This window comes from Streptomyces sp. NPDC001194 (assembly GCF_042896985.1).
In the GTDB taxonomy this organism is placed as follows: domain Bacteria; phylum Actinomycetota; class Actinomycetes; order Streptomycetales; family Streptomycetaceae; genus Streptomyces.
This window is the reverse complement of sequence record NZ_JBIAXU010000023.1, coordinates 1-54288: the sequence shown is the minus strand read 5'-3', so window position 1 is coordinate 54288 and position 54288 is coordinate 1. Positions and strand designations below refer to the sequence as shown.

Genomic DNA, 54288 nt, shown 5'->3' with positions numbered 1-54288 from the left:
GGCACCGGGAGGCGCTCGGCCTCCTGGAGGACCTGGAGTTACCGCCGTCCGTCGTCGCCGGATCGGTACCCCTGCAGATCGTCGCCACGCGTTTCCACCTCCTGCGCGGTCTCCTCCACGAGGACGCCGGCGACCACCGTCTCGGCCGGAGGGACTACCGTACGGCCCTCGAGCACGCCGTGAGCGCAGGCGTCGGGCCGTGGAGGTTCCGGGCGTGGACGTGCCTCGCGGCCTCCTTCGGCAAGGCCGGCCGCCGCCGGCAGGCGGTCACCGAGTACCGCCGGATCGTGGAGTTCACGAGGACGCTGAGCGACCCGCAATGGTTCGTCGCGGCACTCAACAACCTGGGGACGGCACTGCGGGACGCCGGGGACCGGGACGCCGCTCGCTCCCACCACCTGCACGTCCTCGCCGTCTTCGAGGCGCTCGAGGCGAGGGGCGCCGGCCAGTCCGCCGCCTGGTTCCGGCTGGGTGATCTGGCCCGTGACGCGCAGGACGGCGACGGCGCGCTCTCGGCATACACCCGGGGCTTCTGGAGCGCCCTCGCCGCCGGCGCCACCCGGGACGGCGTCATCGACACCATGACCCGGCTGCACGATGTCCTGCCCGGAGACGACGAACTGCTGGAGACGGCGACCTTGTTCGCCATGACCCTCATCGAACGGGAGGGGGAGGACTGGCTGCTCACCTGGTCCCTGCGCCGTGGCCTCGGCGGACTGGCCCAGCGCCTGGGACACCACGAGTCGGCGGTGGCACTCCTGCGCGAACTCGCCGGTGACGCGGCCTCCAAGGGGACGCAGTGGCGGCTGGCCGCCACCGGGGAACTCGTCGACGGTCTCCTCCTGTGGCATGGACAGGAAGGCCGACCGGGGATCCTTCAGGAGGCCTTCGACGTCCTGTGGCGGGCGTGCGCGGGGATGGCCGCGGACCTCGACGAGGGTGCGGGCACGTCCGCCGAGCACCATGCGGTGGTGACGAACCACCGCCACATCCACCTGCGGCTGGCGGATCTGCTGCTCGACCACGGACGGGAACTGCGGCTGCCGGACTCCCGCACGCCCACCGAGCTGGCGTTCGACCTGCACGAGGAGATCCGGGCGGGGGCGTCCCTGCGGCAGCTGGCGCAGGCCCCCATGACACCTCCCGACGGTGTCCCCGAGGACTTGAAGCGCGCGGAAGAGGAACTGCTCGCCGCGCTCACCGGCCCGTCGCCGACCGTCGAACGGCAGCGCGCGGCGGCGGTCCGGCTCGCCGGCGTCCACGACCGCATGGCGGCGTACGCCCCCGACTACGTGCGGCTGCGCCGAGGCCGCCCGTTCCGCTTCGCGGACCTGCGACGCCATCTGCGCTCCCGGCCCGATGCCGGGCACATCGCCTTCGTGTCCTTCCACTGCGGCGCACGGGCGACCACCGTGTTCACGTACCTTCCTGACACCGACCGGCTGACCGCCGTACGCGTGCCGATGGGCGAACAGCGGCTGTCCGAGCTGGTCCGGCGGCTGCGGCGGACCTTCGACGGGTCACCCCACGACTTCCCTCCCCTGGCCCCCCTGCATCCGCGGCGCCCCGGGCGCCGGGACATCTCCTTCCTCGCCGAACTGACACCGCTGCTCGCCGTGTTCCTGCCCCTGACCGGCGGCCGCGACGTGCTCTACGTCTGCAACGACGGCCCGCTGCACGGGCTGCCGCTGTCCGCGGTCCCGACCCCCGAGGGGCCGCCGCTCGCCGCCCGGCACGCCGTCGTACAGGTGAGCGGCGCGAGCGCACTGCTGTACGCGGCCGCCCGACGCCGGGCACGGCCGGGGCAACCGACGGGCCGCACACCGGAGGTCTTCTGCGTCTCCGTAGCCGCCCGCGAGGACCCGGAACCCCAGCGGCTGGAGGACGACGCGGAGCTGCTCAGAGCCGCGGGATGGCCGGTCACCGCGCTGACGGGGGAGCAGGCGACCCGTCAGGCGGTCCTCGACCGGCTCGGCACGGCCGCCGTCGCGCACATCACCTGCCACGGCTACTTCGACACCCGTGAACCCCTCGACTCGGGACTGCTGCTGGCACAGAACGGCCGCCGGCCCGCCAAGATGCCCGAGGGGCGGTCCCTGATCGCCCGACTCGATCACATGCTGACCGCCCGGGACCTCGCCCGCAGCGCCCTGCCCACCCGCTTGCTGACCCTGCGCGCCTGTGCGTCGGGCCTGCGCGACGAGCACTCCGCCGGAGACGTCGAAGGGCTCGTCCAGGCCCTGCTGTACGCCGGTGCCGGCACCGTGATCGCGGCACTGTGGAACGTCGACGAGCACAGCTCGCGGCGGTTCCTCGTCGACTTCTACAGCGGCCTGCGGACCGATCCGGGCCAGCCTCTGTGGCGGGCCTTCTGGCACGCGCAGAAGAAGATGCTCGAGACCCCGGGCCGGCCGTGGGAAGCGCACCCCTACCACTGGGCGGCCCTCGCCCTCTTCAGCGACGGTTCCGACAACTGGAGGCACCCATGACCACGTCCGCCGCCCGCACGGTCGTCCACCTGTCCGACCGCTCCGTCCTGCTGTCCCTGCAGGAGATCGCGGAGGACATCGGCACGGACGACACCAGCCGTGCCCCCCTGGACACGGACGAGGCCGAGTCCCTGCTCGCGGCGCTGCTGCGGGCCGGCGGGCAGCCCCCCGTCGCCGTCTCCGGGCTCCCGGAGCAGCGGTTGCTGGACGTGGCCCGCGCGCTGCTCACCCGGATCGCCGAGGACCCCGCCACCGCGGAGCCTGCGCGTGCCGTGCTCGCGGACCCGCCCGCGGACGAGCAGATGTCCGTGGAGAGCGCGGTCACGGCGGCCGTCGTACTGGGAACGATGGTCGCCTGGCTCCAGACCAAGGTGGACATCCGGATCAGGCGGAAGGAGGGCAAGTCGGAGTTCGAGTTCCGGCTGTCCAAGCCCTCCTCGTCCACCCCGCTCCTGCGCGAGCTGTCCGAGCTCGTCGCCCGCCTGCTCGGCGGCGGTCCCCCCGGACCACCGCCGCTCGCCTAGGCTTCCGTCGCGCCGGCCGGCGTACCGGCCGCTGCGGCTGCGGCTGCGGCTGCGGTCAGGCGGGCGTGAAGACGTCCTCGTGCGCGTCGTCGAGGATGAGCCCGAGGTCGAAGCGGACGCGGACCGTCACACGCTGTCTCCGCTCCTGATAGGCGGTCCACTCCGGTTCCAACGAGGCGATCTGCTCTTCGAGTTGCCTCCTGCTCCCCGCAGGCATGTCCCGGCCGAACGATTCGAGCAGCGACGTGAGCCGTTCGTACTCGCGGGCCCCGTGGCTCTGGTGCTCGTGCTCGACCACGCGCTCGACGGTGCCCTCGATGCCCGCCGCCAGCAGCAGGGATCCGGCCACGCCCCCCGGCGAGGTCGGGGAGTCCTGCGTCATCGCGGCCCAGTCGGTGAGTCTGGTGTCCGCGGCCAGCTTCACCCGCTGGCCTTCCTTCAGCGTCATGGACTCTGCTCTTCGTCTCTCGGATCGGTACGGGCCTTCGCACGCGGCGTCCCGTGGGCGGTCCCATTATCCGCGTCGATCCCGCCCCCGAGGCCCGGCACGATCCGGAGGACACCCCCTAGGGCTCGATCAAGCCGACGCGGATGGCGTAGCGGGTGAGTTCGAGGCGGTCGCGCAGGCCGAGCTTCTGGAGCAGGTTCGCGCGGTGGCGCTCGACGGTCTTCGGGCTGATGACGAGCAGGTCGCCGATCTCCTTGGAGCTGTGGCCTTCGGCGACGAGTTTGAGGATTTCCTCCTCGCGTTCGGTGATGGGCCTCTCCGGGATGGGGCCGCCGTTGCGGGCCCGGTCCAGGTAGGTGCGGATGAGGGTGGTCTCCGCGCCGGGGTAGATGAACGGTTCGTCGCGCAGGGCGGCGCGGCAGGCCTCGACGAGGTCGCGGTCGGCGACGGACTTGAGGACGTAGCCGGAGGCTCCGGCGCGCAGCGCTTCGAAGAAGTACTGCTCGTTGTCGTACATGGTGAGCATGAGTATGCGCAGGCCTGGTCTTGTGCGGGCGAGTTCACGGGCGGCTTGCAGGCCGGTCTGGCGCGGCATGGCGACGTCCAGGACGGCGAGGTCGACGTCGAGGCCGCGGGCCCGGGTGACGGCCTCCGCTCCGTCGGCGGCTTCGGCGACGACGGTCAGGTCGGGCTCGGCGTCGAGGATCAGACGTACCCCGCGACGGACCAGGGTGTGGTCGTCGGCGAGGAGGATGCGGGCGGGTCCGGGGCCGGGCCGGGTCATCGGGTGGAGCTCGTGGTGTCGGTGGTGCCGGCGATGTCGGTGATGTCGAGTCGGACCTGGGTGCCGCCGTGCGGGCCGGCGCCGACGTGGAGTTCGGCGCCGATGAGCAGCGCGCGCTCGCGCATGCCGCGGATGCCGGCGCCCTCGGGTGCCTCCCCGAGGCCGTGTCCGTTGTCGCGGACCAGCAGGCCGACACCGCCGTGGGCCAGGGGGCGCAGGTGGACCTCGACGCGGGTGGCGCCCGAGTGGCGTGCGGCGTTGGTCAGGCCTTCCTGGGCCACGCGGTAGAGGACCAGTTCGGCGGCCGGGTCCAAGTGGGGGAGCCCGGGGGTGATGTGGGCGGTGACGCCCAGGCGCGGGGTGGTGAACTCGCCGGCCAGGGAGCGCAGCGCGCTGTGCAGGCCGAGTTCCTCCAGCACGCCGGGGCGCAGGCGGCGGGCGATGCGGCGGATCTCGTCCAGGCTGGCGCGGGTGGTCTCCTGGGCCTGGTGCAAGTCGGTGCGGACCGGTTCGGGGGCGCGGTCGGCGGCGTGCTTGAGCTGGAGGAGAACGGCGGTGAGGGTCTGGCCGATCTCGTCGTGGAGTTCCTGGGCGATGCGTTTGCGTTCGGCCTCCAGGGCCGTGAGCACCCGGCCGCTGCTGGTGGCCCGCTCGGCTTCGAGCCGGTCGAGCATGGCGTTGAAGGTACGGGTGAGTGCGGCGATCTCCCCGCCGCCGCTGACGGCCGGACGGCCGGCGGGCTTGAGCAGGTCGGCGGTGGCCATGGCCCGGTTCAGCCGGGCGAGCGGGGCCAGGCCGACCCTCAGGAGGACCGCGTTGACGACCAGCATCGCGGCCAGCCCGCCGAGCAGGACGAGCGCCTCCCCGAACAGGACCGGTGTGGAGACGGTGACCGGGCCCAGCAGCAAGGCCACCGCCACGGCCAGAACACCTGCGTTCAGGAGGAAGATCCGCCAGTACAACGACACGGCCACACGCCTTTCCAGCCGGTCCCCCAGCATCTTCCGCGGCCGCCCGGCCGCCCCGTCTCCAGATGCTGTGACCTGCAGCGGAACCTACTTCCCCGCCCCCATCCTCACGCCGGTGGAGGCTGCTGTCCATCCGTGCCGACACCCATATTTCGGACACGCGAAAAGTGGCACGATGGGCCCGCCGAGCGGCCCTGCTCCTGCCCGAGGGCGACTCTCCGCCGCCGCGGCTCCACGTACGAAAGCGAACACGAGGGGGACAGCTGTGCCTGCTCCACGGATGAGCACCACGCCACTGCCCGGCATCGGGGTCCAGTACGACCTCACCACCCGCGAACACCGCCACCTGTCCGTGGTCGCGCACCGCGACGGCACCCGGACGGTGAACCTCTACCGGGCCGATGACCCCGATGCCTGCGCGCGGTCGCTGCACCTGACGGGCGCGGAGACGGCCTCGCTGATCGACGCGCTGATGCCGGCCCACCACAGCCCCAACGTGCTGCACACCACCGACCTGGGCCTGGTGGCCGAGCGGATCGAGCTGTCCGGGCACTCGTACTGGAACGGCCGGGTGCTGGGCGAGACCCGGATGCGGACCGAGACCGGCGTGTCGATCGTGGCCGTACTGCGCCGCGCGGAAGCCCGCCCCTCGCCCGCGCCGGACTTCCGCCTCGCCGGCGGGGACACCCTCATCGTGATCGGCACCCGCGAGGGCGTCGACGCCGCCGCCTCCCTACTCGGACGGGAGTGAGACGCCCGTGCACTCCGCCGTCTTCCTGATCGAGTTCGGTGCGATCATCCTCGGCCTGGGCCTGCTGGGCAGACTCGCCGGCCGCTTCCACTTCTCCCCGATACCGCTCTACCTGCTGGCCGGCCTCGCCTTCGGCACCGGAGGACTGCTGCCCATGGGGGCGAGCGAGGAGTTCGTCGCGATCGGCGCCGAGATCGGCGTCATCCTGCTCCTGCTGATGCTGGGCCTGGAGTACACGGCCAGCGATCTGGTCTCCAACCTCAAGACCCAATACCCGGCCGGGCTCGTCGACTTCACCCTCAACGCCGTGCCCGGCGCCGTGGCCGCACTCCTGATGGGCTGGGGCCCCGTCGCCGCCGTGGTCCTGGCGGGGGTCACCTGGATCTCGTCCTCCGGTGTCATCGCCAAGGTCATGGGCGACCTCGGCCGCGTCGGCAACCGCGAGACCCCCGTCATCCTGTCGATCCTGGTCCTCGAGGACCTCGCCATGGCCGTCTACCTGCCCATCATCACCGCCCTGCTCGCCGGCGTGAGCCTCGCCGCCGGCAGCGCGACCCTGGCCATCGCCCTCGGTGTCGCCGGAGCCGTCCTGTTCGTCGCGGTCCGCTACGGGCGCCACATCTCCCGCTTCGTCTCCAGTGACGACCCCGAGAAGCTCCTCCTCGTCGTCCTCGGCCTGACGCTGCTCGTCGCCGGCATCGCCCAGCAGCTCCAAGTGTCCGCCGCGGTGGGTGCGTTCCTCGTCGGCATCGCGCTCTCGGGTGAGGTCGCCGAGGGCACGCACACGCTCCTCAGTCCGCTGCGCGACCTGTTCGCGGCCGTGTTCTTCGTCTTCTTCGGCCTGCACACCGATCCCGCCAGCATCCCGCCCGTCCTGCTGCCCGCGCTCGTCCTCGCCGTCGTCACCGCGGGGACGAAGATCGCCACCGGCTACTGGGCGGCGAAGCGGGCCGGGATCGGGGTCAAGGGGCGCTGGCGGGCGGGCGGCACGCTGGTGGCCCGCGGCGAGTTCTCCATCGTCATCGCAGGCCTCGCCGTCACCGCCGGCATCGAGCCCGCCTTGGGCCCGCTCGCCACGGCGTACGTGCTCATCCTCGTGGTGATCGGCCCGCTCACCGCCCGCTACACCGAACCCGTGGCCGCCTGGGCCGGGCGCCGCCGCACCCCGCCGCGTCCGGTGCTCACCGGGGTGCCTTCGCAGCCCGGATCTTCCGAGGACCTCAAGGACCCGGCCCAGGATCCGGCCGGCCGCGCGTGAGCGAGGACGCCTGGGCGGCGATCACCAGCCGGGCGACCGTGCCGCTGCTCGCCGCCGTCGGCGTCGGCGGGATCCGTACACCCGTACCGGAGCACCCGCGGCCACTGCCCCGGCCGGCCCCCCGGGCTGATCACCACACCGGGGGAGGGCGTCACCCCTGCGCCCTCGCGCCGGATCCTTCGCCGTGAGCCAGGCGGGCCAGGACCTTGGCGTACACCGTGGTGGCCGCGGCGGTGACGGTTGCCACAACCGCCAGTGCGAGGATGCCCAGGAGCGAGGGCCACTGCCGCAACCCGTCGCCACGGCAGACCCGTTCCTGGGGCCACGGCTCAACGAACGGGCCCCGGCACAGACTGCGCGACCCCTGATACGACGACACCTCGGGGCCGTAGTCGGCAAGCATCAGGAAGACGAAGCACCCCCACATCGCCAGTGCCAGGAGCATCCACGCGATCGACCATCCCTCGACCCGGCGCGCGTCCCGGCCCGTCTTCCCGGTGCCACCCGGTGCGGTGTCTGCGGGAACGGCTTCCGGAGCTGCCTCATCGGCTGCCATTCTTTCCCCCTCCGACGTCCAATGAATGATCTTCAGTTCACCACACCTGCCGGCACGTTCCCGCCGGTCGAGACGCAGCCGCGCACTTCGGTTCTCACCAGGGGCTGCGGATCCGGACTCCCAGGGCGCGGATCCGGGCCCGTCGCTCGGGTGAAGTCTCAAAAGCAAGTCCTCGCCGACGACGCGGTCTCGCTGCCGCATGGTGCAAAGAGTCTCCGGCGCGGCTTCGGCGACTTCCGGCTCTTTGCCGGTCGCGGCATCCACCAGGGCCTCCGTGACCGGCCTGGAGCGCAGTCCGGCGACCGCCCGTGCAACGCGGACCCGCTGCTCGGCGGGAACTGCCGGGTGGTGAGGGAGGCGAGGACATCGGCCGTGACGCGGGCATCCTGACGGGGCAGCACCCAGAAGACGTAGAGGAGCTGCGCGGGCAATTGAACGCGTTCTAGATCCTGGGGTGGGATGACGAACCGCGGCGGTGGAACCCGGCCGTTCAGCCCTCGTCGGTGGGCAGCCAGCAGCCGTGCAGGCCGAGCGGGACCCGGACGGGGATGCGGGCGCGCGCGACCGGCCCGGAAGCCGGGTCGCCGGCGGGGACGATCAGGAACCAGCTCGACCCGTCGGTGCGGTCGGTGGCGAACGTGAGCCAGTAGCCGTGCTCCTCGGAGTCGGTCCCCGGCTCGGGAGCGAAGACCGGTTCTCCGACCGACAGGTTCCCGGCGTCCCAGACGAGGGCGGTTCCCGTCCGCGCGTCGTGGAAGCGCACCGCGTCGTACTCTCCCGGCAGCAGCTCCGCGCGTCCGGTCGAGGTGGCCAGCGCGGTGTGCCGGTGGCGCCGGCCGATGAGGCGGTCGTCGATGCGGGGGAACTCCACCCGGGCGTCGTCCAGCAGGGTGCGGGTCACGGTGCCCGCCGCGGGGTCGAGGCGGGCCCGTGCCAGACCGCCGCTGGCCGGGTCCTGCGCCGCCCCCGGTGCGTCGCCGACGGTCAGCCGGCTCCACTGGACGTAGTCCAGGACCACCGGGGCGTCCGCGCCGGTGCCGTCGTCGTAGGCGTTCACGGTGTGCCACAGCCAGAACGCCTCGTCGGCCGCCCAGCGCGGCGGTCCGCCGTCGCGGGGGATCAAGGCCACACGGGTACCCCGCTCGGGCCGCCAGGCCAGGAAGGAGCCGCCCGCCATGGCCGCGTCCAGGTCGAAGAAGGCGGGGGCCAGGACCAGGACGGCGTACCGTCCGGTCAGGGCCATGTCGTGGATCATCATCGGCTCGTCCACGCCCTCGACGGTGGTGGGCCCGCGCGTGACGGCCCCGTCGCGGCCGATGACCGACCAGGTCAGGTACGGCGGCTCCAGGCCGTAGCAGAAGACGACCATCTCGCCCGTGACCGGGTCGATCTTGGGGTGGGCGGTGATCCCCGCGGGCAGGGCCCCCTCGAAGTCCTCGCTGCCGAGGGTCTCCAGCCCGGCGCCGATCCGGTACGGGCAGGCCGACTCGGCGAGGGCCAGCAGTCGGCCCCCGTGCCGTACGACGTTGATGTCGGGCAGGTCCCGGAAGGTCCCCGCGAGCGCCGGCCCGACCTGCTCGGCATCCGGCAGGATCATCGACTCCAGGCCTCCCCACAGGGCCCGCCCGGCCCGTTCCTCGGCCTCCAGGGCCGGGGTGCGCACGAACCGGTTGCGGTAGCGGGCGCGGCCCTCCGAGAGCCACACCCCGTGCAGCATGCCGTCGCCGTCGATGGGGTACAGGTACGAGCCGATCGGCGTGAAGCGGGGATTGGGCCCGTTGCGCAGGTACAGGCCGTCCAGGGCGGCCGGGATCTCGCCCGTCACCTCCAGCTCGGCGGCGTCGACCTCCTCGGTCACCGGCGCGAACGATCCCAGCAGGTGCGGGACGCGGGTGGGGTCGAAACGGGGCGGCGTGTGCGTGTTCACGGAACCTCCCGGGGCGTGGTGCGGCACCTTCCGGCACCTTCCAGTGGAACGCCGGACGGACACCGGTGCCACGCACCCCGGCCGCCGCCCGGAACGCGGAGCCGCACGGGGCTTCCCGCGACGGGAGGCGGACGGGTGCCGGGGGCCTCCGGTCGACACCCCGTGGCGGGCGGGGGAGCATGAACCCGAGGCTGCCCTGTCGTGGGCCCCTCCCCTTCCCCTCCCCGATGGGAGAACCCCATGTACCGAACCACCCGACGCGCCGTGGTCGCGTCCCTGCTGGTCTCCTCGGTCGTCTGCGGTGGCGCCGTCGCCCTCGCACCGGCCGCCGGCGCGGCGGTCCCGGCCGCCAGCTGTACGGTCACGCCTGGGCCGAACGACACGTACGTCACGATCACCGGCGAGGGGTTCACGGGACCTCGCAAACTCAACGACGGCGAGAGCACCGTGGACCTGGCGATAGGCCCGGACGGAACCTTCCGCGTGCAGCGCTTCCAGAAGAACGTCGACTACACGGTCCTCGCGGTCAACGAGGACCAGAACTTCGTCTTCGTGAACTGCAAGAGGGTGGGCTCGGCGGCGACACCGAAGCCTCAGAACCCGCAGAACACGACCCCGGTCAAGCCGGGTTCCCGGCGGGACGTCGCCCAGGGCCGCGCGGCGGGCACCCTGGCGGGAGCCGCGGCGGCCAAGAAGAGCTGCGAGACCAAGCCGGTGGCGGACAAGTCCGGCCAGCAGCACAGCAACGCCTACTGGCAGGCCTGGACCCAGGCGGCGAACAACGCCTTCAACCGGGTGTGCAAAGCCGGTTGAGCCACCTCGTCACTCAACCGGTGGAGCCGGAGGCTTCGTTGCGGGTTCTGATCCAGTTGGTCAGCTGCCGGTCCGGCTCGCCGTAGATGCGGATGCCGGCCCGCCGCGCACGGGCCGGCTGCGCCGTGGCCTCGGCGTCGCAGCCGACGTGCGCGGCGACATCGCGCAGCCGGCCCGGGTCCACGGTGTAGCCGCCTCCGTCCACGCCGCGCAGGACGGCTCCCCCCTTTTTCGTCCTCTTGACGATATGAACACCCCTTGTTATCGTCACATCGACGAAATCAAGGGGGTCCGTCATGGCCGACATCACCCGGCGCTTCGGCTGGCGTCATCTGCGCTCCGCGCCCACCGCTCACATCCGCCACCACAAGCGCGGCCGGCTCGTCCACGACGGGCTGGGGCTCAGTTTCTGGTACCGGTCGCTCTCGGCGGCGCTCTCCGAAGTCCCGGTCGACGACCGGGAGCTGGCCATGGCGTTCCACGCCCGTACGTCAGACTTCCAGGACGTCGCCGTGCAGGCCACCGTCACCTACCGGATCAGCGACCCGGCCGAAGCCGCGGCCCGACTCGACTTCTCCGTCGACCCGGACACCGGGAGCTGGCGCGGAGCCCCCTTGGAGCAGATCGCCACCCTCCTCACCGAGACCGCGCAGCAGCACACGCTCGACGTACTGGCCCGGACTCCGCTGGCCGCCGCCCTGGTGGACGGCGTCGCCTCCGTGCGGGGGAGCGTCGCCGCGGGCCTCGCCGCCGAGCCCAGGCTCCCGGCCACCGGCATCGACGTGGTGGCCGTGCGGGTCGTGGCGATCCGCCCGGAGGCCGAGGTGGAGCGCGCCCTGCGCACCCCGGCCCGCGAGCAGATCCAGCAGGAGGCGGACCGGGCCACCTACGAGCGGCGGGCCGTGGCCGTCGAGCGTGAGCGTGCCATCGCCGAGAACGAGCTGGCCAGCCAGATCGAACTGGCCAGGCGCGAGGAGCAGCTGATCGACCAGCGCGGCACCAACGCCCGCCGCGAAGCCGAGGAGAAGGCGGCGGCGGACGGCATCCGGACCGAGACCGAGGCGGCCCGCAAGGTCCGCCTGGCCCACGCGGACGCCGAGGCGGCGCGCGAGACGGGCGCGGCGCGCGCCGAGGTCCAGGCCGCCTGGCTGCGCGTGCACGACGAAGCCGGCCCGGGCACGCTGCAAGCCCTCGCGGCGACCCGGCTGGCGGAGAACCTGCCGCGGATCGAGAGCATCACCCTCTCTCCCGATGTCCTCACCGGGCTCCTCGCCAAGCTCGGACGTCCGGAAGGCGGCGCGGGCGCGTGAGCCTGGCCCCGCGGGCGGTGCTCGTACACCGCAGGACCGAGTACGAGGAGCTGCTCGCCCGGCACGGGACGCACGGGCAGGCCGCGTTCTTCCTTTCCAGCCGGGGCCGCTCGGTCGACGAGGTCGTCCGCCGCCACGAGCGCACGCGCCAGGCGCTGCGGGAGGTGGCGGCGGCGGTGCCGCTGACCTGGCGCAACGCCCGGGTGGAGCGGGCGGACCTGGACCGCTTCCTGTTCGCCCCGGAGGACGTGGTGGTCGTGGTCGGCCAGGACGGCCTGGTCGCCAACACCGCCAAGTACCTGCGCGGACAGCCGGTTGTGGGCATCGACACCGATCCCGGCCGAAACCCGGGGGTCCTGGTCCGTCACCGCTGCGCCGACACGGCCGCCCTGCTGCGTGCGGCGATCGCCGCCGGCGGCCGGACGGAGGAGCTCACCATGGTCGAGGCCGTGGCCGACGACACCCAGCGGCTCCTCGCGCTCAACGAGATCTATCTGGGCTCACCCGGTCACCAGACGGCCCGCTACCGCCTGGGCTCCGACGGCGACGAGGGCCCGGGTGAGGCCCAGGCCTCCTCCGGGGTACTGGTGGGCACCGGCACGGGCGCGACCGGCTGGCTGCGTTCCCTGTGGCAGGAGCGCGGCAGTTCCGCGGGGCTGCCCGCACCCTGCGAGCGGCGGCTCCTGTGGTTCGTACGGGAAGCCTGGCCCTCGCCCGCGACCGGAACGACGAGGGTCGCCGGTGAGCTGGGGCGGGGACAGGGGCTGCGCCTGACCGTGGAGTCGGACCGGATCGTGGTGTTCGGCGACGGGATGGAGGGCGACGCCCTGGAGCTGACCTGGGGCCAGAGCGTACGGCTGGGCATCGCGGGAACGTCGCTGCACCTGGTGGCGTGAGCGCCCGTGCAGGCAGCCATCGCGGAGGGCGCCCGCGGCGAACAGATATCCGTGCCCGCGGACTGAGATTTCAGCAAGCCCGGCGAGAGGATTTGTTTCCGCGGCCCACGGGTTTTAAATTCTTCATCCCCCGCCGGGCGCCGCGGCGTGCTACTGTCGATCTCGGTTGCAGTTGTGGTACCCAAAAAACTGGCGCCTCCGGTCGGCCCGCGTGCCGATGGAAGCACTTTATATTTCCGGACATTTTCCGGACGGGGCATCATCGCGGCGACACGGCATCCGTGCAGTGCGGATCCCGATGGACTGCCCCTGAGGAGACGTGCATGCCGGCTGGCACAGTGAAGTGGTTCAACGCGGCCAAGGGCTTCGGCTTCATCGAGCAGGACGGCGGCGGCCCCGACGTCTTCGCCCACTTCTCCAACATTGCCGCCCAGGGCTTCCGTGAGCTGGTCGAAGGCCAGAAGGTCACCTTCGACGTGGCGCAGGGCCAAAAGGGCCCGACGGCCGAGAACATCCTTCCCGCCTGACGGCGGCGCGCACTCTGTGGCTGGGGCCCGCATCCCTCGGGGTGCGGGCCCCAGCCACAGGCGTCACCTGCGTCACCTCCCGCAGTGGGTTCACCTGCGGGATTTCATCCAGGATGCAGGCCGGCATTTCACCCCGGCGTCACCTGTTTCAGCGCCTGCGCCCGCATGGACCGCCTGCGGCGCAGTTTCGCTTCCACATTTCGTTCGGCCCGTTCTTGCGATTCCCCGCGCTGTTTTTCCGCTGCTGGAATTCCTTGATACGCGCCGCATCAAGGAAGGTTCTGAATGAACCCCGCACGCACGAACAACCGCACCGCTCGCACCCGTGGCCGTAGCGGCGGCCCCTCTTTCGGCGCTTCCGCCGGTTCCGGCCGCAGCAGCCGCTACGGCTCGCCCGCCTCCAGCCGTTCGGGCGGCGGCCCGAGTCGTTCGGGCGGCCGCGGCCGGCGGCCCGCCGCGGTGCAGGGCGAGTTCGCCCCGCCGAAGACGATCACCCCCGCCCTGCCCGCCGTCGAGGCCTTCGCCGATCTGGACATGCCCCGGGAGCTGTTGGCCGCTCTCGTCGCGCAGGGCCTGAGCGTGCCGTTCCCCATCCAGGGAGCCACCCTGCCCAACACCCTCGCGGGTCGCGATGTACTCGGCCGTGGCCGCACCGGCTCCGGCAAGACCCTGGCCTTCGGCCTCGCGCTGCTGGCTCGTACCGCCGGGCAGCGGGCCGAGCCCCGCCAGCCGCTCGCCCTCGTCCTCGTACCGACGCGCGAGCTCGCGCAGCAGGTGACCGAGGCCCTGACTCCCTACGCCCGCTCGGTCAAGCTGCGCCTGACCACCGTCGTGGGCGGAATGTCGATCGGCAAGCAGGCCGGAGCACTGCGCGGCGGGTCCGAAGTCGTCGTCGCGACCCCGGGCCGCCTCAAGGACCTCATCGACCGCGGTGACTGCCGGCTGAACCAGGTCGCGATCACGGTCCTGGACGAGGCCGACCAGATGGCCGACATGGGCTTCATGCCGCAGGTCACCGCTCTCCTGGACCAGGTGCGCCCCGAGGGGCAGCGGATGCTGTTCTCCGCCACCCTGGACCGCAATGTCGACCTGCTGGTCCGCCGCTACCTGACCGACCCTGTCGTGCACTCGGTGGACCCCTCGGCCGGTGCGGTCACCACGATGGAGCACCACGTACTGCACGTCCACGGCAGCGACAAGCACCGGATGACGACGGAGATCGCGGCGCGCGACGGCCGGGTGATGATGTTCCTGGACACGAAGCACGCCGTCGACCGCCTGACCCAGGACCTGCTGAGCAGCGGTGTCCGGGCCGCTGCCCTGCACGGGGGCAAGTCGCAGCCGCAGCGCACCCGCACCCTCGCCCAGTTCAAGACCGGGCACGTCACCGTGCTCGTCGCCACCAACGTCGCGGCGCGCGGCATCCACGTCGACAGCCTCGACCTCGTCGTCAACGTGGACCCGCCCACCGATCCCAAGGACTACCTCCACCGCGGGGGCCGCACCGCCCGGGCCGGCGAGTCCGGCAGCGTCGTCACCCTCGTCACCCCGAACCAGCGCCGCGACATGAGCCGCCTCATGGCCGCCGCCGGCATCGTCCCCCAGACCACGGAAGTCCGATCGGGCGAGGAATCCCTGAACAGGATCACCGGCGCGCAGGCTCCTTCCGGCATCCCCGTCACCATCACCGCACCGGTGTCCGAGCGGTCCGGGCGCAGCGCCACCTCCCGCGGTCGACGCGGTTCCGCCACGCGTACCAGGCGGGTGGGCGGCGGACGGCGTTCCGCCGATGCGGCGGCCGCGTCATGACGGTCGAAGCGGCCCCGTGACCCGGCTGGGATTCGCGTGCCGCGGCCTGACCCGGGCCGACACGTCCACGCGCGGCCTCAGCCCGCTCCAGCAGGCCTCCGCGATGCTCGGCGCTCCGGCGACCGTCTGACCGCAGCGACCGGCGCGAGTCGGCAGGAGCACAGCGGGGAGGGTCCGACCGGCACGCGCCGGTCGGACCCTTGCACGTACGGGCGGAGCCGGGTCAGGGCATCTCGTCGGGGTCGCAGCTGGCCCGGCGCAGCCCGATCGTGCGCAGGGCTCGCATCAGGGCTTCGTGGTCTCCCTCGCGCACGACGTGGACGGCGCCCTCGACCTCGAGGCCGGACACGGCACGGGGCGTGCGGTCGGCGGCCGTCCGCAGCACCACCCCGCCCGGCGGGTCGAGGGAGCGCACCCCGCGGAACAGGCCGCGAAGGCCCGGGTCCGCGTCGAGGCTGTCGAGCCCGGAGGGCAGGGACAGGACGGTGATGTCGGGGAGAAGGATCCGGGCATGCGCGAGGGCGACGACGGGGTCGTGGGCATGCGACAGGACCCGGAAGTGCGGATTGCGCTGGATGCCGGCGCGCAGGAGCTCAAGCTGCTCGCCATCGGGCACGCCGACCACCAAAACCGTCATCACCTGCTCCATCCTGCGTTCCGGCACGCGGTGACGCGACCCGGGAGGCGCAGACCGAGCCGGCCGTGCCCGCACGCGCGCATACGACGCGCAGATCACGGTGGAGTGGGGTCGGAGCAGCCGGTGTCGCCCGCGGGCGGCCACACTGGAGCCATGAGCGAGCACCCCTTCACCGCTGACCTGACCAGCACCGGTGGCACCGACAGCGCCGGAAGCGCGCCGGGGCACACCGGCAAGCCCCAGTACCGCCACAACCTCCGGTACGAGAACCCCACCGGTGAGGCCTTGGGAAGCCAGGGGCACACACTGCGCGCGGCCCGCGGCCTCACCGTCGTGACGTGTGCCTGCGGCCTCGCCACCGAGGCGCTCCCCAGCGATGATGCGAGGCTCGTCTACGAGTCACACCGCAATGTGATCCGCGACGAGACGATGCGTGACGCCCCCCTGTAGGACGCGCAGGGAGGCGAGGGCCCCGCCCGGAGGCGGGGCCGGTCACTTCACCGAGCCCGCCATCACGCCTTGGACGAAGTGCCGCTGGAAGGCGAAGAAGACGACGAGCGGGACCACCAGGGACAGGAAGGCACCCGGCGCGAGCACGCCGATGTTGCTTCCGAACTGCCGCATCTGGGACTGCAGCGCGACCGTGAGGGGCTGGGACCCGCTGTCCGCGAACAGCAGCGCCACGAGCATGTCGTTCCAGACCCAGAGGAACTGGAAGATGGCCAGACTCGCGATGGCGGGCCGGCCGAGCGGCAGCACGAGCCGGAAGAAGATCCGCCACTCGCTGCCGCCGTCCATCCGGGCGGCCTCCAGCATCTCGCCCGGGATCTCGGCGAAGTAGTTGCGCAGCAGGAACACCGCGAACGGCAGCCCGTAGGCGACGTGGAACAGGACGACGCCGGCGATCGTGCCGAACAACCCCACCGCCCCGAAGAGTTTGGCCACGGGCAGCAGCCCGATCTGTACGGGTACCACCAGCAGCCCCACGACGACCAGGAAGATGCCGTCGCGGCCGGGGAAGTCGAGCCAGGCGAAGGCGTATCCGGCGAGTGCCGCGATGCCGACGACCAGGGCGGTGGTGGGAACCGAGATCAGGACGGTGTTCCCGAAGGCCTGCGCGATGCCCGAGTCCTTCAGCAGTGCGCTGTAGTTGTCGAGGGACAGCTGTGACGGATCGGCCAGCGCGGTCCACCACCCGTCGGAGGCGTTGTCCCGCTCGGAGCGCATCGAGGAGAGGAACAGGCCCGCCAGCGGTGTGATCCATACGAGTGCGACCAGGATCAGCAGCCCCTGGACGATCGAGCTGCCCAACAGGCGGGACGTGCGGCGCCGTTCGACGGCGCTGTGGCTGCTCATGCTCCGCTCCTTAGGAAGCGCCGGATGTTGAAGACCATGGCCGGGACGACCAGCAGGAGGAGGACCACGCTCAGTGCGCTGCCGAGCCCCTGGTCGTTGCCGCCTCCGAAGGAGACCAGCCACATCCGTGTGGCCAGTACGTTCGCGTCCTCCTGGACCGGCCCCGGCGCGATGATGTAGACGAGGTCGAAGACCTTCATCACGTTGATCACGAGGGTCACGAACACCACCGTGAGCACGGGCGCGAGCAGGGGGACGGTGATCCTTCGGAAGATCTGGCCCTCGCTGGCCCCGTCCATCCGGGCCGCTTCCAGCGCGTCACGGGGGATCGCCGCGAGTCCGGCGCCGATCAAGACCATCGCGAAACCGGTCCACACCCACAGGTAGGCGCCGATGATGGCGGGCGTCACCAGCGCCGGTCCGAGCCAGTTCACACCCTGGTAGGGGGCCGCGAAGTTGGCCGCGGGCAGCCGTACGGTGTACTCGCCGTCGGCCAGCCCGGTGAAGCGGAACGACCCGTCGTCGGCGGCGGTCGCGGTCGCGGCGACCCGGCCGTCCCGTACGGCCTCGACCATCATGCCGGGCAGGCCCTTCTCGCCCGGATCCACCGTGCCCGGTGTGCCCGCGCCGCCGGGGGCGAAGTCGAGGTACACGACTCCGCCGATCCCGTCCGCGGCCGGGGCCGCGGCGGCGGCGCCCTTCGCGCCGCCGGGCATCGCGTCGGGCGCCACCCCGACGAAGCCGAGACTGACCGAGCCCCCGGTCCGCACGGTCTTCGCGGTGCTGTACGGGCCGCCCGCCCGGCCGGTCAGGCCCTGGCCCTCCCGGATGCGGGCGGTCGGATAGGCGGCGGCGTCGTCGAAGGTGTCGTGGACGCCGACGACGACCGCGTTGAGCACGCCCCGGTTCGGATCCTGTTCGTAGGCGAGGCGGAAGACGATGCCCGCGGCGAGGAACGACACGGCCATCGGCAGGAAGAGCACCAGTTTGAACGCGGTCGCCCAGCGCACCTTCTCGGTGAGCACGGCGAGCATCAGCCCGAGCCCGGTCAGCAGGAGGGGGGCGACGACGACCCAGATGGTGCTGTTGCGGATCGCCTTGAGGGTGGCCGGGTCGTGGACGATCGCCGCATAGTTCCCGACCCCGACGAACCGGTCGCCGTCGGCGTCGAAGAGGCTGCGGCCGACGGAGAAGACGACCGGGTAGACGACCAGCGCACCGAGCAGCAGCAGGGCGGGCAGTACGAAGAGGATCGCGAGGCGGCGTTTCCTCCGGCGGGCCAGGCGCCGCGGGTCCGCCGGCCGGCGTGCGGTACGGGTGCCGGCGGCGGTGCTGCTCTTGGCGGGCCCGCTGCCGGCGGTCCCGCCGCCGGCGGTGCCGCTGTCGGCGGTCAGGGTGTCAGCCATGGCGGGCCGCCTCAGTTCCCGTACGCCTTGGCTGCCTCGGCTTCGAGTTTCGCCGCCGTGCCCTGCGGGTCCGACGGGTCGCGCAGGAAGTCCTGGAGGAGCTTCCACTCGCCCGCGCCCTTGGTGCCGCCGAACGCGGCAGGGGCCTGGTCCGACATGTCGAAGCGGACCGAATCGCCCGCCGCGACCAGCGACTTGGCGGTGTCGCGCGTGGTGTCGTCGCCGTACGCGGCGAGATCGACCTTGGTGTTCGGGGAAAGGAAGCCGCCCGCGCCGGCCCAGACCTCGGCCGCGTCGGGGCCCGACAGGAATTCCAGGAGCTTCATGCCGGCCTTGCCGTTCTTGCCGTCCTTCAGGACGACGGCCGCGTCACCGCCGCTGACGACCGGCGCGGTACCGCCGTCGACCGCGGGGAACGGGAAGAACTTCGCGTCTTGCCCGAGCTTCTTGCCGAACTGGTCCTTGGCGATCCCGCCCACGAAGTCGCCCTCGTAGACCATGCCCGCTTTCGGCTCGGGACCGAAGACCTGCTCGACCGAGGAGGGGAAGTCCGTGCCGAGGGCCGTCTGGGCGCCGCCGGCCACGAGCTGCTTGTCCTTGAACAGGTCGCCGAGCGTGGTCAGCGCCTTGACGACGCTGTCGTCGGTCCACTTGAGCTTGTGCTGGGCGAGCTGGTCGTACTTCTGCGGCCCCGCCTGCGAGAGGTAGATGTTCTCGAACCAGTCGGTGAGCGTCCAGCCGTCCTCGCCGGCTATGGCGAAGGCCGGGCGGCCGGAGTCGGCAAGGGTGCGGCCCGCCTTCAGCAGGTCGGCGTAGCTCTTCGGCTCGGCGGCGACGCCGGCCTGGGCGAAGGCCTGCGGGGCGTACCAGACGGTCGACTTGTGGGCTGCCTTGAAGTAGAGGCCGTAGTACGTGCCGTCGACGCTGCCGTAATCCTTCCACACCGGGGCGAGGGAGGATGCCGCCGTCTTGGCGGCCTCGTCGGACAGCGGCTGGAGCCAGCCCTCCTTGGCGAACTGCCGGAGCACGCCCACCTGGGGGACCATGACCACGTCGGGCGCGTTGCCGCCCTCGATCTTGCTGCCGACGAAGGTGGAGACGTTGTCGCCGGAGGGGACGAAGACGGTCTTGGCGCCGGTCTTCGCGGTGAAGGCGTCCAGGACCTTCTTGAAGTTCTTCTGTTCGCTGCCGGTCCAGACACCGGCCACGGTGACGGTCTGGCCGCTCAGTTCGCCGCCGCTCGCGGGGCCGGTGGTGGTGCCGCAGGCGGTGGCGCCGAGCGTGAGGGCGAGGGCCGCCGATGCGGTGGCCGCGGTGCGCCGGGTCGTCTTGCCGGGTCGTCGCATGATGAGGTCCTTTGCGCGTTCGGGTTCGGGGAAGAGGGGAGGCTGCGGGAACGGTCCGGTGTGCCGGGGGCCGCGGTTCACGGCGTCGGGCACTCGGCCGTCCACCACGCGGCGGTCGAGGCGGGGAGCACCCCGTCGGGGCAGGGGCCGCTGGCGAGCAGCGGGGTCCCCGCGACGGGGGCGGGCACCGGCTCCGTGCCGAAGTTGACCGCGCAGACCAGGCCGTCGCCGCGGGCCATCGCGAGCACCTGCGCGGGCGCGTCCAGCCAGCGCAGGGTGCCCTCGCCGAGCTGCGGCAGGCTGCGCCGCAGCTGGAGGCCTTCGCGGTAGAGGTGCCAGAAGGAACGGGTGTCGGCCAGGGCCCGGTCGGTGGAGTGCTCGGCGAACCACTCGGGCTGCGGCAGCCACGGTCTCGCGCCGGGCACCCCCTGGCTGAAGCCGAACGGGGAGGCGTGCCCCGACCAGGGCAGCGGCACGCGGCAGCCGTCCCGGATGTGCTTGCGGCTTCCGGTGCGGTGGAAGATCGGATCGGTGAGGACCTCGTCCGGCAGGTCGAGGACCTCGGGCAGTCCGAGCTCCTCGCCCTGGTAGACGTAGGCCGCGCCGGGCAGCGCGAGCATCAGCAGGGCGGCGGCGCGGGCGCGGGCGGCACCCAGCCCGCTGCCCTCCACCCCGGGCTCGCCCGCGTAGCGGGTGACCGTACGGACCTGGTCGTGGTTGTTGAGCACCCAGGTGACGGTGGAGCCGGTGCCGGCGATGTCCCGTATCGCCTCGGTGATCGTCGCGCGGAAGGCTTCGGCGTCCCAGGGAGCGCTGAGCAGGTCGAAGAAGAAGGCCTGGTGCAGTTCGTCGGGGCGGACGTACGCGGCGTGCTCGCGCGCGGTCGGCACCGACACCTCGCCGACCAGCAGCCGCTCCCGGCCGTCCCGGACGCCGTACTCCTCGCACACCGCGCGCCAGCGGCGCCACACGCCGTGCACCTCGGGCCGGTTCCAGGCGAGCTGGTTGACGGCGTCGCGGGCCCGCTCGTCGGCTCCGGGGTCCTCGGAGTCGGGCAGTTCGGGATGCTTGAACAGTCCGGCGGCGACATCGATGCGGAAGCCGTCGACGCCGCGGTCCAGCCAGAAGCGCAGCACCCGTTCGAACTCGTCGCCGACGGCCGGGTCGCGCCAGTTCAGGTCGGGCTGCTCGGGAGTGAACAGGTGCAGGTACCACTCGCCGGGGGTGCCGTCGGACTCCTGGACGCGGCTCCAGGCGGGACCGCCGAACATGGCGCGCCAGTTGTTGGGCGGCTCGGCCCCGGACGGACCGCGTCCGGGGGCGAAGTGGAAACGGGAGCGCTGCGCGCTGCCCGGCGCCGAGGCGAGCGCCGACCGGAACCACGGGTGCTCGCTCGAACAGTGGTTGGGGACGATGTCGAGCAGCAGCTTGAGCCCGAGGCGGTGGACGTCCGCGACCAGCCGGTCGAACTCGGCGAGGTCGCCGTAGACGGGGTCGACACCGCAGTGGTCGGCGACGTCGTAGCCGTGGTCGTGCTGCGGGGACGGGTAGAACGGGCTGAGCCAGATGCCGTCGACGCCGAGCTTGCGCAGGTAGGGGAGTCCGGCCCGGACGCCGGCCAGATCGCCGATGCCGTCGCCGGTGCTGTCGAGGAAGCTGCGGACGTAGACCTGGTAGATCACCGCGTCGCGCCACCAGGGGGCCGGTGCGGTGACGGTACGGGAGGGGTGGCCGGTGTCGGCCGGAAGGGTGCTGAGCATCTCGCGTCGACCTGTTCTGCTGAATGCGAGAGCGCCCCAGAGCGGGTGCGCTGTTATGCATGCATGTTAAGTAGCAGCGACTGGAAGGTGTCAACGATGTGTCCAGAAACAGCGAAAAGTTGGGGTGATTTGTTCGGGTATACCCGGGTGCACGAGGAAGGGCCTCTACTTAACATGTAAGTAGAGGCCCTTGAGGAAGGCGCACGAATGAGGAGGGGTCAGCCCCTGCGGGAGAGGCGCCCGAGCTCGCGCGCGAGCCGCGCCGCGGCCTGATCCGGCGTCTGGCGCAGCGCCATCACGTCCTGCGCCACGGCCTGCACGGCGAGGCTCACCTGGTCGTAGCGCGGACTCTTCGGGCGCGGCACCGCCGACAGCACGCTCTGGCGGAGCGTGGGCAGGTAGGGGTACGCGCGGACCAGCTCGGGGTCCTCGTACAGCGCGGCGCGCACCGGGGGCAGCGAGCCCTTGGTCAGCACCTGCCGCTGGACCCGTTCACTGGTCAGGTAGGAGATGAGGTCGGCCGCGGAGGCGGGGTGCCGCGCATGGCTGCTCACGGCGAGGTCGGAGCCCCCCAGCACACTGGTGCCGGGCCCGTCGGGTCCGGGCAGCGGCACGGCGCCGAACCTGCCCGCGACCTTCGAGCCGCTCGCCCCGGCGTCCGCGTACACGTACGGCCAGTTCCGCAGGAAGAGCAGCCGGCCGTCCTGGAAGGCCCGCCGCGATTCCTCCTCCTTGTAGCCGAGCGCGTCACGGGAGATCCAGCCGTCCCGTACGCCGTCCGCGAGGAAGCGCAGTCCGGTGCGCGCCGCGTCGGAGTCCACCGTCACCCGTGCGCCGTCGTCGCGCAGGATCGAACCGCCCGCCGAGTGCACGGCCTCGGTGACGTTGACGGTGAGGCCCTCGTACGGGAGGAACTGGCCGGCGTACCCGTCCAGCCCGTACTTCGGGGCGATCGTGCGCGCCTGGCGCGCCAGCTCGGCCCACGTGCGCGGCGGTTGCTCGCCCTCCTGGTCCAGGATGTCCTTGCGGTAGTAGAGCAGTCCCGCGTTGGTGACGTACGGGACCGCGTACAGGCGGCCGTCGAAGGTCGCGGTGTCGACGACCGGGCGCAGGAAGGCGTCCAGGGGGAAACGGCCGCGGTCGAGCGGGGCGATCCAGCCGGCCGCCGCGAACTCCGAGGTCCAGGCGACGTCGATGTTCAGCACGTCGAACCGGTCGCGGCCCGAGCGCAGTTCGCTGATCATCTGCGCCCGGGTCTCGTCGGCCGAGTCGGGCAGCTCGACGAGGGTGACGCGCTCGCCCGGGTGGGCGTCGTTCCAGTCGTCGAGGAGCGGGGGGAGGTAGTCGGTGAGATCGCCCGCCGTCACCAGCGTCAGGGGGCCGCGGCCCGCGGAGGCCGCGCCCGCGTCGGAGCGGACGCCGAAACCCGCGTATCCCGCCAGTACCACCGCCGCCACCAGGAGAGCCCTACCCGCGGCACGTGTCCACCGCATAGATTCCTCCCAGCGCACGACGCAGTGCTCGATCCGGCTGCGCCGCCGACCACCGTGGCCTATATATACCCGTTAGGCATGGGCGATACTAGACGTCCAGGCAGACGAGCCGGAGGGCGGCGCCACCCGGCCCGTTGCCGAGTGAACCGTTGACTACGGAGCGGGAAGGAGGGGGAGCGAGTGCGGCTGGCGCTCCTTGCGCTCCTCACCCGTAGCCCTGCGCACGGTTACGAGCTGAAGCAAGACCTTGAGAAGCTCTTGGGCGCCGCGTACCCTCAGCCCAACGTCGGCCAGATCTACGTCACCCTCGGCCGGCTGGAGAAGAGCGGCCTCATCGAAGGCGAGGACGTCGAGCAGTCGGGCCGGCCCAACAAGCGTACGTACAGGCTGACGGAGGCCGGGCGCGAGGCCGTGCTGGCCTGGTTCGAGGAAACCGCCGAGGAACCCCGGGTGCGGGACGAGTTCTTCATGAAGCTGGCGCTCGCACCGCAGTCCGGCCTGGCCGACCCCATCGCCTTGATCAACAAGCAGCGGCGGCAGTACCTCAACACCATGCGGGACCTGTCCAAGCTGGCCGCCGCCGAGGACCGCGACAACAAGATCTCCCAACTGCTGATCGAGGGCGCCATGCTGCACTTGCAGGCCGATCTCGACTGGCTGGAACGCTGTCAGGAGGAGCTGGAATGAGCGACGACGCCACCACGGCTCCGGCCGGACCCGCCGACACCGCCGGCACCGCCGCCACCACCGGGGCGGTGCCCATCCTGCGCGCCGAAGGCCTGACCAAGACGCACCACGGCGAAGGGCTGCCGGTGCACGCCGTGCGCGGGGTGGACCTGTCCGTCCAGCCGGGTGAGTTCGTCGCGGTCACCGGACCGTCGGGAGCGGGCAAGTCCACGCTGCTGCACCTGATCGGCGGACTCCAGCGGCCCGACAGCGGAAGGCTGTGGCTCGCCGGAGAGCGCGTCGACCAGTACCGCGAGGCACGCTGGGCCGTCCTCAGGCGCCGCAGCATCGGCGTCGTCTTCCAGTTCTTCAACCTGGTCTCCAACCTCACCGTCGCCGACAACGTCGAACTGCCCGCCCTGCTCGCCGGCGCCTCCCCGAAGACGGCCCGGGCGTCGCGCGCCGAACTGCTCGCCGAACTGGGCCTCGAAGGCCGCGAGCGGTCGATGCCCGGCGAGCTGTCCGGAGGCGAACAGCAGCGGGTCGCGCTCGCCCGCGCGCTCGTCAACCACCCCGCGCTCCTGCTCGCCGACGAACCGGCCGGCAGCCTCGACAGCAAGGGCACCCGCGAGGTGCTGCGGCTCCTCTCCCGGTTCCACCAGCGCGGACAGACGATCATGATGGTCACCCATGACGCCCGGATGGCCAGTGCCGCCGACCGCGTCATCAGCTTCTTCGACGGGCGCATAGCCGACGACGCACATCTCGACGGCGGACGGCGCGGCCCGGTCCGCGGCGTCTCCGGGGTACTGGACCTGGACCTGGAACCGAAGCGGTGACCGTGCGGGCCACCCTGCGCTGGGCACACGCCGACTTCCGCGCACACCGGGGCGAAGCACTCTTCGTCGTGCTGGCCAGCGCCGGGATCATCGCCTCGCTCCTGCTGGCCGGCGCCCTGTTCAGCTACGCCGCCAACCCCTGGCAGCGGATCTTCAACCAGTCCCACGGCGCCCACATCTGGCTGCACACCCGCGCGGGGGCGGACACGGACTCCCTGGTCGGCCTCGACGGCGTCGCAGCACTCTCCGGGCCCTACCGCACGACGGCGACGACGGTCGAGGCGCACGGCGCCCGGGCCGGGGTGACGCTGCGCGCGGCCGCGGCGGCACCCCCGGAGACGGGACGGCCGCTCCTCACCGCCGGCAGCTGGCTCACCCCTCCGCAGTCCGGTACCCGTACCGGCCCGGACGCCGGTACGGGTACCGGCACCGGCACCGGCACCGTCGTACTGGAGGCCTCGGTCGCGCGGGCGCTCTGGGCCGAGCCGGGCGACACCGTACGGGTCACCGGCCCGGACGGCGCTGCGCACGCACTGCGGGTGAGCGGGACAGCCGAGGTGGCCGAACCCCGCTACCACCCGGGCGGCGCGCCCGGCGTCGGCTGGGTGCTCGCCCCGGCCCTCGACGAGATCGCCCACGGGTCCACCGGGCAGAGCGTGGGCCTGCGCCTGACTGATCCCGACGACACCGACTTCATCGTCCAGCGCGCCGTGACGATGCTCGGCGCCGACCGCGTGGCCCAGGTCACCAAGTGGCAGCAGGCACGCGCCGAGGCGGGCGGCGACGACCGGCTCCTCGGGCAGGTGTTCGCCGTCTTCGGGCTCGGAGCACTGCTCGCGGCGGCGCTCGCCGCGGCCGGCGCCGTCGGCGCCCGGGTCCGCGGCCAGCTGCGGGACATCGCGATCCTCAAGGCCGTCGGCTTCACCCCGGGCCAGGTGGCCCGCGGATTCCTCGTACAGCACCTGGCCTTCGCCCTCCTCGGCGTGACCCTCGGCACGACGGCGATCGCCGTGCTCGGCGCGCGCATACCGGGGCGCATCGGTGAGGCTGCGGGGGTGTGGCAGGACCTGCCGGGCCACACCGGGCTCATGATCGGAGTGCCCTGCGGTGCGGTGCTGCTGATCGCGGCCGCCACCGGGCTGTCGGCCTGGCGGGCCGGACGGGTGCCGCCCGTGCCCGTGGCCCGTGCCGCCCTGCCGTCCGCCGCGCCGATGACCGCCCTCGGCAGGCGGGCCCTCGGAATGCGGGTGCCTCCCGCGCTGGTGCTGGGATGGCGCGCGGCGTTTCCGCGCCGGGGCCGGACGCTCGTGGCAGTGGGCCGCCTCGCCCTGCCGCTGGTGCTGATCACCGTCGCACTCGTCGCCTGGTCGACGCTGGACCAGTTCCGCAGCCGGCCCGCACAGATGGGGCTGCCCGCGGCGCTGACCGTACGCGCCGAACAGCCCGCGGGAACCTCCGACGCGGAACTGGAGAAGATCCTCGCGGCCGTACCGGACGTCGCCGAGGTCCACCCCGGTGCCGAGGTGGCGGCGCTCGTACCGGGCCAGACCGGCACCATCACACTGCGCGGGCTGGGCACGGCCGGGTCCCCCTACCCCTCCACGGTGGTGGAAGGTCGCGCGCCCGACGGCCCGGACGAGGCGGTGGCCGGGCAAGGGCTGCTCGATCTCCTCGGGGTGCGCGTCGGTGCATGGGTGCGGATGACCGTGGAGGGGCGGCCGCAGATCCTGCACGTGGTCGGCCGCTCCATCGAACCGGAATCCGGGGGCCGGGTGATCACCACGACTCTCGACGCACTGCGCGAGCGTGATCCGGCGCTGCGGCCCGACTTCCACGCCCTTGTACTGCGCGAGGGCGCGGACCCCCGGGCGGTGAGCGCCGCGCTCGCCACGGTGGCGGGCGGGACGCTGGAGATCCGGGAGACCCCCGATCCGGCCGACCGGCTGGAGCCGGCGCGCGCGGTGATCGCCGCCCTGATCGCTGTGCTGGCGCTGATCGGGCTGACGGAACTGCTGACGCTGATCAGTACGGGAGTGCGCGACCGGGGCCGGGACCTGCTCGCACTGAAGGCGATCGGGCTGACGCCCCGGCAGATCGGCTCCATGATCGTGACGGCCGCCGCACTGACCGCGCTGGCCGCCGCCGTGGTGGGGACGGTCCTGGGCGCGCTGTCCGGTGGCTGGCTCGTGGACGCGCAGGGAGCATCGAGCGGGATCGGGGCGGGCATCGCCCGGTTCCCCTCGGCGCCCGTGCTGTCGGTGGTGGTCGCCGGAGCCGTGCTCGGAGCGGTGGTGGCGGCGCTGGTGCCGGCGGCCCGGACCGCCCGGCGCAGGCCGGCGGACTCGCTGAGCGAAACTCTCTGACGGGAACAGAACGGACCGGACCGGACCGGCAAGGCGCGGCGGTGTGCCGGACCGGAGCCACGCCGCTCGGCGTGCGAGGTGCGTGCTCAGCGTGCGAGCTGCGTGCTCGGCGTCGTGTCCGGGCCCGGCGCGGCCGGGTCGACGGTCACCGTGATGAGCGTTGCGGCCACCACGCTGGCCAGGGCGAGCCCGGCGGCGAGGCGGCGCGAGGGCACGGACTTCCGGTGCCGGGCGGCCGCCCGGCGGGCCCGCGGCCGCGGCTCGGAAGCCGGCGCGGGCTGCGGGAGACGCACGGGCTCCAGGGGCGCGGAGTACTGGTTCATCGGAGAATCGGCGTCCTCAGTAGGTGAAGCACTCGGAGTGGATGCGTGCGGACGGGACGCCCGCCCTGAGCAGTGACGTGGTCGTGGCGTCGGCCATGCCGGGCGGCCCGCAGAGGTAGACGTCGCGGTCGGCCAGGTCGGGGACGAGGGCGCGCAGGGCCTGGGGCGCGAGCGGATCGTACGCGGCGTCGGAGCGGCCAACGAGATAGTGCAGTGCCGCCTTGCGGGACGAGGCGATGGCTTCCAGCTCCTCGCGCAGGACGAGTTGGCCGGCGTCGCCCGCGCGGTAGAGCAGCGTGAGGTCGCCGGGGCTCGCGGGCAGGGACTCGAAGAGGGCGCGCATCGGAGTGATGCCGATGCCGCCCGCGATCAGCAGGACCTTGGGGCGGGTGCGGCGCCGCTCGGTCAGCGCGCCGAACGGGCCGGTCGCCAGGACCCTGGTGCCGGGCCGCAGCCCGCGGACCCTGCGGGAGTGCCCGCCGAGGGCCTTCACGGTGATGCGGAGGCGGTCGTCGCGGGCGGGCGCGGAGAGCGAGAACGGCAGGGCGGTGTGCCACAGGCCGCCCCGCAGGAAGCGCCACCGAAAGAACTGGCCGGGTTCGGCGCGCAGCTCGCGGAGCCTGTCCCCTTGGATGGTGACGGATACCACGCCGGGGCCTTCGTGTTCCACCGCGGCGACGCGCAGTCCGTGCCGCAGGGCCTGGCGGACCGGGACGATCGCGCGGTACCAGGTGAGCAGTACGCCGACGACGGTGTGCAGCAGGGCCCAGAACCAGGCGGTGAAGGCGGTGACGGCGACGTCGGGGCCGGCCAGCTGGTGGACGAAACCCAGCGCGGCGGCGAGGTAGGTCAGCAGGTGGATGCCGCGCCAGGCTTCGTGCGAGACCCGGCGGCGTACGGCACGGACGGAGATCAGGCCCGCGCCCGCGAGCAGGGCGCCGCCCGCGAACGCGGCGATGAGGGCCGGGTACCGGAACATGGCCCCGGTGGCGGTCAGCAGGTCGGTCCCGGTGCGCAGGGCGTACACGACGAGGGCGAACAGCCCGTGGGCACCGCACAGGACCAGGACCCAGCGGCCGCCGAAGGCGTGCCAGCGGGCGAGGCGGTCGGCGCCGACGCCGTGCTCGACGGCCGGAACCCGGGCCATCAGGAAGAGCATGACGAGGATCCCGTAACCGGCGAGGAGCCCGCTGAGGTGCGCGGCGGCCCCGATCAGCTCGTCGGGCCGGGCGGAGGGGTGCACCTGGGCGGCCCACAGCAGGGTGACGAGGACCGCACCGGCGGCCAGCCCGGCCCGCAGCCGTTCGGAGGCGGTCTTCATCTGGGTCGCCCCGGGTCGGGAGCGCATGGCGGAGTGGGCCGGAGGGTCATGCCAAGATCCGTTTCGCTCGGTGTTGCAGGGGCATAGCAGCGGCAACTATGCGCAAACGCAATCGGTGCGAGCAATGGTGATGCACACAGGATGAGGTCCATCACGTGTGTCGATTCGCGCTTAATATCCGCATATCGGCGGCATATGGGTCTGTACGGGAATGGCTTGTTGCCCTCTGCGGACGCATGCTTGGAAAACTCTTTGCACTTTCACACCAGCACTGCGGCGAAGGTCTTCTTATCCGGCCGACGCGCTCCGGATCGCGGTGAGGGCACGCGTCACGTCCTCGTCGGTCGTCGACCAGTTGCTCACGGAGATCCGCATGACGCGACGGCCGCGCCACGTCGAGCCGCTGATCCACACCGTGCCGTCGGCGAGCAGCCGGGCGAGCACCGCCTCGGTGCGCTCGTCGCTGCCGAACTCGGCGCACACCTGCGTGAACACCACGTCGTTGAGCACGCTCGCGCCGTCGATCCCGGCGATGCCCGTACCGAACGCACGGGCGTGCCGGCACAGCCGCTCGACGAGGTCGGCCACTCCCGACCGGCCGAGGGACCTGAGTGCGGCCCACACGGTGAAGGCCCTGCCGCGCCGGGAGAGTTCGGGAACCTTGTCGACGGGGTCGCCGTACTCGTCCTGGATGAGGTAGTCGCCCTGCAGGCCCATGGAGGCCCGGACCGCGGACGGGTCGCGCACGACGGCGAGCCCGCAGTCGTACGGGACGTTCAGGGTCTTGTGGGCATCGGTCGCCCAGGAGTCGGCGTCCGCGCACCCCGCCGTCAGGTGTGCGTACCGCGGCGACGCGGCCGCCCATAGCCCGAAGGCGCCGTCCACGTGCACCCATGCGTCCGACGCGTGCGCCGCGCGGACCGTCTCGACGAAGGGGTCGAAGGCGCCGGAGTGGATGTCTCCCGCCTGGAGGACCACGATCGTCGGAATCCTCCCGCCGGCCGCCAGCGCGCTGCGCAGGGCCTCGGGCACGATGCGTCCCTGACCGTCCGACGCCACCGGCTCCGGCCTGCCGAGCCCGAGATAGCGCAACGCCAGGTCAACGGTGATGTGGCGGTCCTCACCCACGAGGACGCGGACCGCCGGTCCGCCCGCGAGCCCGTCGCGGGCGACGTCCCGGCCCGCGCGGCGGAGCACCGCGTCGCGCCCGGCGGCGAGGCAGGTGAAGTTCGCCATCGTGGCGCCCGTGGTGAAGCCGACGGCGCTGTCGCCCGGCAGACCGAGCAGGTCGAGCAGCCAACCGCCGGCGACGTCCTCCACCGCCGCGTACGCGGGCGAGACGGCACGCATCACACAGTTCTGGTCCCACGCGCTGACCAGCCAGTCCGTGGCCAGGGCGGCCGGTTCGGTGCCGCCGATCACGAACCCGTAGAAGCGGCCGCTGGGAAAGGCGGTGAGCCCGGGCTCACAGGCCGTGGCCAGCAGGTCGACGACATCGGCCGGCGGACTCGGACCGTCCGGCAGTCCGGTACCCAGCGCGCGCACGATCTCGTCGACCGAAGCACGGGCGGGAACCGGGCGGTCGTCCAGGCTCGACAGCCACCGGGTGGCATGGCCGTACGCCCGTCGGAGCGCCTCTTCGCGCGCGTCCATACCTCGGACTATGGGACCATCGCCGCCGCCGCGCAATCGAGCGGAGCGGGCGTCCGGCACGGCGCCGCGGCGCCGGCCGTCGCCGGCCCGTTCCGCCTCCGGATCGGCTGGAATTCCGCGCCGAATTTGTGCCGGGGCGGCTGCGGTGCATGATCGGGGGATGTCAGATCGCATCATTGCCGCCTGCGACGGCGCGGCGAAGGGTAATCCCGGACCGGCTGCCTGGGCGTGGGTCATCGCCGATCCGCAGGGCCGCCCCGAGCGCTGGGAAGCCGGGCCCCTGGGCCAGGCCACCAACAACGTGGGCGAGCTCACCGCCCTACAGCGGCTGCTGGAGTCCCTGGATCCCGGAACGGCCGTCGAGGTCCGGATGGACTCCCAGTACGCCATGAAGGCGGTGACCCAGTGGCTTCCGGCCTGGAAGCGCAACGGGTGGAAGACCGCGGCCGGAAAACCCGTCGCCAACCGGGAGCTCGTGGAGCGGATCGACGCGCTGCTGGGTGAGCGGGACGTCGAATTCCGCTACGTTCCGGCCCACCGCGAGGACGGCGACCTGCTGAACGCCATCGCCGACCAGGCCGCCAGTGACGCCGCCGTCAGCCAGCAGGCGGCCGGTACGGCCCTCGGCGGCGCGTCGCTCCCCGTACCCGCTCCCGCCCGGGCCTCCGCACCCCGTACCAAGCCCGCGGCCCGGGCCGGAGGAGGAGCCGGGAAGCCCGCGCGCAGCCGGGGCGGCTCGATCAAGGCGAAGTTCCCCGGCAGCTGCCCCTGCGGCAGGTCGTACGCGGCCGGTGAACAGATCACCAAGCTCGGCACCCGCTGGGGCCACCCGGGCTGCGCCGCCCCCGTACCGAGCGACGCCCCCGCGTAGCCGAAGAGCCCCGTCGGCCGCCGGCCGGTCAGCCTTCGGTGCCGCCGGGTGTGAGACGGCATCCGAGGGGCAGGCGCCCCGTGACGAGACTCCCACCCGACCAGCAGGGAGGCATTCCATGACGGAGAACGTGTGGGGATATCGCGAGACCTCGGGGCGCCTGGAGGACGTCGACCTGACGGGATTCAAGGTCGAGGCCGTCGACGGCGGTATCGGCAAGGTCGACAAGCACTCCGATGAGGCCGGCTCCGCCTACGTCGTGGTGGACACCGGTCCGTGGATCTTCGGCAAGGAGGTCCTCCTCCCGGCCGGCACCGTGTCCCGCATCGACGCGGACGAGGAGAAGATCTACGTCGACCGGACGAAGGAGCAGATCAAGAACGCTCCCGAGTTCCACCGGGACGAGCACCTCCAGGACCCCGGATACCGCGGGGAGATCGGTACGTACTACGACACCGGCATCGGCGGCCCGTTCGGTGGAAGCCACAGCTGATGCGAGGCATCGGGGAGCCGCCTCGGGGCGAGCGGGGAAGAGGGCCGAGGCCAAGGACAAGGACGGGGAACGGAGGCGTTTTTCGATGAAGGCATCGAAGGTGGCCTACAAGCCGGTCGGGCTGGTCTTGGGCGCAGGCGCCGGCCTGCTGGCCGGTGCGCTCTTCAAGGAGGTCTGGAAACTCGCCGGGCACGAGGACGCCGCCCCGAACGCCACCGACGAGGAACGGCACTGGCGCGAGATACTGATCGCCGCCGCCATCCAGGGTGCGATCTTCGCCCTGGTCAAGGCGGCCGTCCAGCGCTCCGGGGCCGTTGCCGTACGGCGTGTGTCGGGTACCTGGCCCGCCTGAGCCGCCCGCCGACCGCGCACGGCCGGACCTCCTCGACCCCGGCGTGATCGGCAAGACGCCCCCTAGAGCGTGTCCGGGCCGTGCCGCCGGCCCGCCCCGGCGCAGCGCAGGCACGCGGCCGCTTCGGGCCGCGCCTCCAGGCGGGCCGCCGAAATGCGTCGGCCACAGCCTTCGCACCACCCGTACACACCCCGCTCCAAGCGGTCCAGCGCCCGGTCGACCTCCTCCAGGTGCTCGGCCGCCCGGCGCAGCAGCGACGCGACGTGGGCGCGCTCGAACGCGGTGCTCGACCCCTCCGGATCGTGCTCGTCGTCGACCGCCACCAGGGCGTTCGCCTCGACGATGCCGTCGAAGTCGCGCCTCAGGGCCGCGATCTGCGCGGTCGTCGAAGCCCGCGAGACCTCCAGTCGCTCCCGCTGGGAGGCGGACTCGTCGGAAGCCGACAGGCCGTTCACGTGCGCGCCTCTGGCGCCTGGTCCGGCCGCGAGGCGCACGCTATGCACTCCGCGTCGATCTGGTCGGCGAGCTGGGTGAGGGCCTCGCTCATGGCCCGCACCGTCTCGGGATCGGCGTCGGGGGAGTCGTCCTCCAGAGCGGCCGTCCAGCCGTCGGCCACTCCCCGCAGGAGCGCCGTCACCTGCTCGGCCGGGATGACCACTCCGCCTTCCTCCGTGGGGATCAGCGGCAGGGCGAACGAGTGCATGGACCGCTCCTCCTCTCGTGCCGTGCGGACGTCGTGCGGTGCGGACGAGACGGTCGTCCCCCTCGAAGGGCTACCCGGTCGTTGCGGGTACAACCGGCGATGGCGCGAGGAGGATCCCCGCCCAGGAGCTCACCACGTTGCGTGCTCGCCCGTGCATGCCCCACCCGCGGTCAGCCGGATCGTCCGGAGCGCCGGCAGCGCCCGTATCGTTCCGCCGGCGGTTCACGGTCCCTCTCCCCGGGCCGGAGCGCGCGTCCGGGTGAGAGCGCGGGTGGCCGACTCGGAAGCGGGCATACGCCCGGGGGAACGGCACGGAGGACGAGCGAAGGGTCCCGCATGCGCAGCGTCGGCGTCGAAGAGGAACTGCTGCTGGTCGATCCGCGGACGGGGCGGCCGGCGGCCTCCGCCGGCGCGGTGCTGGCATCGGCCCTGCGGTCCGGAGGCCGGGCGGCCGGCGCCGGCGGGGAGATCCCGCTGGAGAAGGAACTGCACAAGGAACAGGTCGAGTGCGCGACCCGCCCGCTGACCCGGATGGACGAACTCCACCAGGAGATCCGCCGTTGGCGCGCCGAGGCCGCGCGGCACGCGGAAGCCGCCGGCGTCCTGGTGGCGGCCCTCGCTACCTGCCCGCTGCCGGTGGAGCCCTCGCTGAGCGTGGGGGAGCGCTACCAGTGGATCGCCCGGCAGTTCGGCCTGCCCGCACAGGAACAGCTGACCTGCGGGTGCCACGTGCACGTGGCGGTCGACTCCGACGAGGAGGGCGTGGCCGTCCTCGACCGCATCCGGCCCTGGCTCTCCGTCCTCACCGCGCTGAGCGCGAACTCACCGTTCTGGCAGGGAGAGGACACCACGTACGGCAGCTACCGCAGCAGGGTTTGGAACCGCTGGCCCTCGGCTGGCCCCGTGGACGTCTTCGGCTCGCCCGAGCGCTACCACGAACGGGTAAGGGCCATGGTCGCCACGGGGGCCATCCGCGACGAGGGGATGATCTACTTCGACGCGAGGCTGGCCGCCTCCTACCCGACGGTGGAGATCCGCGTGGCAGACGTCTGCCTGGACGCCTCGACCGCCGTACTGCTGGCTGCCCTGGTACGGGGCCTGGTGGACACGGCGGCCCGGGACTGGCGGGCAGGGGAACCGTCGCCCGCGGCCGACACGAGCCTGCTGCGGCTCGCCGCCTGGCGCGCGGCCCGGTCCGGGCTCGACGGACCGCTGATCCACCCGGCCACCTTGCGCGAGGACTCCGCCGAAGCCGTGATCCGGGGCCTGTACGACCACGTGCGGGAGGCTCTGGAAGACAACGGGGACGCCGGCTTCGTCAAGGCCGGCCTGGCCGAACTGCAGTCCCGCGGCAACGGCGCCCGCGTGCAGCGGGAGCTGCTGCGCACGGGTGGTGACCTGGCCGCCATGGTGCTCCGGTGCGCCCGGCGCACCCTCGGGGGCGAGGCCGGCTGAGGAGAATCCCAGCCATGTCGCGAAGACGAGCCGATGCCCCGGCGATGCACCCCCGGCACGAACGGCGCGGGGAGGCGCGGGCGCCTGCCGTGGTCGCCACACTCGCCGCGATCACCCTCTACCTGGCGCTGCCCCAGCAGTTGCTCGTCGCGCCCCGCTACGTGCTGCCCGCCCTGGAAGTGCTGCTGCTCCTGCCGCTGATCGCGAGCTTCTCAACGCCCAGGTCGAGGACGGGCGCGCCCTGCTGGTCGCGGCGCTTCAGGTCTGGCTGACCAATGTCATCGCCTTCGGCCTGGCCTGCTGGGAACTCGACCGCGGCGGGCCCGTCAGCCGCACCCAGCTGCCACGTGACCAGCTTCCGCTGGCGGACTTCCGGTTCTCCCAGGGACTACCTGTACGTGTCCGTCACCAACTCGACCGCCTTCAGCCCGACCGACACCATGCCGCTGTCGACGCGGGCCGAACTGCTGATGAGCGCCCAGAGCGTCTCCGCGCTGCTGACCTCGCTCCTCGTGATCGCCCGTGCGGTGAGCATCCTGCACTGAGCCGGTTCGCAACGGCGTGCGACTGCGCACAGATAGAGACGGAAATCGGGGGCAGACGCCGTCTGAGGCGCCAAGGCGGAGCAACCGTTCCGCCGAACTCAACGTGAGAACGAGGTACCTGATGATCGCCGTCGGACTGATTCTCCTGCTCATCGGATTTCTGACCGGAATCTCCCTCCTGTGGACCATCGGCGTCATCCTGCTGGTGGTGGGCGCGGTGCTGTGGCTCCTGGGCTCGGTCGGGCACGCGGTCGGCGGTCGGCGCCACTATTGGTGACCGCACCTGCGGTACACGGCGCGGGCGGGGCCCCTCACGGGGCCCCGCCCGCGCCGTTTGGCGGCGTTCGGCCTCGGCCGTCCCCGGCGCCGGTCAGACCCGCTGGCCGGCGGCCGGTTCCCGGGCCCGTTCGGCGTTGAACTGGGCCCCGGTGAGCAGGGCCAGATTGGCGATCCACAGCCAGACCAGGAACACCACGATGCCGGCCAGCGAGCCGTAGAGCCGGCCGTACGTGTCCAGCTCCGTGTACAGCGTGAACAGCACCGAGGCGGCCAGCCAGAGCAGGGCCGCCAGTACGCCGCCGGGCAGGCCGCGGCGGGTGCCCCGGCTCTGCACCGGTCCGGTGCGGAAGAGGACCAGCACCAGGAAGGTGACGGCCGCGAGCAGTACGGGCCAGCGCAGGAGCGCGACGGCCTCCGGGCTGCTCCCACCGACGGTCTGCGCCACCCACCGGGCCAGCGGCCCGGACACGACCAGCCCCACGGCGGCGACGACGAGCAGGACCAGCAGCAGCGCCGCGTTCACGATCAGCAAGTGGGCCGCGCGCAGCGGGGGCCGCCGGTCGGGCACGTGGTGCATCGCGTGCAGGGCACGGCGGAACACCGCCAGATAACTGCACGCCGACCACAACGCGCTCAGCACGCCGCTGATCAGCAGGGCCCACACCGACGACTGCTCCGCCGCGAGACCGCCGAGCGCGTCGCGCAACACCTGCGCCGACTGCGCAGGAGCGTACGAGGTGAGCTCGCTGATCAGCCGTTCCCTCGTCGCCCCGCCCTGCAGTCCCACGAGGGAGACCGCGATGACGAGCGCGGGCAGGAGCGCCAGGACGGCGTAGTAGGTGAGAGCGGCCGCGTGCTCGGCGAGGTTGTCGGTCCACACGCGGGCGGCCGTACGCCGCAGCTCGGCGCGGGTGCGTGCCGCGAGGGCGAGGACGGGCGGACGGCTGCGATGTGATGCGGTGCGGGGCATGTCGGTCACCCTGCGCGCGTGCCCGACATGGCCCGTCCGCATGCGCCGGCCGAGCACCCCGGTCCTGGGCGGCTCAGCCGGCGCGGCCCGGTGGTCAGTCGGAGGAAGCGGCCGGCTTCGCCACCGACAGGGGCTCGGCGATGTCCTCCAGCGAACGCCGCTCCGCCTTGACCGCGAGGAAGGCTGCCACCACACCTGCGGCGCACATCAGCGCCGCGCCGATCCGGAAGGCCAGCGCCGTGTCACCCACCACGCCAGACTCGGTCAGGTCGGCGAAGATCAGCGGGCCGCTGATGCCGCCGGCCGCGGTACCGAGGGCGTAGAAGAAGGCGATGGCCATGGCCCGGGTCTCCATGGGAAACACCTCGGACACGGTCAGGTACGCGCTCGAAGCACCCGCCGACGCGAAGAACAGCACCACGCACCAGCAGGCCGTCATCGTCGTCGCCGTCAGCGAACCCCGGTCGAACAGCCACGCCGTCCCGAACAGCAGCACACCCGACAGCAGATACGTGGAGGAGATCATGATCCGGCGCCCGACCGTGTCGAACAGCTTGCCGAGCAGCAGGGGGCCGAGGAGGTTGCCCGCGGCGATGACGGCGAAGTAGTAACCGGTGTGCCCCGTCGGCACGTCGAAGAACGTCGTCAGGATCGTGCCGAAGCCGAAGGTGATCGCGTTGTACAGGAACGCCTGCCCGATGAACAGCGCCAGCCCGAGGACCGCACGGCGCGGATAACGGCCGAAGACCGTCCGGGCGATGAGACCGAACCCGATGCTCTTGCGCTGCCGGATGGTGATCTCACCGGCCGGCGGCGGCAGCCGTTCGCCCTTCTCCTCCTCGATCCTCCGCTCCACGGACGCCACCAGTTCCTCGGCGTCCTCGTCCCGGCCGTGGATGAACTGCCAGCGCGGGCTCTCCGGAACGTGCCTGCGCACGAGCAGGACGACCAGCCCGAGGACGACCCCGAGGGCGAAGCTCAGCCGCCAGCCGAGGTTCTGCGGAAAGATGTCGGTGTCCAGCATGACCACGGACAGCAGGGCGCCGCCGATCGCGCCCAGCCAGTAAGTGCCGTTGATGATGAGGTCGACCCGGCCCCGGTAGAGGGACGGGATCAGCTCGTCGATCGCCGAGTTGATGGCCGCGTACTCGCCGCCGATACCGAAACCGGTGAGGAACCGGAAGAGGAAGAACCACCAGGACTCGAACGACAGCGCGGTCATCGCGGTCGCACCCAGATAGACGACCAGCGTCACCATGAAGAGCTTCTTGCGGCCGTAACGGTCGGTCAGCCAGCCGAAGAACAGCGCCCCCGAGCAGGCGCCCGCCACATAGAGGGCGGCGGCGACGCCGGTGACCTGGGCGGCGGTGATGTCCAGGCCGCTGCCCTCCTCGGCGAGACGTCCGGCGACGTTGCCGACGATGGTGACCTCGAGCCCGTCGAGGATCCAGACGGTGCCGAGGCCGATCACGATCATCCAGTGCCATCGGGACCACGGCAGACGGTCGAGACGGGCCGGCACGGCCGTGGTCACCGTGCCCATGGCGGCCGGCGCGGAGTCCTCCGGCGACGAGGCGGATGCCATCGCTCCCTGCTCCCTCCTGCTCGATCCCCCCACCCTGCCGGGTGCCCGCGAACCGTCCGGACATGCCACAGCTGCCGCGCGGCCCTGCGCCGGACAGCACCCAGCATGCGCGCGGCCCCCTTCACACCGGCCGCGACACACGGAAGCGGGGGACACGACGGCCGTCGCCGTGCCGGCGGGTGCGTTCAGGCGGCGCCCGACGGGGCACACGGTGTCTGCACGCCTTCCCCCAGCCCGTACGGTCCAGGAGACGCCATGACCCTCACGCAAGAGTCCGCCGAGTCGATCCCGGAGCTCCCGCGGACGCTGAGCGTGCCGACCGCCGACGCCCGCGTGGCCCGGCTCCGGCGGCGCCTGGAGCGCCTGATAGGGATAGCGGCGACCGAAGGCAATGCCCTCACCCCCTTGCGCAACGGGGACGAGATATTCGCCGCGATGCTGGCCGGCATCCGCAGAGCCCGGCACACCGTGGACATGATGACCTTCGTCTACTGGAAGGGCGAGATAGCCCGCGACTTCGCCCGGGCCCTCGCCGAGCGGGCCGGCGCCGGTGTGCGGGTCCGGCTGCTGCTCGACGGCTTCGGCAGCCGGCTGATCGAGAGGGAACTGCTGGACGCCATGGAGGAGGCCGGCGTGCAGGTGGCCTGGTTCCGCAAGCCCCTCCACCTCTCCCCGTTCAAGCAGAACCACCGCTGCCACCGCAAGGTCCTGGTCGTCGACGAGGAGACCGCGTTCACCGGCGGCGTCGGCATCGCCGAGGAATGGTGCGGCGACGCGCGCAACGAGCACGAATGGCGCGACACGCACGTCGAGGTCCGGGGACCCGCCGTCGACGGGATCGCCGCCGCGTTCGCGCAGAACTGGGCCGAGTGCCACGACGAACTCTTCGACGACCGCGACCGGTTCATCGACCATCGCCCGCAAGGCGACGCGATCGTCCAGGTCGTACGGGGCTCGGCAAGCTTCGGCTGGCAGGACATGCAGACTCTGGTGCGGGTCATGCTGGAATCCGCCGAGGAACGCTTCCGCCTGGCCACCGCCTACTTCTCACCCGACGCGTACTTCGTCGATCTGCTGTGCGCGACGGCCGGACGCGGGGTCGACGTGGAGATCCTCCTCCCCGGCCCCCACACCGACAAGCGGGTGTGCCAGCTCGCGGGCCAGCACCACTACGAGGACCTCGTCGCCCGCGGGGTGAAGATCTACCAGTACCAGCCGACGATGATGCACGCGAAGGTCATCACCGTCGACCGCGTCGCCGCGCTGGTCGGATCGACCAACTTCAACCGGCGCTCCCTCGACCACGACGAAGAGGTGATGCTCGCCGTCCTCGACGAGCGGTTCACCGGCGTCCTCGACGGACACTTCGACGAGGACATCGCGGCGAGCGAACTGATCGTGAAGGGCCGCTGGCACAGGCGCCCAGCCCTGCAGCGGGCCCGGGAACTGGCGGTACAGCCGATCCGCCGCTTCCTGTGAGCACCCCGACACCGTGAGCGCAGAAATGCGCAAACGGCGCAGGTCAGACCCGGTTCCAAGGTCCGGGTACGGGCGCCCTATCCTGCCCGGACCGCAGCTCTTCCGGTCTGCGGCGGGGAGGGAACCATGGGAAGCAGAAGCACCGCAGAGGCGACGTCCGTTCGGGAATGCCCGGAGTGCCGGGCCCCGGTCCCGGTGGACGTCAGGTACGTCGACTGGTGCGCCGCGTGCGACTGGAACGTCGATCCGGGCGCGCCGGACCCCGAGCCGGGCCGGATCCCGGCCGCACGGCGCAGGCTGGCGCACACGTACGGGGAGCAGCTCGCGGCCGAGATGGAGCGGGGCGGGGGCCGGAGCGGGCCCGTGGGGCGCGATGCCGCGACCGTGTCGGCGTTCGCGCTCTCCCTGCTGGTGCACGGCGTGACCGTGCTGCTGCTGGTGACCGGGATCCTGCTGATCGTGCTGGGCTGGGACACGGGCGTACAACCCGTGCTGGGCGCGTTGCTGCTCGGCCTCGCGGCGGTGCTGCGGCCCCGGCCCGGGCGGCTGCCCAAGCACGCGCCCGTGCTGTACCGGGCCGACGCGCCGCGGCTGTTCGAGCTGATCGACGAGGTGGGGGCCGCAGTGGGGACTGCCGGGGTACACGCGGTGGTGGTCGGCGCCGAGGCCGAAGCGGCGGTGACCACGTACGGCCTGCGGGCACGGCGCATGATGATCCTGGGCCTCGGACTGTGGGAGATCCTCCTGCCCCAGGAGCGGGTGGCGCTGCTGGGCCACGAGCTGGGCCACTTCGCCCACGGGGACACCCGGCGCGGCATCATGACGGGCGGAGCGCTGAAGGCGCTGTCCACCTGGTTCTACGTGCTGGCGCCGAACCGCCCGCAGGGGCTGATGGACTGGTTCGTGAACGCGGTGACGTTCCCGCCCCGGTGGACGGTGTACGGACTGCTCGTGCTCCTCGACCACCTGACCCTGCGGGCCTCGCAGCGAGCCGAGTACCTGGCCGACGTCAGCGCGGCCAGGGCCGGGTCCACGGAGGCGGCCGTCGGCTTGATGGACCGCCTGCTGGTCAGCCGGGCGGTCGGTTCCGAGCTGCGCCGGGAATCGGCGGCCGCCCAGATGCAGGGGGGCGCGGCCGGCCGCGGGGCACGCGACGCGGCGGAACGAGGGCTGTGGGAGCGGCTGGCCGCGCACATGGCCGCCGTCCCGGAGCACGAGTACGAGCGGCTGCGCCGGGTGGCGGCCCGGCGCGGGCACCGCGTGGACAGCACGCACCCGCCGACCCATCTGCGCCGCCGGTGCGCGGCGGCGGGCGGCCCGTACACGGCGCAGGTCACGTACGACGAGGACCGCGCTGCGGCGGTGGCGCAGGAACTGTCCCCGGCCCGCGCCACCCTGGCCCGCCGAGTCATCCGGGACTACGCGCACTGACCCCCGCCCACCACGTCCGCAGCCGGAAAACCCGTCGCGCGCCTCTCCTCGACGCAGAACAATCCAGGTCATGGGGACGGACATGCACGGGTTCATCGAATGTCGCGATGAGGACGACCGCCGCTGGAACGGTGCGATCGACATCGCGCACCTCTACGACGGGCGTTCCTACGCTGCCTTCGGGGCCCTGTTCGGCGTGCGCGACGCCACGTCGTTCCGCCCGCTCGCGGAATACCGCGGACTACCGGCTGACGTTTCGCCCGAGAGCCTTGCCGGCTTCGCGTCCTGGAGCCCCGATGCGGCGGGTGCGTCCTGGATCACGTGGGCGGAGCTGGCGGCCGCGGACTGGGACGAGGCCGCGAACGAGGTCGACGACTGCGTCCACGAGTTCCGCCGCGGCCCGGAGGGGACCTGGGAGATGCACGGCCGGAACACCGGCCTCGACCGCTTCGCCGAGCTGGCCCGCCCCGCCGCCCCCGAGGCTCTCTACCGGGCAGGCCGTACCTACCCCGACGGGACCGAGTGGCTCGACGGCGATCGTCTCTTCCGGGTCGGCCGCCTGAGGAGGAAGGACGCCGTGCTCGACGGCGAGTGGGGCGCCGTCTGGTCGGTGATGCGTACCCTGGCGAGCCGGTACGGCGACGAGGGGGTCCGCCTGGTCGTCTGGTTCGACGGCTGACTCGGCCGGATCCGCGGCGCAGCGGCGGTGGCGCACCGGGTGGCCCGCGCATTCACGGTCGCCGAACGGGCCAACGCGTGGGCGGGCTGCCGGGGAGGGTGCGCGCGGCGCGTCAGGTGCGCTGCTCCGAGGCGGTGCGGAACTGCAGGGCGATCCCGGCGGCCTCGGAGAAGCTCTTCTCGTCCGCGAGGATCACCTGGCCGGATGTGCCGGAGTCGGTCCATGCGCAGACGATCGGGCGTTCGGCGGCCGGCAGGAAGCCGCAGCTCAACTGGCCGCCCCAGGGGCCCGCTTCGAAGCCGGTGACCTCGGTCGCCCGGGCTCCGGCGAAGAAATTGCGCAGCTCTTGGGACATGGTGTCCGAGCGCTTCTCCTCGGCGAGGCGCGCGTCCCACTTGACGGCGTTGATCTGCAGCACGGCGCCTACCGGCCGCTCACCGGGACCGTTGTAGAACCAGCGCTTGCCCGAAGGCGCCTTCTGGGAGGTGAGCCGGTCGTATTAGGCGGCGGTCACGAATGCTGTACTGGACACCTGCGAGGCCGCGGACTTCGCCCTGTGGCCCACCGCGGTACGGCGTCTGGTGCGGCGGAGTCCGTCGTCGCTCCCGGTGGCCTGAGGATCCGTGACACCGTGACCGGAGTCACGGTGTTGCCCGTGTGCTGCTTCGGTCCGGCGAACTGGCGGGACTGAGCTCGACGAGGGCCTGGCCATGCCGGCCCCGAAAAGGGCAGCCACGGCTGAGGCGCTCTGCTGCGCGCCTGCCGAAGTCCGCGTCAGCCTTCCGGGCCGCGGTCGGCGCAGGCCTGCCCGGAGGCGGGACACGGCAGGGCGCTTCCACGAGTGAATCAATCATCCGAGGTACGGTTCCTACTGGCGCGCTGAGCGGTACACGGGGGATGACGACATGGAACTGATCGAGGAAATAGCAGCCATACGGGAGGGCAGCGGTGATCCGGCGCGGCTGATCGGCGAGTTCCGCCGGGCCGCGCTGCTCGTACCGCTGACGCTCCCGACCGGCGTAACCGACCGAGCCGACGGAGCCGCCGGCTCCGGCGAGTCCGACGGCATCGCCCACAGTGGCCTGATGTCCGCGGTGCAGGGTGGGATCCGCTGGTTCTACGCCTTCACGGACGAGGAGGCGCTGGCCCGGTTCGCTCGGGCGCGCGGCGCCGCCGACCGGGAGTGGGAGTACCTCGCGATCCTCGGCGCCCGGCTCGTGGACGCGGTGGTCCCGATGGTCGACGGACCGGCGGGGGTCGCCGTGAACGTGGCAGACGAGGACGGGTCCATGTTCTTCCCGCCGGTCAAGGGAATCGTCCCCGACGCGTACGCCGTGGACGCAGGCGACGCCGCGGACGTGGCCTGATGGCGGGCGACGGGGACCTCGAGGTCTCTCCGGCGGCCGTCAAGAACATCCGGGACGGCCTGCGCGCGGCGATCTCCGAGCTGCGCGAGTCCTCGGACGCGGCGGGAGCCTCGCAGGGCGAGGGTCTCAGCGACCTGTCGATGACGGGGATGGAGGCCGGGCACGCCGGGCTGGCCACCGACTTCGAGGACTTCTGCGAGCGCTGGGAGTGGGGCGTGCGCTCGCTGATCCAGGACGCCTCCACCCTCGCCGGGAACCTCGGCATCGCCGCGGGCACGGTGTGGGAGGAAGAGCAGTACATCGGCGGCGCGTTCAAGGTGGCCGTCAACGCGGGCTACGGAAACCCGCACGCGACCGAGGACGAGATCGAACAGAAGAGCTGGGGGGACATCTTCAGCGCGGACGTCTACAAGCCGGACTACAGCCAGGAGTCCTTCGAGAAGGGCGCCGAGGACATCGAGAAGACCTGGTCGGACACCAAGGACAAGGTGACCTCCACCGGCAAGATCGGTTCGCTGAAGGACCTGCTGGACCAGGCCGGCGGCAATGGGGGCGGTAACTGATGGGCTGGCGCGACTTCATACCCGACTCGGTCGAGGACGTGGCCGAGGACGCGGTCGAGAAGGTCGGCGACGCCGTCGAGTGGGCCGGCGACAAGACGGCCGACCTCGCGGAGGAGGTCGGCCTCGACGAAGCCGGGGACTGGATCCGGGAAAAGAGCCGCTCCGCCGCCAACGTGCTCGGCGCGGACGTCGCGGAGATGGAGCTAGGCCAGACCGACGACCCGAAGAAGCTGGTCTACGGCAGCGTCTCCAAGATCCGTGCCCAGGTTTCGCACCTGAACGACTTCAAGACCTCCTTCGACCAGGTCGGCAACGGCCTCAAGGGCATCGGAGAACCCGACGGCCTCAAGGGCAAGGCCGCGGACGCCTTCCAGAAGGCGGTGGCCAAGGAACCGCCCCGTTGGTTCAAGGCGGCCGAGGCGTTCGGGAAGGCCGCCGAGGCGATGGGCCGATTCGCCGAGACCGTCGAGTGGGCGCAGGGCCAGGCCAAGGAGGCCCTGGCGGAGTACGAGCATGCCCAGAAGGTTTCCACCGATGCCCGCAACGCGCACAACAAGCAGGTCGGCGCCTACAAGGACGCGGTGGAGGCGAAGAAGGACCCCCTGCCGCCCAGGCCGGTCGACGCCAAGGACTTCGTAGACCCCGGCAAGGCCCTGGCGACCGCCGCGCAGGACAAGCTCGACAGCGCCCGCAGACAGCGCAACGAGGTCGCGGAAACGACGCGTACGGCGGTCCGCGCGGCCCGCGACGCCGCTCCGCCCAAGCCCTCGTACGCCCAGCAGCTCGGCGACGGCCTGGACTACCTGGAACTCGCCAAGACGCACCTGGCGGGCGGCGTCATCAAGGGCACGGCCGGCATGCTCACCTTCGCCCGCGGCCTCAACCCCATGGACCCCTACAACCTGACCCACCCCGCCGAGTACCTGACGCACCTCAACTCGACGGCCGCGGGCCTGGTCACCGCGGCCAACGACCCCTGGGGCGCGGGCAAGCAGATGCTCGACGAGTTCATGAAGGACCCGAGCGAAGGCGTCGGCAAACTCCTGCCCGAACTCGTCGGCTCCAAGGGCCTCGGCTCCCTCAAGAAGGCCGGCTCGATAGCCAAGCACCTCGACGACGTGCCGACCGGCAAGGGGCGCGGTCCCCACGGCGCCGACCCCGAAGGCACGGGGCGATCGCCCAAGGAGGTCGTGTGCGACGGGGACCCCGTCGACATGGCCACCGGCCGGATGGTCCTGCCGCAGACCGACATCGCGCTCCCGGGCTCGTTCCCCCTGGTCTTCACCCGGACCTTCGAGTCGTCCTACCGGGCGGGCCGGTGGTTCGGGCCGTCCTGGTCCTCGACCGTCGACCAGAGGCTGGAAATCGACTCCGAAGGCGTCGTCCTCGTATGTGAGGACGGCAGCCTGCTGGCGTACCCGCACCCTGCCCCGGGCGTACCCGTACTGCCGACGCACGGACGCCGGCGGTGGCCCCTGGACCGCGACCGCGACACCTACGTGCTCACCGACCCGGAGACCGGCATTGTCCGGCACTTCACCGAGCGCCCCGACGGCGAGCCGGCACTGCTGACGCAGATCGACGACCGCAACGGCCGGTGGATCGCGTTCGAGTACGACGCGAGCGGCGCGCCGCAGGCCGTCGTCCACCACGGCGGCCAGCACCTGAAGATCACCACCGCCGAGGGCCGCGTCACTGCCCTGCACCTTGCCGCAGCCGCGCAGGACGGCACCGACCAGGAGATCCTCCGGTACGGCTACACCGACGGCCACCTCACCGACGTCACCAACTCCAGCGGCCGCCCCGTGCGGTTCGGATACGACGTCCACGGGCGGATCACCTCGTGGACGGACACCAACGGCGGCCGGTTCGACTACGTCTACGACGAACGCCACCGCTGCACCGCCCAGGCGGGCGGCAATGGCCACATGGCGGCCCGGTTCACCTGGGACGACACCGACCCGGAAACCGGCCTGCGCCTCACCTCCATCACCGACGGGCTGGGAAACACCACCCGGTACCTCGTGAACGACCGGGTCCAGGTCGTCGGACGGATCGACCCGACGGGAGCGGTCACCCGGTCGACCTTCGACCGCCACCACCGGCTGCTCTCCCAGACCGACCCCCTCGGCCACCTCACGCTCTCCGAGTACGACGACGAGGGCCGGCTCACCGGCGTCGTGCGCCCGGACGGCCGGCAGGTGCGCGCGGAGCACAACGAACTCGGCCTGCCCGTGCGCCTCACCCATGCCGACGGCACCGTCGTCCGCCAGGCCTACGACGAGCGGGGCAACCGCACCTCGTACACGGACGCCACCGGGGCGACCACCCGCTACGCCTACGACGAGGCGGGACACCTCACCTCGGTGACCGACGCGCTCGGCGCCACCACGACCGTGCGGTGCAACGCCGCCGGCCTGCCGATGGAGGTCACCGACCCGCTGGGCGCCGTGACGCGCTACGAACGCGACGCGTTCGGCAGACCGACGGCCATCACCGACCCGCTCGGAGCGGTCACCCGGTTCGAGTGGACGGTCGAAAGCCTGATCGCGACGTGCACCGAACCGGACGGCGCGCGCCGGACGTGGACGTACGACGGGGAGGGCAACTGCCGCACCCACACCGACGCCCTGGGCCAGAGCACCGAGTACGAGTACACGGACTTCGACCTGCTGGCGGCCCGGACCGACTCGGACGGGTCGCGGTACGAGTTCCGGCACAACGTCAACCTGCAACTCACGCGCGTCACCAACCCTCAGGGCCTGACCTGGGACTACGAGTACGACGCCGCCGGCCGGACCATGTCCGAGACCGACTTCGACGACCGCTCGCTGCACTACCGGTACGACAGCGCCGGACGGCTGACCGAGCGGGTGAACGGGCTCGGGCAGACCACCCGCTTCGAACGCAACGCCCTCGGCCAGGTCCTCCGGAAGAACAGCGAGGGCGCCGTCACCACCTACGAATACGACGTCTTCGACGAACTCGCGGTGGCGGCCAACGCGGACGTGACGCTGGTACGCCTGCGGGACCGCCACGGACGGCTCAAGTCCGAGACGGTCGACGGCCGCGAGCTGACCTACGACTACGACGCACTGGGCCGGCTCACGCAGCGGACCACCCCCAGCGGCGCCGTCACCACGCGCACCTACGACGCCGCCGGCCGGCCCGCGGAACTCACCTCATGCGGCCGTACGCTCGCCTTCGAGCGCGACGCGGCCGGCCGGGAACTCGTCCGGCGCCTCGGCGGGACGGTGGCCCTCGCCCACCGCTTCGACGCGGGCGGGCGCCTGGCCGAGCAGCGGATATCGGGTCGCGGCCGCACCCTGCAGCGCCGGGCGTACTCCTACCGCGCGGACGGGCACCTGGCCGCCGTCGAGGACCAGCTCTCCGGGACGCGCCGCTTCGACCTCGACGCGATGGGCCGCGTCACCGCCGTGCACGCCGCCGACTGGTCGGAGACGTACGCGTACGACGCGGCGGGCAACCAGACCGCCGCGGCCTGGCCCGCGAGCCACCCCGGCCAGGAGGCGACCGGCCCGCGGGCGTTCGAGGGCACCCGCATCACGCGGGCCGGCGCGGTCCGATACGAGCACGACGTGCAGGGCCGCACCGTCCTGCGGCAGAAGGCGCGCCTGTCACGCAAGCCGGACACCTGGCACTACACGTGGGATTCGGAGGACCGGCTGACCTCCACCGTGACGCCGGACGGCACGGTGTGGCGCTACCGCTACGACCCCCTCGGCCGGCGCACCTCCAAGCAGCGGCTCGCCGACGACGGCCGTACCGTCCTCGAGGAGACCCTCTTCACCTGGGAGGGCGCCACGCTGTGCGAACAGGTCAGCCAGGGCGGCGCCCTGCCGCTGCCCGTCGCGCTCACCTGGGACCACCTGGGGCTGCGGCCGGTCGCGCAGACCGAGCGCAGGATCGGCGGCGACACGCCGCAGGAGGCCGTGGACGCCCGGTTCTACGCGATGGTCACCGACCTCGTCGGCGCCCCCACCGAACTCGTCGACGAGTCCGGCGACCTCGCCTGGCGGACCCGCAGCACGCTGTGGGGCACGACGACGTGGGCGAGCGGGAGCACGGCGTACACGCCCCTGCGCTTCCCCGGCCAGTACTTCGACCCCGAGACCGGCCTCCACTACAACCTCCACCGGCACTACGACCCCGAGACGGCCCGCTACCTCAGCAACGACCCGCTCGGCCTCGACCCCGCCCCCAATCCGGCGACGTACGTGCACAACCCGCACACCTGGTCCGACCCCCTCGGCCTGAAGCCCTGCAAGATCCGGGTGTCCCCGGTCGCCTCCGACTGGGCGACGAAGGGCGCGCACATCCACATCCCGCTCAAGAAGGGGAAGGAGCACGAGGTCAGCATCACGGTGGACAAGGACGGCAACATCCAGGGCGCCCCCATCCGGCTGGAGGACGGCTGGGCCTCGGACAAGAGCGTCCAGCAGGCCGTGGACGCGGTGAACAACGACCCCAAGCTGCGCGCAGACCTCCTGGCCAAGGCCAAGTCGGCCAAGGAGCACATGGACACCCACAACTGGGGCAACTCGCAGAACCGCTCCGCGGAGATGCAGGCCCTGATCGACAAACTGGAGAATTGGCCGTGACCGGCATTGAATTCCTCGCCTCGTTCATCACGACCGGGCGCCTGCACGGCATCGGCATCGGCTCCACCCTCGCCGAGGTGGACCGGGCCCTGCAGCACCGCTGCGTCGATGTCGTCGGTGAGGGCGGAGTCTCGCTGCGCCGCGACTACGGCTTCGTCGAGTTCTACTTCAACCCCGGGGAGGAGTGGGTGATGTCCGGCGGCTCGATCGAGCTGCACCGCCTCGCGAACGCCCCGGAGCTGGCGGCCCGGTGGGCCGCCGGCACGGGCGTCGAGTTCGCCCCGTACACGGCGTGGGCCGAGGTGCGGCAGGCGCTCTCCGAGACGCCTTCGGCCCCGGAGTTCACGGTCGGCGACCAGGGAGGCTTCCTGGAGTACCGGGCGCCGAAGTCGTGCGTGTCCGTACTCGTCGTGGACGACGAGGAGGAGGAAAGGGGCTACCACGCGGGCCACGGGGACGTGTGGAGCGTCAGCCTGTGGGCCCCCGTACGAGCGGGCTGAACCGCCGACGGTGGTGATGCGCGGGTTCCCGAAGGACCGTACCGGCGGGGGCGCGGGACAAGGGGACACCGAGCGGGAGCCGCGTCACGGAGCGGTTCCCGCCACGGCGTGAACAGCCCGCGCTCACCCGGGCCTTCAGAGGATCAGGCGCGGACGGCGTGCCAAGGCGTGCACTTGCGCTCGCTGCCCTTGACGATGCACCCACGCAGCTTGTACGGGTGCCCCTCGGGCAGGTTGCCGGAAGCGACCGCGATGTAGATCGCCTTGTGGCCGCGCGTGGAAGCGACGCGGCCGGTGCTCAGCTCGGCCTCGACCGCCCAGCCGTCGGGGCTGATGTCCTTGGCGACGAGGGAGTCGCCCGGGATGTTGGGCGCGGGCTGCGGGTCGGCGTTCCACCGGGCGAAGCCCATGTCGTGGCCGTCCCTGGGGCTGATGATGTTGATCGTGTACGACCCGTCCGCCGACATCGCGGTGAGGCCCGAGACCCCGGTCGTGGACAGCGAGACATCGATGTCGGTCGAGAGGTCGCCCGTCTCGTCGGCGCTGGCCGTTGCGGCCCCCGCCGTGAGCGTCACGCCGATGAACAGGGCGGCCGTACCGAGGACCGCGCCGACGCGCTGGTGTATCGAACCCATGATTTCCTTCGTTCCCGCGCGCGACGGCACGCCGCCGCACGCACGCTCTCCCGCCGGCGTCGAACATCGCTGGCGGTCAGTCAAGACAACTGTAAACAAGCCATGTTGGAAACCTACTGGCGGGTACCCGTCTCACCGGAACGCCCCGACGGACCCGCATGTTCAGTGCTTCGGGAGGGCGCGGTGGTCCCGCCAGGCGGCCAGGGCCTGCTGGCGCGTGCCCTGCGGGTGGCGGGCGTGCCAGTCGCGCAGGAACCGGTTGAACTCGAACTGGGCGGCGACCTCGCGGGGTTCGGCGGCCCGGGCGCGGGTGGCGTGCCAGTGGGCGACGGCTTCGGCGAGCGTGTGTCCCGCGTGCTGTGCCACGTAGTCGCGCATGAAGGCGTCGAAGTGGAATCCGGGTCCGATCTCCCGGACGAAGAACTCCCGGAGCACCTGGCTGCACGGCTGCCCCTGCGGGATCACGGTGTCGCCGTCGACGGGGGCCGCGAGCCGGCGCCCGCCGCGGCGCGGGGCCCGCACCGGCTCCGGCGGCCGGTTCCCGTCGAGTGCGGCGGCCAGCCGGGCCGTCACCGCCGCCTTCCCGCCCCCGGCGGACAGGCCCATCTCCCGGGCGAGCGCCGAGAGTTCCGCCAGTGTCCAGTACCAGCGCAGCAATTCCGCCGCGGTCAGTGCCGGGGTCAGGGCAGGCCGGCTCTCCATTGAATTCGAACGCACGTTCACATACTACAGAGCCGCGGCCGAGGGGCCGCCGAGCGGTCGCCGTCGCCGCTCTATCGGCAGCTGCCGTAGGGGAGCAGTGCCATCTCGCGGGCGTTCTTGACCGCTGAGGCGAGCTGCCGCTGCTGCTGCGCCGTGACACGCGTGACGCGGCGGCTGCGGATCTTGCCTCGGTCGGAGATGAACTTCCGCAGCAGGTCGGTGTCCTTGTAGTCGATGTAGGTGATCTCCGCTGCGTCCAGTGGGTTGGGGCGGGACCCCAGGGGCTTGTGCGGGGCGTGGCGGCGGGCCATGAGTGTTCCTCGTGGTCGTCGGGTCGTCGGGTCGTCGGATTGTCAGGGCATCGGGTCGTCCGGTGGTCAGGACACCGGGTCGAGGAGGGAGTCGAAGGCGGCGGGGAGCGTTTTCCACCCCTCCCGGCCCGCCGCGTATTCGGCATCGGTGAGCAGGCAGGCATCGAGGAGTTGTTCCAGCCCGTGCCGGTCGAGGCCGGGGGAGGTGAAGACGAGGTGCTGACAGCAGTCGCCGTGTTCGGAGTGCCAGTCGAGCGAAGCCGCCGCCCTGCGCATCGGCGGCACCATCTCCCACGCCGCGTCCGGGAGGGACGCCAGCCAGGGTCCGGCGTTCTCCACGCAGAGGGCGCCGCCCGCGGCGTCCCAGGAGAGCAGGGTGTCGGGGCGGTCGGCGAGCCAGAACCGGCCGCGGCTGCGGGCGGCGGCGCAGCAGAGCTCTTCCAGGGCCTCGTAGAGGCGTTCGGGGTGGAAGGGGCGGCGGCGGTGCCAGACCAGGGTGGTCACGCCCGCTTCCTCCGCTTCCTGGGGGAGCAGCGCGCAGGCCGGATGCTGGGCGGCGGCTGCCGCCTCCGCGTCGAAGCCGGCGAAGGCCAGCCGGGCGAGTTCTCCGGAATGGGCGGGAACCTGTCGGGCGGTCGGGTGGAGCTGTGCGAGAAGGGCGCGGTCCTCGTCGTCGGCGTCTTCGCTGTCGACGAGGGCGAGTACGGGGGCGTACTCGAGCTGCCGGGCCCAGGTGTCGCCGACGGTGCGCCGGTCGGAGGCCGCCGCGGCGAGTCCCACGTCGGCCAGGTCGTCGCCGTTGACCAGGTACGGCAGCACGAGCGCGGGGTCGACGGCGGTGATCACTCCGGTGAGGTCGAGCACGCCGGCGCCGTGTGCGACCACGACCTCGGCCATCCCCTTGGGCTCGACCGAGTCCCAGAGCTCGACCACGGCCAGCCGGGTGAGGCCGCTGTCGGCCAGCCGCTTCAGCTCGGGGACGAGGTCCTCCCGCAGGGCGCAGCAGGCGCAGTCGTTGACGAGGGGCGCCTCGCTCCGGGACAGCTCTCCCGAGGTGTCGCGCACCAGCCGCAGCACCGTGCCCGCCGGCGCGGTGGCCAGGTCGTGGTGGAGGGCGATGCTGCCGGGAACGGTGCGCAGCAGCCGGTCCACGACTTCCCTGCGGGCGTCGGAGTGGAGTCCCGCGACGAGGGCGACGGACAGGGTCATGCCTTGCTCCCGTAGCGGCGCTGGAAGCGCTCGACGCGGCCGGCGGTGTCCAGGACGCGGGCGGTGCCGGTGTAGAAGGGGTGGCTCTGTGAGGAGATCTCGACGTCGATGACGGGGTAGGTGTTGCCGTCCTCCCACTCCACCGTCCTGTCGCTGGTGGCGGTCGAGCGCGTGAGGAAGGCGAAGTCGGCGGCCTTGTCGCGAAAGACGACGGGGCCGTAGGCGGGGTGGATTCCAGGCTTCAAGGCGGTGTCCTTCAGGAGGGAGGGGATCAGCGTTCTTCGCGGAAGTCGACGTGCCGGCGCACCACGGGGTCGAATTTGCGCAGCACCAGGCGGTCCGGGTCGTTGCGCCGGTTCTTGCGCGTGACGTACGTGTGGCCGGTCCCCGCCGTGGAGCGGAGCTTGACGATCGGGCGTACTTCGTTGCGAGCCATGGCGCTAGTATATGACAATGGTTTCCATTATCAAGAAGGAGCCGTTCCGAGAGAGGCAGGTAACCCCTTGTCCGCCCACTGTCAACTGACCGGCGCCCAGCCGGGCTTCGGCAACAACATCTCCCACTCGCACCGGCGCACCTCGCGCCGCTTCGACCCCAACATCCAGAGCAAGAGGTACTGGCTGCCCGGCGAGGGCCGCTACGTGCGGCTGAAGCTCTCCGCCAAGGCGATCAAGACCGTCGACGCCATCGGCGTGGAGGCCGCCGTGGCGCGGATCCGTGCCCGGGGGGTGAAGGTCTGATGGCCAAGCAGAGCAAGATCGCGCTGAACGAGAAGCGCAAGGCGGTCGTCGCGCGGTACGCAGCCCGGCGGGCCGAACTGAAGGTGGTCATCCGGCGCCCGTCCTCCACGGAGACCGAACGCGCGGCGGCGCTGGCGGAACTGCGCAGGCAGCCCCGCAATGCCAGCGCGACCCGGGTCCGCAACCGCGACGGCGTGGACGGCCGGCCCCGCGGACACCTCCGCAAGTTCGGATTGTCCCGGGTGCGCATGCGCGAGCAGGCGCACGCGGGGTTCCTCCCCGGAATCACCAAGTCGTCCTGGTAGTCCTCCAGGACTACCAGGACGCCAACGCACGCGAGGCGTGCCCACGTCTCCGGAGGGACGTGGGCACGCCGGGCGAGCGGGGGAGACGGGTTGCGGGGCCTGTCCCGCGCTATTCAGGCCGGCTGAAGCGCCGGGAGGCCCAGAGCAGTGCCGTGACTCCTACTGCCAGCAGGAGGGCGCTTTCCAGGAGTATGGGAGGCTGCCCGGTGGGCCATTCGAGGCCCGTCGTGGCTGTCTGGTTCGGTACCCGCAGTGCGATGCAGCGGCGGAGCAGGTCCACTCCGTACGCGAGCGGGTTGGCGGCGGCCAGCGTGTGGGCCCAGCCCGGCAGGTTCTCGATCGGGAAGAAGCCGCCGGAAAGGAACAGCAGGGGCGTCATCACGACGCCGAGCAGCATGTGGAAGACCTCGGGCCGGTTGAGGCCCACGGCCAGGGCGAGGGCCAGGGCGGTGATCGTGAAGGAGGTCAGGGCGATCCCGCCCAGGAGCAGGGCCAGGAGGAGGGGGTCGTAGGGCAGGCCGACGGCTCCTGCCAGGCCGAGCAGGACGACGCCTTGGATCGTGGAGACGATCGTGCCGCCCGCGCAGCTTCCGAGGAGCAGGGTGGACCGGCGGACCGGGGCCATCAGGAGTTCGCGCAGATAGCCGCTCTGGCGGTCGGTGATCAGACGGATGCCGACCATGATGGCTGGTGTCTGCACCGTCATCATCAGCATCCCCGGGAAGAGGTAGGCCTGGTATCCGGTGCCCAGTGAGGAATCCGGGATCAGGGCGGCCAGACCGCCCCCCAGGATGAAGAGGTAGAGCACCGGTTGGAGCAGCATGAGCGCGGCGTGGGCGCGCTGGGCCGACAGCCGCAGCAGGTCGCGGTAGACCAGGGCGTGGACCGCGCGCAGTTCGTGGCGCAGGCGGACGCCCCGCTCGCGGCCGGGGGCCCCGGGAGCCTCCGGGGTGCGGGTGGTGTCCGGGGCCGGTGGGGAAGGCGCGGTCATGGGGTCACCCCGGTTGCCGCCGCGGGGGAGACCGGTGCCGGGTGCCGGGGTGTGTGGATGCTGCGGCCGGTGTGGTGGAAGAAGACGTCGTCGAGCGTCGGCGGTGTGGCCGAGGCGGCGTGCACCGCGACGCCGTGGGATTCCAGCGCCGCGCACAGGCGCGGGATCCAGGCGCTGCCGTCCGGTACCCGCAGGGACACGCCCTCGGCGTCCAGGGTGACGGTGAGGTCCGCCGGCGCGGTGCGGCGCACGATCCGGCCTGCTGCCGTGTCGTCGCTGGTGCGCAGTGACACGCGGTCGTCTCCGATCGCCGCCTTCAGGGCGAGGGGTGTGCCCTGGGCCACGAGCCGGCCGTGGTCGATGATGGCGAGGCGGTCGCAGTTCTCCGCCTCCTCCAGGTAGTGGGTGGTGACGAAGATCGTGCTGCCGTGCTGGTCGCGCAGTGTGCGCAGGTGCTCCCAGACTTGGGCACGGGCGTGGGGGTCGAGTCCGGTGGTCGGTTCGTCGAGGAAGAGGACCCGGGGCGCGTGCAGCAGGCCGCGGGCGAGTTCCAGGCGGCGTCGCATGCCTCCGGACAGGGTGCGCACCGGGGAGCGCCGCCGGTCGGCCAGTCCGACGAGTTCGAGTGTCTCGGTGGTGCGCAGGCGGGCGTGGCCGCGGGTCAGTCCGTAGAGGCGCGCGTGGATGTGCAGGTTCTGTTCGGCCGTCAGGTCCGGATCCAGTGCGCTGTGCTGGAAGAGCATCCCGACCAGCTTCCGTACCTGGTCCGGCCGGTTCAGTACGTCTGCGCCCGCCACCGTGGCCTGTCCGGCGGTGGGGCGGGCCAGGGCGCAGAGCAGGGCGAGGGTGGTGGACTTTCCCGCACCGTTGGGGCCGAGGAAGGCGAACGTCTCGCCCTGGAGCACGTCCAGGTCGAGGCCGCGAACGGCGTGGGTGGTGGTCCCGTCCGGGCCCGGGTAGCTCTTGACGAGACCGCGGGTGGTGATGGCGTACACCGGCTCCGCCCGGCTCTGGACGGTGTCCCGGTCGGTGAGAGCGGTGGTCGGCAGGGTTGTCCGGGCGGGTGCGTCGTCACCGGCACGTGGCTGCATGGTCGAGTCCTCGTCTACGGGGGTGTCTTCCGCAGGCCTGCCGGCCGCAGCGGCCTTGACTCCGGCCGGGGGGGGGGGCCCGGGGGGCCCCCCCCCCCCCCGGGGGGGGGGGGGGGGCGCGGGGGGGGGGGGCGGCCGCGGTGGTGGGGGGGGTGAATCCCCCGCCCCCCCCACCGCCCCCGGCAGA

Annotated in this window: 57 protein-coding genes (1 of these 57 only partly in view); 29 read left to right on the top strand and 28 right to left on the bottom strand. The window is 72.1% G+C overall.

The window, feature by feature from the left end; all coding sequences use genetic code 11:
* Positions 1-2489 carry the 3' portion of a CHAT domain-containing protein gene (locus tag ACFY1T_RS31795; RefSeq protein ID WP_390791249.1) on the top strand. 487 nt of this gene lie to the left of the window's left edge, so the window shows 2489 of its 2976 coding nt (coding positions 488-2976); its start codon lies off the left edge, out of view; its stop codon occupies positions 2487-2489.
* Positions 2486-3013: a hypothetical protein gene (locus ACFY1T_RS31790; RefSeq protein ID WP_390791248.1), complete on the top strand. Its 528-nt coding sequence runs from the start codon at positions 2486-2488 to the stop codon at positions 3011-3013. Before ACFY1T_RS31795 ends, ACFY1T_RS31790 begins: the two co-directional genes overlap by 4 nt.
* 55 nt (positions 3014-3068) lie before the next feature.
* On the opposite strand, the gene ACFY1T_RS31785 is transcribed toward ACFY1T_RS31790, so the two are convergent.
* The 3 genes from ACFY1T_RS31785 to ACFY1T_RS31775 all read right to left on the bottom strand — a co-directional run bounded on the left by ACFY1T_RS31785 (position 3069) and on the right by ACFY1T_RS31775 (position 5213).
* Positions 3069-3461, bottom strand: a complete 393-nt coding sequence (locus ACFY1T_RS31785) for a hypothetical protein (protein ID WP_390791247.1) — start codon at positions 3459-3461, stop codon at positions 3069-3071.
* A gap of 118 nt (positions 3462-3579) precedes the next feature.
* Positions 3580-4245, bottom strand: coding sequence for a response regulator (locus ACFY1T_RS31780; RefSeq protein ID WP_390791246.1), 666 nt, complete (start codon positions 4243-4245; stop codon positions 3580-3582).
* Positions 4242-5213: a sensor histidine kinase gene (locus ACFY1T_RS31775; protein WP_390791304.1), complete on the bottom strand. Its 972-nt coding sequence runs from the start codon at positions 5211-5213 to the stop codon at positions 4242-4244. Before ACFY1T_RS31775 ends, ACFY1T_RS31780 begins: the two co-directional genes overlap by 4 nt.
* A gap of 280 nt (positions 5214-5493) precedes the next feature.
* On the opposite strand from ACFY1T_RS31775, the gene ACFY1T_RS31770 reads away from it, so the two are divergent.
* Both ACFY1T_RS31770 and ACFY1T_RS31765 read left to right on the top strand, forming a co-directional pair.
* On the top strand, positions 5494-5964 hold the full coding sequence (locus ACFY1T_RS31770) for a cation:proton antiporter regulatory subunit (protein ID WP_390791245.1): 471 nt from the start codon (positions 5494-5496) through the stop codon (positions 5962-5964).
* 7 nt (positions 5965-5971) lie between these two features.
* Complete coding sequence (locus ACFY1T_RS31765; RefSeq protein ID WP_390791244.1) at positions 5972-7222, top strand: cation:proton antiporter; 1251 nt, start codon at positions 5972-5974, stop codon at positions 7220-7222.
* 151 nt (positions 7223-7373) lie between these two features.
* On the opposite strand, the gene ACFY1T_RS31760 is transcribed toward ACFY1T_RS31765, so the two are convergent.
* Together ACFY1T_RS31760 and ACFY1T_RS31755 are read right to left on the bottom strand one after the other, a co-directional pair.
* Positions 7374-8042, bottom strand: coding sequence for a hypothetical protein (locus ACFY1T_RS31760; RefSeq protein ID WP_390791243.1), 669 nt, complete (start codon positions 8040-8042; stop codon positions 7374-7376).
* 226 nt (positions 8043-8268) lie between these two features.
* A complete protein-coding gene (locus tag ACFY1T_RS31755; protein ID WP_390791242.1) occupies positions 8269-9705 on the bottom strand; it encodes a carotenoid oxygenase family protein in 1437 nt (478 codons plus the stop codon).
* Positions 9706-9945: 240 nt separating this feature from the next.
* Here ACFY1T_RS31755 and ACFY1T_RS31750 point away from each other — a divergent pair, with 240 nt between their 5' ends.
* The gene (locus ACFY1T_RS31750) at positions 9946-10518 is read left to right on the top strand and encodes a hypothetical protein (RefSeq protein ID WP_390791241.1); all 573 of its coding nucleotides are present in this window, start codon (positions 9946-9948) and stop codon (positions 10516-10518) included.
* Between the two features lie 13 nt (positions 10519-10531).
* Here the strand turns inward: ACFY1T_RS31750 and ACFY1T_RS31745 are convergent, their stop codons facing one another.
* Positions 10532-10816: a hypothetical protein gene (locus ACFY1T_RS31745; protein ID WP_390791240.1), complete on the bottom strand. Its 285-nt coding sequence runs from the start codon at positions 10814-10816 to the stop codon at positions 10532-10534.
* Between ACFY1T_RS31745 and ACFY1T_RS31740 the strand changes: the two genes are divergently transcribed.
* From ACFY1T_RS31740 to ACFY1T_RS31725, 4 genes are all read left to right on the top strand, one after another.
* Complete coding sequence (locus tag ACFY1T_RS31740) at positions 10815-11828, top strand: SPFH domain-containing protein (protein WP_390791239.1); 1014 nt, start codon at positions 10815-10817, stop codon at positions 11826-11828. The two genes, ACFY1T_RS31745 and ACFY1T_RS31740, sit on opposite strands and share 2 nt — an antisense overlap.
* On the top strand, positions 11825-12724 hold the full coding sequence (locus ACFY1T_RS31735) for a hypothetical protein (protein ID WP_390791238.1): 900 nt from the start codon (positions 11825-11827) through the stop codon (positions 12722-12724). The genes ACFY1T_RS31740 and ACFY1T_RS31735 overlap by 4 nt, the downstream gene beginning before the upstream one ends.
* Before the next feature lie 323 nt (positions 12725-13047).
* A complete protein-coding gene (locus tag ACFY1T_RS31730) occupies positions 13048-13251 on the top strand; it encodes a cold-shock protein (RefSeq protein WP_390791237.1) in 204 nt (67 codons plus the stop codon).
* Positions 13252-13536: 285 nt separating this feature from the next.
* Complete coding sequence (locus ACFY1T_RS31725) at positions 13537-15060, top strand: DEAD/DEAH box helicase (RefSeq protein ID WP_390791236.1); 1524 nt, start codon at positions 13537-13539, stop codon at positions 15058-15060.
* Between the two features lie 223 nt (positions 15061-15283).
* On the opposite strand, the gene ACFY1T_RS31720 is transcribed toward ACFY1T_RS31725, so the two are convergent.
* Positions 15284-15697, bottom strand: a complete 414-nt coding sequence (locus tag ACFY1T_RS31720) for a hypothetical protein (RefSeq protein ID WP_390791235.1) — start codon at positions 15695-15697, stop codon at positions 15284-15286.
* Positions 15698-15850: 153 nt separating this feature from the next.
* On the opposite strand from ACFY1T_RS31720, the gene ACFY1T_RS31715 reads away from it, so the two are divergent.
* Positions 15851-16147, top strand: a complete 297-nt coding sequence (locus ACFY1T_RS31715) for a hypothetical protein (RefSeq protein WP_390791234.1) — start codon at positions 15851-15853, stop codon at positions 16145-16147.
* Between the two features lie 42 nt (positions 16148-16189).
* On the opposite strand, the gene ACFY1T_RS31710 is transcribed toward ACFY1T_RS31715, so the two are convergent.
* The 5 genes from ACFY1T_RS31710 to ACFY1T_RS31690 all read right to left on the bottom strand — a co-directional run bounded on the left by ACFY1T_RS31710 (position 16190) and on the right by ACFY1T_RS31690 (position 23058).
* On the bottom strand, positions 16190-17053 hold the full coding sequence (locus ACFY1T_RS31710) for a carbohydrate ABC transporter permease (protein ID WP_390791233.1): 864 nt from the start codon (positions 17051-17053) through the stop codon (positions 16190-16192).
* Positions 17050-18459 (bottom strand): ABC transporter permease subunit, encoded by a 1410-nt coding sequence (locus ACFY1T_RS31705; protein ID WP_390791232.1) that lies wholly within the window; start codon positions 18457-18459, stop codon positions 17050-17052. The genes ACFY1T_RS31710 and ACFY1T_RS31705 overlap by 4 nt, the downstream gene beginning before the upstream one ends.
* A gap of 11 nt (positions 18460-18470) precedes the next feature.
* Complete coding sequence (locus tag ACFY1T_RS31700; RefSeq protein WP_390791231.1) at positions 18471-19805, bottom strand: ABC transporter substrate-binding protein; 1335 nt, start codon at positions 19803-19805, stop codon at positions 18471-18473.
* A gap of 77 nt (positions 19806-19882) precedes the next feature.
* Entirely contained in the window at positions 19883-21565 is a 1683-nt protein-coding gene (locus tag ACFY1T_RS31695; RefSeq protein ID WP_390791230.1) for a glycoside hydrolase family 13 protein, read from the bottom strand.
* A gap of 218 nt (positions 21566-21783) precedes the next feature.
* The gene (locus ACFY1T_RS31690) at positions 21784-23058 is read right to left on the bottom strand and encodes an ABC transporter substrate-binding protein (protein ID WP_390791229.1); all 1275 of its coding nucleotides are present in this window, start codon (positions 23056-23058) and stop codon (positions 21784-21786) included.
* Positions 23059-23238: 180 nt separating this feature from the next.
* On the opposite strand from ACFY1T_RS31690, the gene ACFY1T_RS31685 reads away from it, so the two are divergent.
* From ACFY1T_RS31685 to ACFY1T_RS31675, 3 genes are read left to right on the top strand one after another with little or no spacing between them, the layout of a single operon-like run.
* On the top strand, positions 23239-23745 hold the full coding sequence (locus tag ACFY1T_RS31685; RefSeq protein ID WP_390791228.1) for a PadR family transcriptional regulator: 507 nt from the start codon (positions 23239-23241) through the stop codon (positions 23743-23745).
* Positions 23742-24563: an ABC transporter ATP-binding protein gene (locus tag ACFY1T_RS31680; protein ID WP_390791227.1), complete on the top strand. Its 822-nt coding sequence runs from the start codon at positions 23742-23744 to the stop codon at positions 24561-24563. The genes ACFY1T_RS31685 and ACFY1T_RS31680 overlap by 4 nt, the downstream gene beginning before the upstream one ends.
* A gap of 2 nt (positions 24564-24565) precedes the next feature.
* Positions 24566-26926, top strand: a complete 2361-nt coding sequence (locus ACFY1T_RS31675) for an FtsX-like permease family protein (RefSeq protein WP_390791303.1) — start codon at positions 24566-24568, stop codon at positions 26924-26926.
* Between the two features lie 86 nt (positions 26927-27012).
* Here ACFY1T_RS31675 and ACFY1T_RS31670 read toward each other — a convergent pair whose 3' ends face one another.
* From ACFY1T_RS31670 to ACFY1T_RS31660, 3 genes are all read right to left on the bottom strand, one after another.
* Positions 27013-27249 carry a hypothetical protein gene (locus ACFY1T_RS31670; protein ID WP_390791226.1) on the bottom strand — a complete coding sequence of 79 codons (237 nt, stop codon included), beginning with the start codon at positions 27247-27249 and terminating at the stop codon, positions 27013-27015.
* Positions 27250-27265: 16 nt separating this feature from the next.
* The gene (locus ACFY1T_RS31665; protein WP_390791225.1) at positions 27266-28570 is read right to left on the bottom strand and encodes a ferric reductase-like transmembrane domain-containing protein; all 1305 of its coding nucleotides are present in this window, start codon (positions 28568-28570) and stop codon (positions 27266-27268) included.
* 288 nt (positions 28571-28858) lie between these two features.
* Positions 28859-30223: a pyridoxal phosphate-dependent decarboxylase family protein gene (locus ACFY1T_RS31660; protein ID WP_390791224.1), complete on the bottom strand. Its 1365-nt coding sequence runs from the start codon at positions 30221-30223 to the stop codon at positions 28859-28861.
* Positions 30224-30383: 160 nt separating this feature from the next.
* On the opposite strand from ACFY1T_RS31660, the gene ACFY1T_RS31655 reads away from it, so the two are divergent.
* The 3 genes from ACFY1T_RS31655 (at position 30384) to ACFY1T_RS31645 (ending at position 31939) form a co-directional block, all read left to right on the top strand.
* Positions 30384-31094: a ribonuclease H gene (locus tag ACFY1T_RS31655; protein WP_390791223.1), complete on the top strand. Its 711-nt coding sequence runs from the start codon at positions 30384-30386 to the stop codon at positions 31092-31094.
* Positions 31095-31212: 118 nt separating this feature from the next.
* Positions 31213-31587, top strand: a complete 375-nt coding sequence (locus ACFY1T_RS31650) for a PRC-barrel domain-containing protein (protein WP_390791222.1) — start codon at positions 31213-31215, stop codon at positions 31585-31587.
* 85 nt (positions 31588-31672) lie between these two features.
* On the top strand, positions 31673-31939 hold the full coding sequence (locus ACFY1T_RS31645; protein WP_390791221.1) for a DUF4235 domain-containing protein: 267 nt from the start codon (positions 31673-31675) through the stop codon (positions 31937-31939).
* Between the two features lie 62 nt (positions 31940-32001).
* Here the strand turns inward: ACFY1T_RS31645 and ACFY1T_RS31640 are convergent, their stop codons facing one another.
* Positions 32002-32394 (bottom strand): TraR/DksA family transcriptional regulator, encoded by a 393-nt coding sequence (locus tag ACFY1T_RS31640; protein WP_390791220.1) that lies wholly within the window; start codon positions 32392-32394, stop codon positions 32002-32004.
* Positions 32391-32642 (bottom strand): DUF6213 family protein, encoded by a 252-nt coding sequence (locus tag ACFY1T_RS31635; protein WP_390791219.1) that lies wholly within the window; start codon positions 32640-32642, stop codon positions 32391-32393. The genes ACFY1T_RS31640 and ACFY1T_RS31635 overlap by 4 nt, the downstream gene beginning before the upstream one ends.
* A gap of 336 nt (positions 32643-32978) precedes the next feature.
* Here ACFY1T_RS31635 and ACFY1T_RS31630 point away from each other — a divergent pair, with 336 nt between their 5' ends.
* From ACFY1T_RS31630 to ACFY1T_RS31615, 4 genes are all read left to right on the top strand, one after another.
* A complete protein-coding gene (locus ACFY1T_RS31630) occupies positions 32979-34097 on the top strand; it encodes a glutamate--cysteine ligase (protein ID WP_390791218.1) in 1119 nt (372 codons plus the stop codon).
* Positions 34098-34111: 14 nt separating this feature from the next.
* On the top strand, positions 34112-34369 hold the full coding sequence (locus ACFY1T_RS31625) for a hypothetical protein (RefSeq protein WP_390791217.1): 258 nt from the start codon (positions 34112-34114) through the stop codon (positions 34367-34369).
* A gap of 75 nt (positions 34370-34444) precedes the next feature.
* Positions 34445-34642: a hypothetical protein gene (locus ACFY1T_RS31620; RefSeq protein WP_390791216.1), complete on the top strand. Its 198-nt coding sequence runs from the start codon at positions 34445-34447 to the stop codon at positions 34640-34642.
* 121 nt (positions 34643-34763) lie between these two features.
* Positions 34764-34919, top strand: coding sequence for a DUF6131 family protein (locus tag ACFY1T_RS31615; protein WP_199813733.1), 156 nt, complete (start codon positions 34764-34766; stop codon positions 34917-34919).
* Between the two features lie 93 nt (positions 34920-35012).
* Here the strand turns inward: ACFY1T_RS31615 and ACFY1T_RS31610 are convergent, their stop codons facing one another.
* Entirely contained in the window at positions 35013-35891 is an 879-nt protein-coding gene (locus ACFY1T_RS31610) for a YihY/virulence factor BrkB family protein (protein WP_390791215.1), read from the bottom strand.
* 94 nt (positions 35892-35985) lie between these two features.
* A complete protein-coding gene (locus ACFY1T_RS31605; protein WP_390791214.1) occupies positions 35986-37476 on the bottom strand; it encodes an MFS transporter in 1491 nt (496 codons plus the stop codon).
* A 255-nt stretch (positions 37477-37731) separates the two neighbouring features.
* On the opposite strand from ACFY1T_RS31605, the gene ACFY1T_RS31600 reads away from it, so the two are divergent.
* The 3 genes from ACFY1T_RS31600 to ACFY1T_RS31590 all read left to right on the top strand — a co-directional run bounded on the left by ACFY1T_RS31600 (position 37732) and on the right by ACFY1T_RS31590 (position 41065).
* Positions 37732-38955 carry a phosphatidylserine/phosphatidylglycerophosphate/cardiolipin synthase family protein gene (locus tag ACFY1T_RS31600; RefSeq protein ID WP_390791213.1) on the top strand — a complete coding sequence of 408 codons (1224 nt, stop codon included), beginning with the start codon at positions 37732-37734 and terminating at the stop codon, positions 38953-38955.
* Between the two features lie 126 nt (positions 38956-39081).
* The gene (locus ACFY1T_RS31595) at positions 39082-40386 is read left to right on the top strand and encodes a M48 family metallopeptidase (protein WP_390791212.1); all 1305 of its coding nucleotides are present in this window, start codon (positions 39082-39084) and stop codon (positions 40384-40386) included.
* A gap of 70 nt (positions 40387-40456) precedes the next feature.
* Positions 40457-41065: a hypothetical protein gene (locus ACFY1T_RS31590; protein ID WP_390791211.1), complete on the top strand. Its 609-nt coding sequence runs from the start codon at positions 40457-40459 to the stop codon at positions 41063-41065.
* Positions 41066-41177: 112 nt separating this feature from the next.
* Here ACFY1T_RS31590 and ACFY1T_RS31585 read toward each other — a convergent pair whose 3' ends face one another.
* Positions 41178-41483, bottom strand: a complete 306-nt coding sequence (locus ACFY1T_RS31585; protein WP_390791210.1) for a hypothetical protein — start codon at positions 41481-41483, stop codon at positions 41178-41180.
* Positions 41484-41970: 487 nt separating this feature from the next.
* On the opposite strand from ACFY1T_RS31585, the gene ACFY1T_RS31580 reads away from it, so the two are divergent.
* From ACFY1T_RS31580 to ACFY1T_RS31565, 4 genes are read left to right on the top strand one after another with little or no spacing between them, the layout of a single operon-like run.
* Complete coding sequence (locus ACFY1T_RS31580; RefSeq protein WP_390791209.1) at positions 41971-42432, top strand: SseB family protein; 462 nt, start codon at positions 41971-41973, stop codon at positions 42430-42432.
* Complete coding sequence (locus tag ACFY1T_RS31575; protein WP_390791208.1) at positions 42432-42995, top strand: hypothetical protein; 564 nt, start codon at positions 42432-42434, stop codon at positions 42993-42995. Before ACFY1T_RS31580 ends, ACFY1T_RS31575 begins: the two co-directional genes overlap by 1 nt.
* Positions 42995-47617, top strand: coding sequence for a putative T7SS-secreted protein (locus tag ACFY1T_RS31570; RefSeq protein ID WP_390791207.1), 4623 nt, complete (start codon positions 42995-42997; stop codon positions 47615-47617). Before ACFY1T_RS31575 ends, ACFY1T_RS31570 begins: the two co-directional genes overlap by 1 nt.
* A complete protein-coding gene (locus tag ACFY1T_RS31565; RefSeq protein ID WP_390791206.1) occupies positions 47614-48117 on the top strand; it encodes a hypothetical protein in 504 nt (167 codons plus the stop codon). The genes ACFY1T_RS31570 and ACFY1T_RS31565 overlap by 4 nt, the downstream gene beginning before the upstream one ends.
* A 143-nt stretch (positions 48118-48260) precedes the next feature.
* On the opposite strand, the gene ACFY1T_RS31560 is transcribed toward ACFY1T_RS31565, so the two are convergent.
* From ACFY1T_RS31560 to rpmG, 6 genes are all read right to left on the bottom strand, one after another.
* On the bottom strand, positions 48261-48752 hold the full coding sequence (locus ACFY1T_RS31560; protein ID WP_390791205.1) for a hypothetical protein: 492 nt from the start codon (positions 48750-48752) through the stop codon (positions 48261-48263).
* A 162-nt stretch (positions 48753-48914) separates the two neighbouring features.
* Positions 48915-49469, bottom strand: coding sequence for a DUF6434 domain-containing protein (locus ACFY1T_RS31555; RefSeq protein ID WP_390791204.1), 555 nt, complete (start codon positions 49467-49469; stop codon positions 48915-48917).
* 56 nt (positions 49470-49525) lie between these two features.
* The gene (gene rpsR, locus ACFY1T_RS31550; RefSeq protein ID WP_390791203.1) at positions 49526-49765 is read right to left on the bottom strand and encodes a 30S ribosomal protein S18; all 240 of its coding nucleotides are present in this window, start codon (positions 49763-49765) and stop codon (positions 49526-49528) included.
* A gap of 66 nt (positions 49766-49831) precedes the next feature.
* Positions 49832-50974 (bottom strand): CobW family GTP-binding protein, encoded by a 1143-nt coding sequence (locus ACFY1T_RS31545; protein WP_390791202.1) that lies wholly within the window; start codon positions 50972-50974, stop codon positions 49832-49834.
* Positions 50971-51219, bottom strand: a complete 249-nt coding sequence (locus ACFY1T_RS31540; RefSeq protein ID WP_390791201.1) for a type B 50S ribosomal protein L31 — start codon at positions 51217-51219, stop codon at positions 50971-50973. The genes ACFY1T_RS31545 and ACFY1T_RS31540 overlap by 4 nt, the downstream gene beginning before the upstream one ends.
* A gap of 26 nt (positions 51220-51245) precedes the next feature.
* Positions 51246-51410: a 50S ribosomal protein L33 gene (rpmG, locus tag ACFY1T_RS31535; protein WP_390791200.1), complete on the bottom strand. Its 165-nt coding sequence runs from the start codon at positions 51408-51410 to the stop codon at positions 51246-51248.
* A 67-nt stretch (positions 51411-51477) separates the two neighbouring features.
* On the opposite strand from rpmG, the gene rpmB reads away from it, so the two are divergent.
* Together rpmB and rpsN are read left to right on the top strand one after the other, a co-directional pair.
* Positions 51478-51714 carry a 50S ribosomal protein L28 gene (gene rpmB / locus ACFY1T_RS31530; protein WP_390791199.1) on the top strand — a complete coding sequence of 79 codons (237 nt, stop codon included), beginning with the start codon at positions 51478-51480 and terminating at the stop codon, positions 51712-51714.
* Positions 51714-52019 (top strand): 30S ribosomal protein S14, encoded by a 306-nt coding sequence (rpsN, locus tag ACFY1T_RS31525; RefSeq protein WP_390791198.1) that lies wholly within the window; start codon positions 51714-51716, stop codon positions 52017-52019. The genes rpmB and rpsN overlap by 1 nt, the downstream gene beginning before the upstream one ends.
* Positions 52020-52128: 109 nt before the next feature.
* On the opposite strand, the gene ACFY1T_RS31520 is transcribed toward rpsN, so the two are convergent.
* Entirely contained in the window at positions 52129-53010 is an 882-nt protein-coding gene (locus tag ACFY1T_RS31520; protein ID WP_390791197.1) for an ABC transporter permease, read from the bottom strand.
* Positions 53007-54101: an ATP-binding cassette domain-containing protein gene (locus ACFY1T_RS31515; protein WP_390791196.1), complete on the bottom strand. Its 1095-nt coding sequence runs from the start codon at positions 54099-54101 to the stop codon at positions 53007-53009. The genes ACFY1T_RS31520 and ACFY1T_RS31515 overlap by 4 nt, the downstream gene beginning before the upstream one ends.
* Positions 54102-54288: the final 187 nt, after the last annotated feature.

What these genes read in the sequence shown, in the direction of transcription:
- ACFY1T_RS31790 (WP_390791248.1), top strand. Translation starts at nt 2,486, where the DNA reads ATGACCACGTCCGCCGCCCGCACGGTCGTCCACCTGTCCGACCGCTCC.
- ACFY1T_RS31785 (WP_390791247.1), bottom strand. Translation starts at nt 3,461, where the DNA reads ATGACGCTGAAGGAAGGCCAGCGGGTGAAGCTGGCCGCGGACACCAGA.
- ACFY1T_RS31780 (WP_390791246.1), bottom strand. Translation starts at nt 4,245, where the DNA reads ATGACCCGGCCCGGCCCCGGACCCGCCCGCATCCTCCTCGCCGACGAC.
- ACFY1T_RS31770 (WP_390791245.1), top strand. Translation starts at nt 5,494, where the DNA reads ATGAGCACCACGCCACTGCCCGGCATCGGGGTCCAGTACGACCTCACC.
- ACFY1T_RS31750 (WP_390791241.1), top strand. Translation starts at nt 9,946, where the DNA reads ATGTACCGAACCACCCGACGCGCCGTGGTCGCGTCCCTGCTGGTCTCC.
- ACFY1T_RS31740 (WP_390791239.1), top strand. Translation starts at nt 10,815, where the DNA reads ATGGCCGACATCACCCGGCGCTTCGGCTGGCGTCATCTGCGCTCCGCG.
- ACFY1T_RS31745 (WP_390791240.1), bottom strand. Translation starts at nt 10,816, where the DNA reads ATGACGGACCCCCTTGATTTCGTCGATGTGACGATAACAAGGGGTGTT.
- ACFY1T_RS31730 (WP_390791237.1), top strand. Translation starts at nt 13,048, where the DNA reads ATGCCGGCTGGCACAGTGAAGTGGTTCAACGCGGCCAAGGGCTTCGGC.
- ACFY1T_RS31725 (WP_390791236.1), top strand. Translation starts at nt 13,537, where the DNA reads ATGAACCCCGCACGCACGAACAACCGCACCGCTCGCACCCGTGGCCGT.
- ACFY1T_RS31720 (WP_390791235.1), bottom strand. Translation starts at nt 15,697, where the DNA reads ATGACGGTTTTGGTGGTCGGCGTGCCCGATGGCGAGCAGCTTGAGCTC.
- ACFY1T_RS31715 (WP_390791234.1), top strand. Translation starts at nt 15,851, where the DNA reads ATGAGCGAGCACCCCTTCACCGCTGACCTGACCAGCACCGGTGGCACC.
- ACFY1T_RS31710 (WP_390791233.1), bottom strand. Translation starts at nt 17,053, where the DNA reads ATGAGCAGCCACAGCGCCGTCGAACGGCGCCGCACGTCCCGCCTGTTG.
- ACFY1T_RS31705 (WP_390791232.1), bottom strand. Translation starts at nt 18,459, where the DNA reads ATGGCTGACACCCTGACCGCCGACAGCGGCACCGCCGGCGGCGGGACC.
- ACFY1T_RS31700 (WP_390791231.1), bottom strand. Translation starts at nt 19,805, where the DNA reads ATGCGACGACCCGGCAAGACGACCCGGCGCACCGCGGCCACCGCATCG.
- ACFY1T_RS31695 (WP_390791230.1), bottom strand. Translation starts at nt 21,565, where the DNA reads ATGCTCAGCACCCTTCCGGCCGACACCGGCCACCCCTCCCGTACCGTC.
- ACFY1T_RS31690 (WP_390791229.1), bottom strand. Translation starts at nt 23,058, where the DNA reads ATGCGGTGGACACGTGCCGCGGGTAGGGCTCTCCTGGTGGCGGCGGTG.
- ACFY1T_RS31680 (WP_390791227.1), top strand. Translation starts at nt 23,742, where the DNA reads ATGAGCGACGACGCCACCACGGCTCCGGCCGGACCCGCCGACACCGCC.
- ACFY1T_RS31670 (WP_390791226.1), bottom strand. Translation starts at nt 27,249, where the DNA reads ATGAACCAGTACTCCGCGCCCCTGGAGCCCGTGCGTCTCCCGCAGCCC.
- ACFY1T_RS31665 (WP_390791225.1), bottom strand. Translation starts at nt 28,570, where the DNA reads ATGAAGACCGCCTCCGAACGGCTGCGGGCCGGGCTGGCCGCCGGTGCG.
- ACFY1T_RS31660 (WP_390791224.1), bottom strand. Translation starts at nt 30,223, where the DNA reads ATGGACGCGCGCGAAGAGGCGCTCCGACGGGCGTACGGCCATGCCACC.
- ACFY1T_RS31655 (WP_390791223.1), top strand. Translation starts at nt 30,384, where the DNA reads ATGTCAGATCGCATCATTGCCGCCTGCGACGGCGCGGCGAAGGGTAAT.
- ACFY1T_RS31650 (WP_390791222.1), top strand. Translation starts at nt 31,213, where the DNA reads ATGACGGAGAACGTGTGGGGATATCGCGAGACCTCGGGGCGCCTGGAG.
- ACFY1T_RS31645 (WP_390791221.1), top strand. Translation starts at nt 31,673, where the DNA reads ATGAAGGCATCGAAGGTGGCCTACAAGCCGGTCGGGCTGGTCTTGGGC.
- ACFY1T_RS31635 (WP_390791219.1), bottom strand. Translation starts at nt 32,642, where the DNA reads ATGCACTCGTTCGCCCTGCCGCTGATCCCCACGGAGGAAGGCGGAGTG.
- ACFY1T_RS31630 (WP_390791218.1), top strand. Translation starts at nt 32,979, where the DNA reads ATGCGCAGCGTCGGCGTCGAAGAGGAACTGCTGCTGGTCGATCCGCGG.
- ACFY1T_RS31625 (WP_390791217.1), top strand. Translation starts at nt 34,112, where the DNA reads ATGTCGCGAAGACGAGCCGATGCCCCGGCGATGCACCCCCGGCACGAA.
- ACFY1T_RS31615 (WP_199813733.1), top strand. Translation starts at nt 34,764, where the DNA reads ATGATCGCCGTCGGACTGATTCTCCTGCTCATCGGATTTCTGACCGGA.
- ACFY1T_RS31610 (WP_390791215.1), bottom strand. Translation starts at nt 35,891, where the DNA reads ATGCCCCGCACCGCATCACATCGCAGCCGTCCGCCCGTCCTCGCCCTC.
- ACFY1T_RS31605 (WP_390791214.1), bottom strand. Translation starts at nt 37,476, where the DNA reads ATGGCATCCGCCTCGTCGCCGGAGGACTCCGCGCCGGCCGCCATGGGC.
- ACFY1T_RS31600 (WP_390791213.1), top strand. Translation starts at nt 37,732, where the DNA reads ATGACCCTCACGCAAGAGTCCGCCGAGTCGATCCCGGAGCTCCCGCGG.
- ACFY1T_RS31595 (WP_390791212.1), top strand. Translation starts at nt 39,082, where the DNA reads ATGGGAAGCAGAAGCACCGCAGAGGCGACGTCCGTTCGGGAATGCCCG.
- ACFY1T_RS31590 (WP_390791211.1), top strand. Translation starts at nt 40,457, where the DNA reads ATGGGGACGGACATGCACGGGTTCATCGAATGTCGCGATGAGGACGAC.
- ACFY1T_RS31580 (WP_390791209.1), top strand. Translation starts at nt 41,971, where the DNA reads ATGGAACTGATCGAGGAAATAGCAGCCATACGGGAGGGCAGCGGTGAT.
- ACFY1T_RS31575 (WP_390791208.1), top strand. Translation starts at nt 42,432, where the DNA reads ATGGCGGGCGACGGGGACCTCGAGGTCTCTCCGGCGGCCGTCAAGAAC.
- ACFY1T_RS31570 (WP_390791207.1), top strand. Translation starts at nt 42,995, where the DNA reads ATGGGCTGGCGCGACTTCATACCCGACTCGGTCGAGGACGTGGCCGAG.
- ACFY1T_RS31560 (WP_390791205.1), bottom strand. Translation starts at nt 48,752, where the DNA reads ATGGGTTCGATACACCAGCGCGTCGGCGCGGTCCTCGGTACGGCCGCC.
- rpsR (WP_390791203.1), bottom strand. Translation starts at nt 49,765, where the DNA reads ATGGCCCGCCGCCACGCCCCGCACAAGCCCCTGGGGTCCCGCCCCAAC.
- ACFY1T_RS31545 (WP_390791202.1), bottom strand. Translation starts at nt 50,974, where the DNA reads ATGACCCTGTCCGTCGCCCTCGTCGCGGGACTCCACTCCGACGCCCGC.
- rpmG (WP_390791200.1), bottom strand. Translation starts at nt 51,410, where the DNA reads ATGGCTCGCAACGAAGTACGCCCGATCGTCAAGCTCCGCTCCACGGCG.
- rpsN (WP_390791198.1), top strand. Translation starts at nt 51,714, where the DNA reads ATGGCCAAGCAGAGCAAGATCGCGCTGAACGAGAAGCGCAAGGCGGTC.
- ACFY1T_RS31520 (WP_390791197.1), bottom strand. Translation starts at nt 53,010, where the DNA reads ATGACCGCGCCTTCCCCACCGGCCCCGGACACCACCCGCACCCCGGAG.
- ACFY1T_RS31515 (WP_390791196.1), bottom strand. Translation starts at nt 54,101, where the DNA reads ATGCAGCCACGTGCCGGTGACGACGCACCCGCCCGGACAACCCTGCCG.